The sequence below is a fragment of the Arthrobacter bambusae genome, from assembly GCF_030812595.1.
GTDB lineage: Bacteria > Actinomycetota > Actinomycetes > Actinomycetales > Micrococcaceae > Arthrobacter > Arthrobacter bambusae_B.
This window is the reverse complement of record NZ_JAUSSZ010000013.1, coordinates 1-57,671: the sequence shown is the minus strand read 5'-3', so window position 1 is coordinate 57,671 and position 57,671 is coordinate 1. Positions and strand designations below refer to the sequence as shown.

Annotated in this window: 49 protein-coding genes (1 of these 49 running past the window's edge); 14 read left to right on the top strand and 35 right to left on the bottom strand. The window is 64.8% G+C overall.

All coding sequences use genetic code 11. The annotated features are described in order from the left end of the window. Positions 1-401, bottom strand: partial view of a zinc metalloprotease HtpX gene (htpX, locus tag J2S96_RS16095; protein ID WP_306865644.1) — the 5' portion only. Its footprint begins 469 nt before the window's first position; 401 of the gene's 870 nt are visible here — the first part of the coding sequence; its start codon is at positions 399-401; its stop codon lies beyond the left edge, outside the window. 97 nt (positions 402-498) lie between these two features. Beyond that, the gene (locus tag J2S96_RS16090; RefSeq protein ID WP_306865642.1) at positions 499-1,770 is read right to left on the bottom strand and encodes an MFS transporter; all 1,272 of its coding nucleotides are present in this window, start codon (positions 1,768-1,770) and stop codon (positions 499-501) included. 201 nt (positions 1,771-1,971) lie between these two features. Between J2S96_RS16090 and J2S96_RS16085 the strand changes: the two genes are divergently transcribed. The 3 genes from J2S96_RS16085 to J2S96_RS16075 all read left to right on the top strand — a co-directional run bounded on the left by J2S96_RS16085 (position 1,972) and on the right by J2S96_RS16075 (position 4,783). After that, complete coding sequence (locus tag J2S96_RS16085; protein ID WP_306865640.1) at positions 1,972-2,463, top strand: Fur family transcriptional regulator; 492 nt, start codon at positions 1,972-1,974, stop codon at positions 2,461-2,463. Then, positions 2,460-3,944 (top strand): catalase, encoded by a 1,485-nt coding sequence (locus J2S96_RS16080; RefSeq protein WP_306865638.1) that lies wholly within the window; start codon positions 2,460-2,462, stop codon positions 3,942-3,944. The genes J2S96_RS16085 and J2S96_RS16080 overlap by 4 nt, the downstream gene beginning before the upstream one ends. Positions 3,945-4,147: 203 nt before the next feature. Beyond that, positions 4,148-4,783, top strand: a complete 636-nt coding sequence (locus J2S96_RS16075; protein ID WP_306865637.1) for a DUF2461 domain-containing protein — start codon at positions 4,148-4,150, stop codon at positions 4,781-4,783. A gap of 154 nt (positions 4,784-4,937) precedes the next feature. Here J2S96_RS16075 and J2S96_RS16070 read toward each other — a convergent pair whose 3' ends face one another. The 6 genes from J2S96_RS16070 to J2S96_RS16045 form a co-directional block, all read right to left on the bottom strand. Beyond that, the gene (locus J2S96_RS16070; protein WP_306865635.1) at positions 4,938-6,491 is read right to left on the bottom strand and encodes an amino acid permease; all 1,554 of its coding nucleotides are present in this window, start codon (positions 6,489-6,491) and stop codon (positions 4,938-4,940) included. Between the two features lie 112 nt (positions 6,492-6,603). Beyond that, on the bottom strand, positions 6,604-7,020 hold the full coding sequence (locus J2S96_RS16065) for a DUF779 domain-containing protein (protein WP_306865633.1): 417 nt from the start codon (positions 7,018-7,020) through the stop codon (positions 6,604-6,606). A gap of 3 nt (positions 7,021-7,023) precedes the next feature. Beyond that, positions 7,024-8,547: an acetaldehyde dehydrogenase ExaC gene (gene exaC / locus J2S96_RS16060; RefSeq protein WP_306865631.1), complete on the bottom strand. Its 1,524-nt coding sequence runs from the start codon at positions 8,545-8,547 to the stop codon at positions 7,024-7,026. 117 nt (positions 8,548-8,664) lie between these two features. Continuing rightward, positions 8,665-9,279, bottom strand: a complete 615-nt coding sequence (locus J2S96_RS16055; protein WP_306865629.1) for a hypothetical protein — start codon at positions 9,277-9,279, stop codon at positions 8,665-8,667. 83 nt (positions 9,280-9,362) lie between these two features. Continuing rightward, a complete protein-coding gene (locus J2S96_RS16050; RefSeq protein WP_306865627.1) occupies positions 9,363-10,727 on the bottom strand; it encodes a GAF domain-containing protein in 1,365 nt (454 codons plus the stop codon). A 72-nt stretch (positions 10,728-10,799) separates the two neighbouring features. Then, a complete protein-coding gene (locus tag J2S96_RS16045; protein WP_306865625.1) occupies positions 10,800-12,233 on the bottom strand; it encodes an FAD-dependent oxidoreductase in 1,434 nt (477 codons plus the stop codon). A 222-nt stretch (positions 12,234-12,455) separates the two neighbouring features. On the opposite strand from J2S96_RS16045, the gene rarD reads away from it, so the two are divergent. Further along, positions 12,456-13,433 (top strand): EamA family transporter RarD, encoded by a 978-nt coding sequence (gene rarD / locus J2S96_RS16040; protein ID WP_306865750.1) that lies wholly within the window; start codon positions 12,456-12,458, stop codon positions 13,431-13,433. A gap of 161 nt (positions 13,434-13,594) precedes the next feature. On the opposite strand, the gene gabT is transcribed toward rarD, so the two are convergent. Both gabT and J2S96_RS16030 read right to left on the bottom strand, forming a co-directional pair. Then, on the bottom strand, positions 13,595-14,950 hold the full coding sequence (gabT, locus tag J2S96_RS16035) for a 4-aminobutyrate--2-oxoglutarate transaminase (RefSeq protein ID WP_306865623.1): 1,356 nt from the start codon (positions 14,948-14,950) through the stop codon (positions 13,595-13,597). 54 nt (positions 14,951-15,004) lie between these two features. Next, complete coding sequence (locus tag J2S96_RS16030) at positions 15,005-16,435, bottom strand: gamma-aminobutyraldehyde dehydrogenase (RefSeq protein WP_306865621.1); 1,431 nt, start codon at positions 16,433-16,435, stop codon at positions 15,005-15,007. A 144-nt stretch (positions 16,436-16,579) separates the two neighbouring features. Between J2S96_RS16030 and J2S96_RS16025 the strand changes: the two genes are divergently transcribed. The 3 genes from J2S96_RS16025 (at position 16,580) to J2S96_RS16015 (ending at position 20,066) form a co-directional block, all read left to right on the top strand. After that, positions 16,580-18,022, top strand: a complete 1,443-nt coding sequence (locus tag J2S96_RS16025; protein WP_306865618.1) for a PucR family transcriptional regulator — start codon at positions 16,580-16,582, stop codon at positions 18,020-18,022. 101 nt (positions 18,023-18,123) lie between these two features. Next, positions 18,124-19,389 (top strand): MFS transporter, encoded by a 1,266-nt coding sequence (locus J2S96_RS16020; RefSeq protein WP_370873141.1) that lies wholly within the window; start codon positions 18,124-18,126, stop codon positions 19,387-19,389. Next, a complete protein-coding gene (locus J2S96_RS16015) occupies positions 19,386-20,066 on the top strand; it encodes a FadR/GntR family transcriptional regulator (RefSeq protein ID WP_306865616.1) in 681 nt (226 codons plus the stop codon). Before J2S96_RS16020 ends, J2S96_RS16015 begins: the two co-directional genes overlap by 4 nt. 134 nt (positions 20,067-20,200) lie before the next feature. Here J2S96_RS16015 and J2S96_RS16010 read toward each other — a convergent pair whose 3' ends face one another. The 13 genes from J2S96_RS16010 to J2S96_RS15950 all read right to left on the bottom strand — a co-directional run bounded on the left by J2S96_RS16010 (position 20,201) and on the right by J2S96_RS15950 (position 34,869). Next, a complete protein-coding gene (locus J2S96_RS16010) occupies positions 20,201-21,613 on the bottom strand; it encodes an MBL fold metallo-hydrolase (RefSeq protein ID WP_306865614.1) in 1,413 nt (470 codons plus the stop codon). A gap of 95 nt (positions 21,614-21,708) precedes the next feature. Continuing rightward, positions 21,709-23,175 (bottom strand): FAD-dependent oxidoreductase, encoded by a 1,467-nt coding sequence (locus J2S96_RS16005; RefSeq protein WP_306865613.1) that lies wholly within the window; start codon positions 23,173-23,175, stop codon positions 21,709-21,711. A 31-nt stretch (positions 23,176-23,206) separates the two neighbouring features. Next, positions 23,207-24,463, bottom strand: a complete 1,257-nt coding sequence (gene cobA / locus J2S96_RS16000) for a uroporphyrinogen-III C-methyltransferase (protein ID WP_306865611.1) — start codon at positions 24,461-24,463, stop codon at positions 23,207-23,209. A 101-nt stretch (positions 24,464-24,564) separates the two neighbouring features. Continuing rightward, on the bottom strand, positions 24,565-24,768 hold the full coding sequence (locus tag J2S96_RS15995; RefSeq protein WP_306865609.1) for a putative quinol monooxygenase: 204 nt from the start codon (positions 24,766-24,768) through the stop codon (positions 24,565-24,567). Between the two features lie 36 nt (positions 24,769-24,804). Beyond that, positions 24,805-25,812 carry an LLM class flavin-dependent oxidoreductase gene (locus tag J2S96_RS15990; RefSeq protein WP_306865606.1) on the bottom strand — a complete coding sequence of 336 codons (1,008 nt, stop codon included), beginning with the start codon at positions 25,810-25,812 and terminating at the stop codon, positions 24,805-24,807. A 165-nt stretch (positions 25,813-25,977) separates the two neighbouring features. Then, positions 25,978-26,928 (bottom strand): ABC transporter permease, encoded by a 951-nt coding sequence (locus tag J2S96_RS15985; RefSeq protein WP_306865604.1) that lies wholly within the window; start codon positions 26,926-26,928, stop codon positions 25,978-25,980. Further along, a complete protein-coding gene (locus J2S96_RS15980; protein WP_306865603.1) occupies positions 26,918-27,655 on the bottom strand; it encodes an ABC transporter ATP-binding protein in 738 nt (245 codons plus the stop codon). Before J2S96_RS15980 ends, J2S96_RS15985 begins: the two co-directional genes overlap by 11 nt. Before the next feature lie 56 nt (positions 27,656-27,711). Further along, positions 27,712-28,872 (bottom strand): ABC transporter substrate-binding protein, encoded by a 1,161-nt coding sequence (locus tag J2S96_RS15975; protein ID WP_306865601.1) that lies wholly within the window; start codon positions 28,870-28,872, stop codon positions 27,712-27,714. Between the two features lie 283 nt (positions 28,873-29,155). Beyond that, positions 29,156-30,583, bottom strand: coding sequence for a sulfate adenylyltransferase subunit 1 (locus tag J2S96_RS15970; protein WP_306865599.1), 1,428 nt, complete (start codon positions 30,581-30,583; stop codon positions 29,156-29,158). After that, positions 30,583-31,527: a sulfate adenylyltransferase subunit CysD gene (gene cysD, locus J2S96_RS15965; RefSeq protein WP_370873144.1), complete on the bottom strand. Its 945-nt coding sequence runs from the start codon at positions 31,525-31,527 to the stop codon at positions 30,583-30,585. Before cysD ends, J2S96_RS15970 begins: the two co-directional genes overlap by 1 nt. A gap of 38 nt (positions 31,528-31,565) precedes the next feature. Beyond that, positions 31,566-32,285, bottom strand: a complete 720-nt coding sequence (locus tag J2S96_RS15960) for a phosphoadenylyl-sulfate reductase (protein WP_306865595.1) — start codon at positions 32,283-32,285, stop codon at positions 31,566-31,568. Beyond that, positions 32,282-34,027: a nitrite/sulfite reductase gene (locus J2S96_RS15955; protein WP_306865594.1), complete on the bottom strand. Its 1,746-nt coding sequence runs from the start codon at positions 34,025-34,027 to the stop codon at positions 32,282-32,284. Before J2S96_RS15955 ends, J2S96_RS15960 begins: the two co-directional genes overlap by 4 nt. Positions 34,028-34,158: 131 nt before the next feature. Further along, positions 34,159-34,869: a sirohydrochlorin chelatase gene (locus J2S96_RS15950; protein ID WP_306865592.1), complete on the bottom strand. Its 711-nt coding sequence runs from the start codon at positions 34,867-34,869 to the stop codon at positions 34,159-34,161. A gap of 62 nt (positions 34,870-34,931) precedes the next feature. On the opposite strand from J2S96_RS15950, the gene J2S96_RS15945 reads away from it, so the two are divergent. After that, complete coding sequence (locus J2S96_RS15945; RefSeq protein ID WP_306865590.1) at positions 34,932-35,603, top strand: trimeric intracellular cation channel family protein; 672 nt, start codon at positions 34,932-34,934, stop codon at positions 35,601-35,603. A 13-nt stretch (positions 35,604-35,616) separates the two neighbouring features. Further along, complete coding sequence (locus J2S96_RS15940) at positions 35,617-36,039, top strand: hypothetical protein (protein ID WP_078107983.1); 423 nt, start codon at positions 35,617-35,619, stop codon at positions 36,037-36,039. 114 nt (positions 36,040-36,153) lie between these two features. On the opposite strand, the gene J2S96_RS15935 is transcribed toward J2S96_RS15940, so the two are convergent. From J2S96_RS15935 to J2S96_RS15920, 4 genes are all read right to left on the bottom strand, one after another. Then, positions 36,154-36,972, bottom strand: coding sequence for an endonuclease domain-containing protein (locus tag J2S96_RS15935; protein ID WP_306865586.1), 819 nt, complete (start codon positions 36,970-36,972; stop codon positions 36,154-36,156). A gap of 423 nt (positions 36,973-37,395) precedes the next feature. Then, positions 37,396-38,499, bottom strand: a complete 1,104-nt coding sequence (locus tag J2S96_RS15930; protein WP_306865584.1) for a polyprenyl synthetase family protein — start codon at positions 38,497-38,499, stop codon at positions 37,396-37,398. 9 nt (positions 38,500-38,508) lie between these two features. Beyond that, positions 38,509-39,864 (bottom strand): geranylgeranyl reductase family protein, encoded by a 1,356-nt coding sequence (locus J2S96_RS15925; RefSeq protein WP_306865582.1) that lies wholly within the window; start codon positions 39,862-39,864, stop codon positions 38,509-38,511. A gap of 22 nt (positions 39,865-39,886) precedes the next feature. Continuing rightward, positions 39,887-40,663 (bottom strand): demethylmenaquinone methyltransferase, encoded by a 777-nt coding sequence (locus J2S96_RS15920; RefSeq protein WP_306865580.1) that lies wholly within the window; start codon positions 40,661-40,663, stop codon positions 39,887-39,889. A gap of 92 nt (positions 40,664-40,755) precedes the next feature. On the opposite strand from J2S96_RS15920, the gene J2S96_RS15915 reads away from it, so the two are divergent. The 4 genes from J2S96_RS15915 (at position 40,756) to J2S96_RS15900 (ending at position 45,031) form a co-directional block, all read left to right on the top strand. Next, positions 40,756-42,096, top strand: coding sequence for an isochorismate synthase (locus J2S96_RS15915; RefSeq protein WP_306865578.1), 1,341 nt, complete (start codon positions 40,756-40,758; stop codon positions 42,094-42,096). A 201-nt stretch (positions 42,097-42,297) separates the two neighbouring features. Then, positions 42,298-43,251: an ABC transporter substrate-binding protein gene (locus J2S96_RS15910; protein ID WP_306865577.1), complete on the top strand. Its 954-nt coding sequence runs from the start codon at positions 42,298-42,300 to the stop codon at positions 43,249-43,251. Between the two features lie 35 nt (positions 43,252-43,286). After that, positions 43,287-44,258, top strand: coding sequence for an amino acid ABC transporter permease (locus J2S96_RS15905; RefSeq protein ID WP_306865575.1), 972 nt, complete (start codon positions 43,287-43,289; stop codon positions 44,256-44,258). Then, complete coding sequence (locus tag J2S96_RS15900; RefSeq protein ID WP_306865573.1) at positions 44,255-45,031, top strand: amino acid ABC transporter ATP-binding protein; 777 nt, start codon at positions 44,255-44,257, stop codon at positions 45,029-45,031. The genes J2S96_RS15905 and J2S96_RS15900 overlap by 4 nt, the downstream gene beginning before the upstream one ends. A gap of 54 nt (positions 45,032-45,085) precedes the next feature. Here the strand turns inward: J2S96_RS15900 and J2S96_RS15895 are convergent, their stop codons facing one another. The 4 genes from J2S96_RS15895 to J2S96_RS15880 all read right to left on the bottom strand — a co-directional run bounded on the left by J2S96_RS15895 (position 45,086) and on the right by J2S96_RS15880 (position 51,242). Beyond that, the gene (locus J2S96_RS15895; RefSeq protein WP_306865571.1) at positions 45,086-46,087 is read right to left on the bottom strand and encodes a type IV toxin-antitoxin system AbiEi family antitoxin domain-containing protein; all 1,002 of its coding nucleotides are present in this window, start codon (positions 46,085-46,087) and stop codon (positions 45,086-45,088) included. Positions 46,088-46,233: 146 nt separating this feature from the next. Then, entirely contained in the window at positions 46,234-47,949 is a 1,716-nt protein-coding gene (gene menD, locus J2S96_RS15890) for a 2-succinyl-5-enolpyruvyl-6-hydroxy-3-cyclohexene-1-carboxylic-acid synthase (RefSeq protein ID WP_306865568.1), read from the bottom strand. A gap of 112 nt (positions 47,950-48,061) precedes the next feature. After that, positions 48,062-50,143, bottom strand: coding sequence for a PhoX family protein (locus tag J2S96_RS15885; RefSeq protein ID WP_306865566.1), 2,082 nt, complete (start codon positions 50,141-50,143; stop codon positions 48,062-48,064). Positions 50,144-50,252: 109 nt separating this feature from the next. Then, on the bottom strand, positions 50,253-51,242 hold the full coding sequence (locus tag J2S96_RS15880) for an o-succinylbenzoate synthase (protein WP_306865564.1): 990 nt from the start codon (positions 51,240-51,242) through the stop codon (positions 50,253-50,255). Between the two features lie 162 nt (positions 51,243-51,404). On the opposite strand from J2S96_RS15880, the gene J2S96_RS15875 reads away from it, so the two are divergent. After that, complete coding sequence (locus J2S96_RS15875; RefSeq protein ID WP_306865563.1) at positions 51,405-52,469, top strand: LacI family DNA-binding transcriptional regulator; 1,065 nt, start codon at positions 51,405-51,407, stop codon at positions 52,467-52,469. A gap of 117 nt (positions 52,470-52,586) precedes the next feature. Here J2S96_RS15875 and J2S96_RS15870 read toward each other — a convergent pair whose 3' ends face one another. The 4 genes from J2S96_RS15870 to J2S96_RS15855 form a co-directional block, all read right to left on the bottom strand. After that, positions 52,587-53,993, bottom strand: coding sequence for a glycoside hydrolase family 32 protein (locus J2S96_RS15870; RefSeq protein ID WP_306865561.1), 1,407 nt, complete (start codon positions 53,991-53,993; stop codon positions 52,587-52,589). Positions 53,994-54,019: 26 nt separating this feature from the next. Then, positions 54,020-54,823 (bottom strand): carbohydrate ABC transporter permease, encoded by an 804-nt coding sequence (locus J2S96_RS15865; RefSeq protein ID WP_234749201.1) that lies wholly within the window; start codon positions 54,821-54,823, stop codon positions 54,020-54,022. Between the two features lie 92 nt (positions 54,824-54,915). Next, the gene (locus J2S96_RS15860; RefSeq protein WP_370873139.1) at positions 54,916-55,866 is read right to left on the bottom strand and encodes a carbohydrate ABC transporter permease; all 951 of its coding nucleotides are present in this window, start codon (positions 55,864-55,866) and stop codon (positions 54,916-54,918) included. Then, positions 55,863-57,281 (bottom strand): extracellular solute-binding protein, encoded by a 1,419-nt coding sequence (locus J2S96_RS15855; RefSeq protein ID WP_306865559.1) that lies wholly within the window; start codon positions 57,279-57,281, stop codon positions 55,863-55,865. The genes J2S96_RS15860 and J2S96_RS15855 overlap by 4 nt, the downstream gene beginning before the upstream one ends. Positions 57,282-57,671: the final 390 nt, after the last annotated feature.

Here is a 57,671-nt window from a genome sequence, read left to right as displayed (position 1 = left end):
CCGCGCAGTTCGCGCGCGTCGAGCAGGCGGAGGATGCCTTCCGTGCAGCATACGGCCGCGTTCTTCGGATTGCGTCCCGTGGCAAACGCATTGGGGTTCATGGTGGGAGAAATGTAGATCCGCGGCATGGGTTGGTTCGCCCGCGCCGAAAGTTCCCGGACGATCTGGTAAAGCTGGGGAGCCTCCGCTTCCGAGACCGGGTAGGCGGCCATGGAACGGATGGCGATCTTGTCGCTGTTCCAGTACCCGTAGGCGGTTGTCGCGACGCCGATCAACGCCATGATCCAGATAGGCCCCGCGCTGCGAGTGCTCGCGGCGATCAGGGCACCGAGTCCCAGCAGCACGGCCCAGAGCACACCGAAGAGCGCCGTGGTCTTCAGTCCATTGTGATGATTATGCACTTCGCTACCTTCTTGCAGTCCGGATTTTGGTTCTGTTCCGATTAACGCCGACGGCGGCAGGTACGTTCCGGCCTCGGGTTGCGAATGCGGAGGCGGCCTAGGGCACCGGGTGGAGTGAATCGTACCGGAGGAATCCGCGTTGAGCGCGCGCCACGAGCCACGCCAGTATTGCGCACAGCACGCCGCCGAGGAGAAGGACCCAGCCTTCGCTGAGGACTTTGGTGACGCCACCGGCGAGCATGTCCCCCACGCGCGGACCACCGGAAACCACCACGATGAACACGCCTTGCAACCGTCCCCGCATGTGGTCCGGTGTGGCAGCTTGCAGGATCGTCGTGCGGAAGACGGCGCTGACGGAGTCCGAGATCCCGGCGAGCGCACAACATGCGGCCGCGGGAATGATCCATGGCGTCACGCCCCCTCGTCCGGAGTCCCCGGCCAGGACCACCACCAGGCCAAATGCCGCGATCGAGAGGCCCCATCCGGCCACGGACCAGACAACCGCACTGCCTTGCCGGCGCACCCTCCCCAGGGGCCCGGAGAAAAGTCCCGCCAGGAAGGCGCCGACGGCCACGGAGGCGAGCAGGACACCCACGGTAGTGTCGCCGCCCCCGACCATCGTGGCTCCGATTGCGGGCATGAGGGCGCGGGGCTGGGCGCAGATCATCGCGATGAGGTCGATGATGAAAGTCATCCGGAGGTTGGGCCGGGTGCCCAGGAAACGGAAGCCCTCGACGACGGAGCGCAGGCCGGGTGCCGACGCATTCTCGGCCGCGGGAAGGGACGGCAGCTTGAAGAGGCTCCAGAGTGCGAAGGCGAAGCTCAGGGCGTCGATCGTGTAGGTCCAGCCAAAGCCGCTCGAAGCAACCAACACGCCGGCCAGCAGGGGGCCTGCGGTCATGGAAATCCCCATGTTGAGCATGCTTAGCGCGTTGGCCGCGGGCAGCAGTTCCTTTCGGACCAGCAAGGGGATGATGGCGCTGCGGGCCGGTGCGTTGATGCCTTGCGCCCCGCTTTGGATCGCGACGAGGAGGAAAAGGACCCAGACATTGTTCACTTGGAACCAGGCTTGGAGTGCCAAAGCCACGCTGCAGGCCCACAGGACGAGGGACGCAACGATGGCGACTTTCCGCCGGTCATAGGCATCCGAAAGGGCACCGCCAAACAAACCCGCAATCACCAACGGAACCAGGGCAAAGATGCTGAGGAGGCCCACGTAGAAGCTTTGTTGGGTGATGCTGTAGACCTCAAGGCTCACGGCGACCAGGGTCAGCTGGGATCCGACCATGGACACCGAAGACCCCAGCCACAGACGGCGGAATGCGGGGCTTTCGCGAAGCGGGGTCATGTCAGCCAGGAGTTTTGCCACCGTCCAACCCTACCCACGAAGCCGTCGGCGCTTCCGGAGCGCGGCGGCCCGGCGGGTCCGCTGCTGAGGTGCGGGCCGCCGTCGTGCGCCCGAGTCCGGGGGCGCCGTCGTGCGCCCGAGTCCGGGGGCGCCGTCGGAGGTTCATCCGAAGTTAGCCTCACCTTATTGTGAAGTACTCATAATAAGTGCTTCAATGGGCGTATGGCAGATCACATGGCAGACCAGGAAGCGTGGGCTTCCGCCCTGCATTCCCACGGACGCCGCGTGACCAAGCAGCGTCTTGCCGTTCTTGCTGCCGTCCAGCACAATCCACATTCCCCCGCCGAAGGCATCCTGGCTGCCGCGCGCAAGGATCTTCCCGAACTGACAGCGCAGTCTGTTTATGTGGTGCTGAGCGACCTCACTGACCTGCAGATGCTGCGACGGTTCGAGCCGCCGCACTCTCCTGCGCTGTACGAGACGCGGGTGGGCGACAACCACCACCACGCCGTCTGCATTAGTTGCGGCCGGGTGGAGGACGTCGACTGCGCCGTTGGCCATGCCCCCTGCCTCACCCCGCACTGGAACGAAAACTCCAAACCGATGACCATCCAGATCGCAGACGTCCTGTACCAAGGCATCTGCCAGGACTGCCAGGCCAAACAACAGCTTCCTACTCAAACGCAAGTAACCCACGAAATAGGAGAACGATGACCGCGAACATCTCGACCACCCAGTCGGGCGCACCTGTCACCTCGGACGCGCATTCCCAGTCCGTCGGTGCCGATGGCGCCATCATCCTGACCGACCACTACCTGGTGGAAAAGCTCGCCCAGTTCAACCGCGAGCGTGTCCCGGAGCGTGTTGTCCACGCCAAGGGCGGCGGCGCTTTCGGTACCTTCAAGACGTCCTCTGACGTTTCCAAGTACACCAAGGCAGCACTGTTCCAGCCCGGCGTCGAGACGGACATGCTCATCCGTTTCTCCTCCGTTGCAGGCGAGAATGGCTCCCCCGACACGTGGCGCGACCCGCGCGGCTTCGCCGTCAAGTTCTACACTTCCGAGGGCAACTACGACCTCGTGGGCAACAACACCCCGGTGTTCTTCATCCGCGACGGCATCAAGTTCCCGGACTTCATCCACTCCCAGAAGCGCCTCCCGGGCACCCACCTGCGCGACGCCGACATGCAGTGGGACTTCTGGACCCTCTCCCCCGAGTCCGCGCACCAGGTCACCTGGCTCATGGGCGACCGTGGCCTGCCGGCTTCCTGGCGTGAAATGCAGGGCTACGGCTCGCACACCTACCAGTGGATCAACGCCGAAGGCGAGCGCTTCTGGGTCAAGTACCACTTCAAGTCCAACCAGGGCGTCAAGTCGATCTCCGCTGACCGGGCTGCGGAACTGGCCGGTTCGGACGCGGACTTCTACATCCGCGACCTCCAGGAGAACATTGCCGCCGGCAACTTCCCGTCCTGGGAACTGCACGTCCAGGTCATGCCTTACGAGGACGCCAAGACGTACCGCTTCAACCCGTTCGACCTCACCAAGGTCTGGCCGCACTCGGACTACCCGCTGATCCACGTGGGCACCATGGAGCTCAACAAGAACCCGGATAACTACTTCGCGCAGATCGAGCAGGCCACCTTCGCGCCGTCGAACTTCGTTCCGGGCATCGCAGCCTCCCCGGACAAGATGCTGCAGGCCCGCATCTTCTCCTACGCTGACGCACACCGCTACCGCGTGGGCACCAACCACGCCCAGATCCCGGTGAACCAGCCGAAGAACCAGGTCAACAACTACAGCCAGGACGGCGCGGGACGCTACCTGTTCAACGCCCCTTCGGTTCCGGTCTACGCACCGAACTCCGTGGGCGGTCCGGCTGCCGTTGAGCCGCAGAACCCGGCCGGTGGCTGGGAGAACGACGGCGAGCTGACGCTCTCCGCACACTCCCTGCACGCCGAGGACAGCGACTTCGTCCAGGCCGGCGCGCTCTACCGTGAGGTTTACGACGACGCCGCCAAGGCCCGCTTCCTGGACACCATCACCGGTGCTGTGGGCGGCGTGAAGAGCCCCGGCATCAAGGAACGCGCCATCCAGTACTGGACCAACGTCGACGCCGAACTTGGCGCCAAGCTGCGCGCCAACCTCGGTGCAGGCGAAGGCGGCTCCGACGCGGAAGCGGCCAACAAGCTGTAGCATCGCCGGGCTTCGGCTCCGGCTTCGCTGAACGCGTTGCACGAAAGCAGCCCCGTTGTGGATTTCTCCACAGCGGGGCTGCTTTGGTTCCGGGGAATGAGTCAGCCAGATCCGCTGCTGCCCATCGCACCCATTTCCCAAGGTTTTCCACATAGCGGATTCCGGCTATGGCCACGGCTCCGGGGCGTCCATAGGATCCCTCTATGAGCACATTTACCGGGATCCCCGCAGCGGCTGTCGCGTTCTATGCCGAACTTGAAGAGAACAACAACCGCGAGTGGTGGCTGGCGCACAAAGACATCTACGACTCCGCCGTGAAGGAGCCCCTGACGCTGTTGCTGGAGGAGCTTGAGCCACGGTTCGGTCCGGGCAAGGTTTTCCGCCCGAACCGGGATATCCGCTTCTCGCAGGACAAGTCCCCTTACAAGACTGCACAGGGAGCGTTTGCAGCGGAGAAGGAAGGCGTGGGCTACTACATCCAACTCAGTGCAGACGGCCTGTTGGTCGGGGGCGGATGCCACTCGCGTACCCCGGAGCAGATTGCCCGGTTCCGCGCCGCCACGGATTCGCCGGCCAGCGGAGAGGAACTCCAGAAAATCGTCGACGCCATCGCCGCCGCGGGTTTCGCGGTGGAAGGCGAGAAGCTCAAGACCGTACCGCGTGGATTCGACAAAGAACATCCACGCGCCGAGCTCTTGAAGCACAAATCATTGTCCGCCGGAGTGACCTTGGGCGAACCGGAATGGATGTCCCAGCCCTCAGCCAAGGAGGAAATCGCCAAGCGTTGGGAAGTGCTGCGCCCGCTCGTGGAGTGGGTCAACGAGCACGCCGCGCCGTGAAGGGTCAGGGCGCCGTAAAGGATAAGGGGGACGGAAAAGCCCCCTCGGGCCGGGAAGCAGCGTTCCGGAGGAACGTCGTCCCAGCCCAAGGGGGCCGTGAACCAGCCCAAGCGGGCCCTGAACCAGCCGCAGCGTTAGCCCGCTGCTCCCGGGATCAAACCTTGCTGAGGCTTTCTGCGTCGTCGCCGCTCGTGTCGGAAACAGTGGCGTTCCCGGCTACAGCGGCCTTCGCGGACGCGAATTTCTCGTTCAGGCGGGAGTGGCGGCGGCCGTAGGCAAAGTAGATGGCCAGTCCGATTGCCAGCCAGATGGCGAAGAAGATCCAGGTTTCCACGGCCAGGTTTGTCATCAGGTAGACGCACAGCACAGCCGAGACCACGGGAAGCACTTTGCCAAACGGAACCCGGAAAGACGGCTTCAGATCCGGGCGCTTCTTACGCAGGACCAGGATGCCCAGGCTCACCATGACAAAGGCCGAGAGGGTACCGATGTTGATCATTTCTTCGAGGAGATCCACGTTCGTCAGACCAGCGACGATTGCCACGGCAGCGCCACAGATGATCTGGAGGCGGACCGGCGTCGAACGCTTGTCGCTGGTCTTGGACAGCGCGCGCGGAAGCAGACCGTCACGGCTCATGGCCAGGACCACCCGGGCCAGGCCCATGAGCAGCACCATGATGACAGTGGTCAAACCGATCAGGGAGCCAAAGGCAATGACCTTTGCCGCGTTGGTATCTCCAACCGCCTCGAAGGCCGTGGTCAGCGTCGGGTTCTTGGCTTGGGCCAGTTGCGTGTAGGGCACCATTCCGGTCAGAGCCAGCGAGACCAGGATGTACAGCAGCGTCACGAGGGCCAGTCCGCCGAAAATGCCACGGGGCAAAGTCTTCTGCGGGTTCTTGACCTCTTCAGCGGAAGTGGCAACCACGTCAAAGCCGATGAAGGCAAAAAACACCAATGCTGCGCCGGCAAAGATGCCCAGCGTTCCGTACTGAGCCGGAACCGCGCCCGTAAGGAAGCCGAAGAAGGACTGCTTCATGACGTCCGCACCGTCGGTGCCTCCGGTAGGCTGCGATGCCGGGACGAAGGGGGCGTAGTTGGAGAATTTCACGTACGTGAAGCCCACGACAATCACGAACAGCACTACGGCGATCTTGATCAGCGTGAAGACGTTGCCCACGCGGGCGGACAGCTTGGTACCCAGTACGAGGAGCACCGTGAAGATGGCAACAATGAGGAAAGCACCCCAATAGAGATCCACACCGCCGATATTCAACGCCGGAGGCATATCCACACCCATGAGCGCAAACACTTTGCTCAAGTAGATGCCCCAGTACTTCGCGATGACGGCGGCCGCCGTGAACAGTTCAAGGATAAGGTTCCAGCCAATGATCCAGGCGAGGACCTCACCCATGGTGGCGTAGGTGAAGACGTAGGCGGACCCGGCAACCGGAATCGCGGTGGCGAATTCTGCGTAGCACATGATGGCCAAGGCACACGTGACGGCTGCGACGGCGAAGGAGACCGTCACAGCGGGGCCGGCAAAGTTCGCAGCGGCCTTGGCACCCACGGAGAAGATCCCGGCGCCGACGGCAACGGCAACTCCCATGATCATCAGGTCCCAGGTGCTGAGGGAGCGCTTGAGCTTGCGTCCGGGCTCATCGGCATCCGCGATGGACTGCTCGATCGATTTGGTCCGGAAGAGGTTCATAGAAGAGTCCACAATCTTGATGAGGTGGTAGAAACAGACTCATCAAGAGTAGTGTCCAGCCCTTGGACCCCCACATTTGTCCCAAATCGTGAGACGCAGGCTCGGCCTGCCGTCAGATTTTGGGGACGTTCCAATCCATCAAGGTGGAACGGATGAGGAAGCGCTTCCCCTCGGGCGATTCCACGGAGAAGCCACTCCCCCGGCCGTCCACTACGTCCACCGTCAGATGAGTGTGGGACCAGTAATTGAACTGCTCCCGGGACATCCAGAACTCCAAAGGCTGCGGTTGATCGGGCCCGCCAGTGTCGAAAAGCCCGAGCAAAACGTCCGAATCGCCGGTAATGAATTCTCCCGCCGGATAGCACATGGGGGAAGAACCGTCACAGCAACCGCCTGACTGGTGGAACATGAGTGGACCGTGCTGCTCCCACAACTTCCGGAGCAACTCGATGGAAACGGCGGTGAGCGCCACCCGGGAGAAGTCCTCCCCGGGCAGCGTCACTGCGGCGTCGAGCTGGTCAGTTGACACGGCTTAGAAGAAACCGAGTTTGTTTTCGTTGTAGCTGACCAGGAGGTTTTTGGTCTGCTGGTAGTGGTCCAGCATCATGGCGTGGTTCTCGCGGCCGATGCCGGAGGACTTGTAACCGCCGAACGCAGCACCGGCCGGGTAGGCATGGTAGTTGTTGACCCAGACCCGGCCGGCCTGGATTTCCCGTCCCGCCCGGTAGGCGACGTTGCCGTTGCGGGACCAAACGCCGGCGCCAAGGCCGTAGAGAGTGTCGTTCGCGATTCCAATGGCATCGTTGTAGTCGCTGAACTTCGTCACGGACACCACCGGGCCGAAGATTTCCTCCTGGAAGATCCGCATGCGGTTGTGGCCTTCGAAGATGGTCGGCTGGACGTAGTAACCCCCGGCGAGATCGCCCTCGAGCTGGGCGCGGGCGCCGCCCGTGAGGACCTTCGCGCCTTCCTGCTTTCCGATGTCGATGTAGGAAAGGATCTTCTCGAGCTGGTCGTTGGAGGCCTGTGCCCCGAGCTGTGTGTCGGTATCCAGCGGGTTGCCCTGGATGATCTTGTTGGTCCTGGCCACAGCATCGGCCATGAAGGAGTCGTAGATCCCTTCCTGGACCAGTGCGCGCGAGGGGCAGGTGCACACTTCGCCTTGGTTGAAGGCGAAGAGGGTGAAGCCTTCCTGGGCCTTGTCGTAGAACGCGTCGTCCTGCGCGGCGACGTCGTCAAAGAAGATGTTCGGGCTCTTCCCGCCCAGCTCAAGCGTCACCGGGATGAGGTTCTGGGAAGCGTACTGGCTGATCAGCCGGCCCGTGGTGGTTTCGCCGGTGAAGGCGATCTTGCGGATCCGCGGGCTGGACGCCAAAGGCTTGCCGGCTTCGACACCGAAACCGTTGACCACGTTCACGACGCCGGCGGGCAGCAGATCGGCGATGAGTTCCATGAGGACCAGGATGGAGGCCGGGGTCTGTTCAGCTGGCTTGAGCACGACGGCGTTGCCCGCGGCCAGCGCCGGGGCGAGCTTCCACACGGCCATCAGGATGGGGAAGTTCCACGGGATGATCTGGCCCACGACGCCCAGCGGCTCGTGGAAGTGGTAGGCCGTGGTGTCCTCGTCCAGCTGCGACAGGTGGCCTTCCTGGGCGCGGATCGCGGAGGCGAAGTACCGGAAGTGGTCCGCAGCCAGGGGAATGTCAGCGTTCAGGGTTTCCCGGATCGGCTTGCCGTTGTCCCAAGTCTCCGCCACAGCCAGGAGCTCGACGTTCTCGTCGATGCGGTCGGCGATCTTGTTCAGGATCGCGGCCCGCTCGGCCGCAGACGTTTTGCCCCAAGAGGGGGCAACCTTGTGCGCGGCGTCCAGGGCCAGTTCGATGTCCTCGGCCGTGCCACGAGCCACCTCGCAGAAGGCCTTCCCGGTCACCGGAGTGATGTTCTCGAAGTACTGCCCCTTGACCGGGGCAACCCACTCACCGCCGATCCAGTTCTCGTAACGGTCCTTGAAGGCGACCTTCGAACCCTCGGCACCCGGCTGTGCATAAACAGTCATCTGTAGCTCCCTTGCTCCGCATGATGGTGGCTTTGCTGTGCCATCAGCGTAGGAGCGGGGAGGTTGCAAGCAGGTTGCAACCCTGTGCTTCAGATCACTTTTACGAGTGGGTGTCGCCTAGAGACCCGCAGGGAAATTGTAGGAGCCCGGAACCGGCGAAGGTGCCGCACCGTAGGAGAGCACTACTTCGTCGTGGGCCTTGAGCACCACTCCGGACACTGGCACATCCTGCTTCGCGCCGTTCACGTAGGCGGTCCAACCGCCGGTCCCGCCGTGCGGTGCTCCAGTGGATTCCTTACCGTCCAGGACTCCCCATTCGCTGAGGACCTGGCCCAGCGTGTACTTCTGGCCGGCCGTGGGCGCTTCGATGTGGATGACGCCGCTCGTGTCGTGCGTGTGCAGCGCGGAGATTCCGTTGGGCTGGCCATCTGCCCCGAAACTGAAGCCAATCTCAGCCGGGACAGTGACGGCTTTGCCATCGACAAGGACGTCCAGATGGGCGTGATAGTGCTCGGCCGTGCCTTCGGCAGTGAGGATATCCAGGCCTGCGGCCTTGATTCTCTGGGCGCCCGAGGCTGGGTCGAGTTCCCAACCGGTGACTTCAGCCGTAGTCGCGGTGGTCGCTGAAGGCGTCGCCGACGCGGGCGACGTTTGGGCCGGTGCCCCGCAGGCTGTAGCTCCGGCAAGGAGTCCGGACACGGTCAGGGCGACGGCAAGGCGTTTGTTCAACACGGAGGATGCTTCTTTCGTTTGGCTCCGTTCTACGATACGGGCCGAAACTCCGTATTACCCGAGTGCCACACGAGGGGCCGGCATCAGGCCGACAGTTCCTTTTCCAGGCGTTCGAGCTCGGCGACGACGGCGGCCCGCTTGGGCGAGCGCGGCGGCAGGAGCTTAAGGGCGGCACGCCGCACATCGACGTCGTTCTTTGCCTCAGGAAACCCGGCATACTTGAGCAGCGCCTCGGCATTGCCGTCGTTGAGGACCGCCTCGCGCAAGAGCGCCGAGACCTTCTCGCGGAGCTCCACAATGCCGGGAGCTTCCGAATGCGGAAGGACTGCGCCCTTGTAGATCTCCAAGGCGATGCGGTGGGCGCCCCGCTGCAGGCAGGACAGAACCTGGGCGGCATCCTGGCCGAGGTCGATCGGGAGCCGGTACGGGCGGGATTCCGGGACCGCAGCGGGGTCGAGTTCGTGAAGCACCTTTCGCAGGCGCACCATTTCGGCCCGGAGGGTGACACTCGAGCCATCCCCCGGATAGAGGGCCAGGGCGAGTTCCTCGGCGCTGAGTCCTTCGGGGCGGGTGCCCAGCAACGCCAGGATCTCGCTGTGCCTCGCGGAAAGCGCAATGCTGCGGCCTCCCATGCTCAACAGGGCCTGGTCCCGGCCCAACAGCTGGAGGCTGTTCCGGTACAGCCCGGCGCCCTGGCTCGAGCCGACGGCGGAAGGCGAGTTCCGGCGTCGGGCACGCTCAGGGTGCTTGGTGGCGATGAGCTGGAGCCTTTCCACGCGCAATTGCGCTTGCGCTGCCGCCACGGTTGCTTCAACGAGGGAAAGGGTGTGGGGTGCGACGGCGGCCTCCGTGCCGGTGATGTCGACGACGCCGAGGAGCGCTCCGGAGTCAGGGTCGTGGAACGGCACCGCGGTGCAGCTCCACGGGTGGACGGAGCGTTTGTAGTGCTCGGCGCCGGAAATCTGGATGCCGCGGCCCAGGGCGAGCGCCGTGCCGGGCGCACTGGTGCCAACGGCGGCTTCGGACCAGTCCGCGCCGGCCACGAACATCATGCCTTCCGCGCGGCGCCGCATTGCGGTATTCCCGTCCACCCAGAGCAGGCGGCCAAGCTCGTCCCCCACGGCGACCAGCAAACCGCTCTCATAGCTGGGCTGGATGAGGAGCTTCTGGATGACAGGCATGATCGTGGCCAGCGGGTGCTGGCGGCGGTATTCCTCGAGCTCGTCCAGGTCCATGGCCACGGGAGCCTCGGGGTGGTCCGGGTTCGCCTTGAGCCGGGCCGACCGCTGCCACGATTCCTGGATCAGTGGACGCAAACCGGGTAGCTGCCTGGTATCCGGGGGCCCTTGCCGCCAGGATTCCAGATTCTCGTGCCCGGCCAGGGCATCGCGCTGCAACAGCTCGGCGGTGGCATTGACCGAAGCTGCCGGGTGGATCGGATTCTTCATCGAACTCCCAAAACCGGGCGCGGCACAGTATGGGTGAGTCTAGTTGCGACTCGGGTGTTTGTGTATGGGGTGTCAGCCGCGTGAGATCTCGATCATGTCCTCGCGCGGAACCACCTTGATGCGTTCGCGTACGATGCCGGCGTCCGGGTTTTCGGCGGTCCATGCGGCGCCAAGGGCTAGTTCGTGCGCATCGAGCTTGTTCCAGCCTTCCCAGGTGGTGTACTCGACTCCCCGCTCTTCCAGGAGGTGGATGATGGCCTGCGGATCCGGGTTTTCCGCAGGGGGCAGCGTGAGCCGATCCTCCAGCAGGCAGCCGATGGTCTCCAGGGCGTCACCCTTGGTGTGCCCGATCAGGCCGACAGGTCCGCGCTTGATCCAACCCGTGGCGTAGATTCCCGGTACCGGTTTGCCCTCGGCGTCCAGCACCCGGCCGCCGTCGTTGGGAATGACACCGCGGCGGGCGTCGTACTCAAGCTCGTCAAGCGGCGAACCGTGGTAGCCAATGGCGCGGTAGACGGCCTGGACCGGATACTCCACGAATTCACCGGTGCCCTTGACGTTGCCGGTGCCGTCCAGTTTCATCCGCTCGAACTTGATGCCGGAGACTTTCCCCGAACCATCTTCTGAAACAATCTCCACCGGGCTGTGCAGGAAATGCAGGTGCAGGCGACGGGAGGAGGGTTCCTCGGCTTCGGCATGTTCCTCGACAAGCCAGTTGGTCAGCGTGTTGACCATGGTCTTGACCTGGTTGTTGCTGCGGATGGCCTCGTCCGAAGCTTCGTCAAACTCGAAGTCCTCCGGGTACAGCACAATGTCCACGTCGTTGGAGTGTGAGAGCTCGCGCAATTCCAGCGGAGTGAACTTGATCTGGGCCGGACCGCGGCGGCCGAAGACGTGCACATCCGTGACCGGGGAGGCCTTGAGGGCGGCATAGACGTTGTCGGGGATCTCGGTCACCAAGAGGTCATCCGCGTGCTTGGAGAGCATGCGGGCCACATCCAGCGCGACGTTGCCGTTGCCGATGACTGCTACTTCCTTGGCATCCAGCGGCCACTCGCGGGGCACGTCCGGGTGTCCGTCGTACCAGGAGACGAAGTCGGCCCCGCCGAAGGAGCCTTCCAGCTCGATTCCCGGAATGTTCAGGTCCGCGTCCTTGACGGCCCCCGTGGAGAAGATAACGGCGTCATAGAAGGAGCGGAAGTCATGGAGCGTGAGGTCGCGGCCGTACGTCACGTTGCCGAGGAAGCGGATGTCTCCGCGATCCAGGACCTTGTGGAGCGCGTTGACGATGCCCTTGATACGGGGATGGTCAGGGGCAACGCCGTAGCGGATCAGGCCGTACGGTGCGGGGTACGCCTCGAAAAGGTCGATGCTGACCTCGACGTCGCCGTCCTTGACCTCGTTCGATTTGGTCAGGATATCCGCGGCATAGACGCCGGCCGGTCCTGCGCCGACAATGGCGACGCGCAATGGACGTTTTGAGGTGGTTTCGGCCGAGTTGGACACCGTGAACCCTTCTGAGACAGGAATCCGCCCCGCGTGGTGGGGCGCGCAGTTTCCAATTCTAGTTCTCAGTTGCGGCCGGAACGTCAGTAGGTGGCGGCAGGTGACACAACTGGGCGAGGAAGCTCACACTACCTTTCCGGCCGTACGGTCAGGAATACCCACACAAAATGTGGTGTTGTTGACTTTGTGTCTACGCCCGAGCAAACCGCTGCCCAGTCCACCATCACCGCATCGCATGCTTCAGAAGCGGCCGCCGCCGCAGCAAAGAAGGAGACGACGGCGGGCGTGGTGTTCGGTATCGGGGCGTACGGCTTGTGGGGCCTGCTTCCGCTCTACTTTGTGGTCTTGCAACCCGCCGGAGCCGTGGAAATCGTCGCCAACCGAGTGGTCTGGTCGCTTATTTTCTGCGCCCTGCTCATCACCATCACCCGGACGTGGCGCCTCCTCGGCAATGCCTTCAAGGAACGGACCGTCATCGGACCGCTCGCGATAGCTGCCGGTCTGATTGCCATCAACTGGCTCACCTACACCTTCGGCGTCACTACCGGGCACGCGGTCGAAGCCTCGCTCGGCTACTTCATCAACCCGCTCGTGTCTGTGCTGCTTGGTGTGTTCGTCCTGAAGGAAACGCTTCGCCCGCTCCAGTGGGCCGCCGTCGTGATTGGTTTCATCGCCGTCGGCGTCCTGACGGTTTCCTATGGAAAGCTTCCGTGGATCGCCCTGGTCCTGGCGTTCAGCTTTGGACTCTACGGTTTCGTGAAGAAGCGCGTAGGACCGAAGGTCAGCGCCATCACAAGCCTTACGGTCGAGACCGTGGTCCTTGCGCCGATTGCGGGCGCCGTCATGGTTGTCCTCGGCGTCACGGGTGCCGCGACCCTGGGCAGCGACGGACCTGCCCACTTCTGGCTGCTGGCGGCTTCGGGCATCATCACCGCCGTACCGCTCCTGTTCTTCGGCGCCTCCGCACGCCGCCTGCCCATGACCACGATCGGACTGCTGCAGTACTTCGCACCGATCCTGCAGTTCATCGTGGCCTTGACGGTCCTCCACGAGGCCATGACACCTGACCGCTGGGTAGGCTTCGGCATCGTGTGGCTGGCGCTGCTGCTCCTGACCCTGGACATGCTGCGCACGGCACGCAAGAACTCGGTAATCAGGAGAAACGCAACCAGGAAAAACGCCCGGCTCGGCGCGGCCTAGGGGCCCTGCAATACGGAGCATGCCCCTCCGTACCCACCACGACCGAACATGTCCATTGGTACCCACGGGGCATGCCCCCCGTTAAACGCCAAGGATGGACATAGCAGCACTATGTCCATCCTTGGCGCGCAGAGGGGAGCATGTCCCCGCTGGGAGTGGGGCTACGCGTTGGCCTTGATGGCCGCTGCCAGGACCTCAAGACCGTCCAGGAGCAGTTCGTCGCTGATGACCAGCGGGGGCAGCAGGCGGATGACGTTGCCGTAGGTGCCGCAGGTCAGGATGATGACGCCTTCCTGGAGGCATGCGGCGGCAACGGCCTTGGTGAGTTCCGGGTTCGGTTCCTTGGAGCCGGCCTGGACCAGTTCAATGGCCAGCATGGCGCCGCGGCCGCGGACGTCCCCGATGACCGAAACTTCACCCGCGAGTTCGCGCAGGCGGCCAAGCGCAATTTCCTCAATGTGGCGGGCGCGGCCGTTGAGGTCGTGCTGCTCCATCGTGTCGATCGCAGCAAGCGCGGCTGCGCACGCAACCGGGTTGCCACCGTAGGTGCCGCCCAAGCCGCCGGGGTGAACGGCGTCGAGCAGGTCTGCACGGCCCGTGATGGCTGATAGCGGGAGGCCGCCGGCGATGCCCTTGGCCATGGTGATGATGTCAGGGACAACGCCTTCGTGGTTGACGGCGAACCATTCACCCGTGCGGCAGAAACCGGACTGGACCTCGTCGGCAATGAAGACGATGCCCTTTTCCTTGGCCCAAGCGGACAGTGCCGGCAGGAAGCCCTCAGCCGGGACAATGAAGCCGCCCTCGCCCTGGATCGGTTCGATGATGATCGCGGCAACCTGCTCGCCGCCGATCTGCTTCTCGATCATGGTGATGGCGCGCTTGGCGGCCTCGGCACCCGTGATCTCCGGGTTCTCCTCGCGGAACGGGTAGCTCATCGGCATGCGGTAGACCTCGGGCGCGAACGGGCCGAAGTTGGTCTTGTACGGCATGGCCTTGGCTGTCAGCGCCATGGTCAGGTTGGTGCGGCCGTGGTAGGCGTGGTCGAAGGCGACGACGGCGTCACGACCGGTGGCGAGGCGGGCAACCTTGACGGCGTTCTCCACTGCTTCGGCACCGGAGTTGAAGAGCACGGTGCGCTTCTCGTGGTCGCCCGGGGTGAGGCGGTTCAGCTGCTCGGCGACGGCGACGTAGCCCTCATACGGGGTGACCATGAAGCAGGTGTGCGTGAAGTGCCCGGCAGCTTCCTGGACAGCGGCGACGACGGCCGGGTCCGAGGCACCCACGCTGGTGACGGCGATGCCGGAACCGAGGTCGATGAAGGAGTTGCCGTCCACGTCGCGGATGATGCCGCCGTCGGCGTCCTCAACGTAGACCGGCACGCCCGAGGACACACCGGCAGCGACGACGGCTGCGCGGCGCTCGTTGAGGGCCTGGGACTTGGGGCCGGGGAAGGCGCCGTTGATGCTGCGCTTCTGGTCCAGGCGGTAGGTGATTTCATGTGCTGTTGCGGTCATGATGGTTCTTTCTTTCTTGCTTTTGCGTGTCGTGTGTAGGGTGCCGGTGGGGACTCAGGCATCAAGTGCAGACATAACGTGCTTGATGCGCGTGTAGTCCTCGACGCCGTACATGGACAGGTCTTTGCCGTAACCGGACTGCTTGAAACCGCCGTGCGGCATTTCAGCGGTCAGCAGGATGTGGGTGTTGATCCAGACAGCACCGAAGTCCAGGTCGCGGCTCATGCGCATGGCCGTGCCGTGGTCCGTGGTCCAGACGCTGGAGGCCAGGGCGTATTCGACGTCGTTGGCCATCTCGAGTGCCTCGGCCTCGGTGGTGAACTTCTGGACGGTGATGACGGGTCCGAAGGTTTCCTTCTGGACGACGTCGTCAGTCTGCTTGGCGCCCGTGATGATGGTGGGCTCGAAGAAGAAGCCTTTGTCGCCCGCACGGTGGCCGCCGGTTTCGATCTTGCAGTTGGCCGGCAGGTGCTCCACTACCGAATTCACGGCGTTGAAGTGGTTCACGTTGTTGAGCGGGCCGAAGTAGTTTTCCTCGTCGTTCTGCGAACCGGTGTGCAGCGTCTTGGTGTGCTCCACCATGGCGGCAACCACGTCGTCGTGGATCTCGTCTTCGATCAGCACGCGGGTGATGGCCGTGCAGTCCTGGCCGGCGTTGAAGAAGGCGAATTCGGCGATCGCCGCTGCGCTCTTCTTGATGTCGGCGTCCTTGAAGACGATGGCCGGGGCCTTGCCGCCGAGCTCCAGGTGGGCACGCTTAAGGCCCTTGGCCGCTCCGGAGGCAACGGCGATCCCGGCACGGACGGAACCGGTGATCGAGACGAGGCCCGGGACCTTGTGCTCCACCATAATGGAGCCGGTGGCAGCGTTGCCGAGGACCACGTTGAGGACACCGGCCGGGAGGATCTCCCCCGCGAGCCGTGCGAGCACGAGCGTGGATTCCGGAGTGGTGTCGGAGGGCTTGAGGACAACGGTGTTGCCTGCGGCGAGGGCGGGGCCGATCTTCCAGATAGCCATGAGGAACGGGTAGTTCCACGGCGCGACCTGGGCCACGACGCCGATCGGTTCGCGGCGGACGTACGAGGTGTGACCCTCGAAGTACTCGCCGGCGGATTTGCCTTCCATGATGCGGGCGGCGCCCGCGAAGAAGCGGAGCTGGTCGGCACCGGCGGCGACTTCCTCGGACGCGATGAGGGCGCGGACCTGGCCGGTGTTGCGGTGCTGCGCCTCAACGAGCTCGTCGCTGTTGGCCTCGATGGCATCCGCGAGCTTGAGCAACATGAGCTGGCGCTGGCCCGGCGTGACGTGCTTCCAGGACTTGAAAGCTTCCTTCGCCGCGTTCATGGCGGCGTCGACGTCGGCCTCCGTGGAGATAGGCGCGTGGGCGACAATCTCCCCGTTGGTGGGGTTCACAATGTCTAGCAGTTCGGTGCCTGCCGGCGTGACGAACTCGCCGTTGATGAAGTTCTGCAAGGTTTGGACCACGGTGTACAACCTCTTTCGGTGTCTAGGCATTGGTTTCAGCTGCTCCGAGCCTATGCCAGCACCCCGTAGTGCGGAATAGTCAGGTGCACACCCTGACCACTCCGACTTAGTGCGAATGACCAGTGCCGGGATATCCTTTTTGGCATGGCAATGTCACTCGCCGCGCTCGTCGCCGTTCCCTCCCTCCGGCTCCGTAAAGCCGGCCTCGCGGAAACCACGTGGAACGAAGATATCCGCTGGGTGGCCGTGACCGAACAGGAGGATCCCCAACGCTTCCTCAATGGCGGGGAGCTGATCCTCACCACGGGCCTCAGGCTCAACGGGGCGGCGGAACAGCGTCGCTTCGTGCGCCAGGTCCAGCGCGCGGGAGCCGTCGGCATCGGCTTCGGCACCGGGTTGACCCACGAGGCCATGCCGCCTGCCCTTATCGCGGAGGCGAACCGATGGGGCCTCCCCCTCGTGGAAGTACCGTATGAGACCCCCTTCATCGCCATTGGCAAACTCGTCGCCGATTCCCAATCCGCTGACCACTACTCCAAACTGGAACGCCTCATCGCCGGCCACCAGATCCTGGCCCGCGCCCTGCTGACCGGCGGCGGCCTCGGCGAACTACTCAAGCAATTGGGCAGCATGCTCCGCACCGACATCGCACTCACCCAGTTCAGCGCCCAGCTTTACAACAGCGTGGACGGGAAGCCCGCGCCCACGGCGGAGGATTGGGCGTCCTTCCCCATCCCGACAGGCCGCCGCGATGCCTGCACCCTCTGGATCAAGCAGCCCTTCGGCGACACCGGGATTGTCGGCTATGCCCAGAACCTGATCAGCGTGGAACTCAACAACATGGTCAAGCAGCGCCAGAGCCAGCGGGCCTTGGCGGGCCAGGTGCTGGACGATGTCATCCACGGAACGCTGGACGCGATGGAGGGCGCCCGCCGCCTGGCCGGCGTCGGGATCAACAGCACCCGCAAAAACGTGGTGCTGCTGGTGGTCTCCGCCGCCCACCACAAACAGCTCGGCACCACCTCGCTTCCGCAATCGCTCGACGGCGGGGTGACCGCCGTCGTCGGGAAGGATCTGGTGACGGTAGTGCCCGACGACGGCAGTTCCGCGAGCGCGCTGGCCAAGGATCTCAGTGATCACCTCTTGGAGGCGGGGATCCACGCGGTGATCGGGATTGGCGGCGCCTACACCAAGCCCAACGGCGTGCGCTGGAGTTACTTCGAAGCGCGCGACGCCGTGGCGCACGGCCTGCCGGTCAACGAACCCGAGCGGCTCAGCCTGACCTCGCTGTTGCTGGCGAGCGAGGATGTGCCGTTGGCCGATATGGCCAGCGAGGCGCTCACTCCCCTGCGCAAGTTCGACGCCGAGCATGGCTCGGAGCTCGTTTCCACCCTGGAAAGCTACCTCAACCACAATGGTTCGGTGGCCGCCGTCGCCGAAGCCCTGACCCTGCACCGAAACACGGTGCGTTACCGTTTGGCACAAATCACGGACCTCACCGGCTACGACCCCGCCCAGACGCCGGACCGGGTGCAGCTGTGGCTCGCCCTGGCCGTGCAACGGCTGGGAGCGCGCAACCCGCGCTAAACGTTCCCCCCGACGCCAGCCCCGCGCCGCGCGCATGCCGTGCCCGGAGACGTTGGCCACAAAACTTCCCCCACCAAACATCAAACGTCTAACCTTTAAGTATGGCCTCGACTCCCCCGACTCCCCGACCGATGCAAGCAACGACGGTGCCAGCCGCTGGCGGACCCGCCGCGCCGAAATCCCGGGTGGTCGCCGTCGTCGGGATCGTCGCCGTCATCCTGATCGGCTTGAACCTGCGTGCCGGCATCACCAGCGCGGCGGCACTGTTCCACGATTTGCAGGCTTTCCTCGGCTACGGAGCGCTTGTCGCGTCGATTCTTCCGTCCATCCCCTTGCTGTGCTTCGCCGTCGCAGGATTGGGCACCTCGTGGCTGTCGCGCCGGATCGGCGTTGAGAAGTCGATCTTCGTAGCGCTGGCAATGTTGGCCGCAGGGCTCCTGGTCCGCAGCGTCCCCGCGACCAGCGCCCTCCTCGCCGGCACAGTGTTGGCGATGTCCGGCCTGGCGGTATGCAACGTGGCTATGCCCTCGTACATCCGCGAGCACTATGCGAGCAAGACCTCCATGATGACCGGCCTCTACACCTTCACGATGTCAGGCGGTGCCACCTTCGCCGCGGCAGTCAGCGTGCCCTTGGCCCAGCAGCTGGGCTCGCCGTCGATGGGCCTGGCCGCGTGGGGCCTCCTTGGCGTCGCCGCGCTTCTTGGCTTTCTCCCGATGGTCCTCCACGCTCATCGCACCTCACGCAGGGCCAGCCAGGAGCATGTCTCGATGTGGCCGCTCCTGCGTACGCGGCTGGGTTTCCTCATCACTTCCATCTTCACGCTGCAGGCCCTCCTTGCGTATGCCGTGATGAGTTGGTTTGCCTACATTCTGACAAGCCAAGGGCTCAGCGCCTCAGCGAGCGGCCTCCAGTTCGGGCTCATGCAGCTGGTTTCGGTGGCCGCCGGCATGATCCTCCTGGCCATCGGCTCGCGGCCCGGCATGATGCGTCCCGCCTTGTACCTGGGTAGCGGGACCACCCTCCTGGCGGTCCCGGCAATGCTGTTGCTCCCGACGTCTTTCGCGGCAGTTCCGGCCGTGATGTTCGGCTTCGGCCTGGGCATCTTCCCGCTGGTCCTGGTGATCATCAGCCGGAGCGGGCGTACGACGGCGGAGACCACCGCCATGTCCACGGTCGCCCAGTCCGTGGGGTATTTGATTGCGGCGTTGGGACCGTTCGGCATGGGCCTGCTCCATAGTGCCACCGGCGCCTGGACCCTTCCTTTGGCGCTCCTTGCCGTGGCGGCCTTGGCTCTCATGGTGACCTGCCACTTGCTGACCAGCAAACGTACGCCGATCAAGGCCGGACCAAGGCCCGTGGCATGAGCCTGATACCTTCGCACCGGCCAGCCTTGGCCGAGGAAGTCACCAAACAACTGCTCGGGATGATCCAGTCCGGAGAGTGGCGACTGCAGGAAAAGATTCCCGCTGAGCCGGAACTCATGGCCTCGCTCGGGGTCTCGCGCGGGACACTTCGCGAAGCCATCAAAGGGTTGGCCCACAGTGGCATGTTGGAGGTCCGCCGCGGTGATGGGACCTACGTCCGGGCCACCAGCGAGATCTCCGGCGCAGCCCAAAGGATTTACAAGGAACACACGCAGGAGCACATAGTCGAGGTCCGGATGGGGCTCGACACCCAAGCCGCCCGACTAGCCACGAAGCATGCCACGGCCGAAGACATCGCCGCCATGCGGGCGCTTCTCCAGCTGCGCCACGAAGCGTGGCTCGCGGCCGACTACCCCGCCTGGGCGCGCGCCGATTGGGATTTCCACGAACGGGTGGCCTTGGCTTCGGGCAACCCGTTGCTCCACCAGTTGTATGTCTCCTTCGGCGGGGTCTTCCACGACGATCTCCTGCGCCAACAACGCAAGTCCGGCTTCAACGGTATCCCGCACGAAGGCCACGACGAGCTCGCCGACGCCATCGAGGCACGCGACGAGGCGGCCGCCGTCGCGAGCGTGTACCGCAACCTGGACTTCGCAGCGGAATGGATCAATTGCTGACGCCCGGTCACCTAAAGCCCTCTTTACACCGATCCCTCGCGCAGATGACGTGACCGGGCGTCGGGAAAAAGCCGGCCGGACGTGGCCGGGCGTCGGGAAAAAGCCGGCCAGACGTGGCCGGGCGTCCGGGGTGGCTACTTCGGGGCGGCGGCGCCTCTTAGCTCGACACCGGCGTCGGCTGCCTCCCGGAACGGGGCGTCTATGAGCACGACATCGCGGCCCACACGGTGCAGCAGGCTTGCGGCGACGCTGGCCCGATAGCCGGAAGCGCAATGAACCCAGATCCTCGCATTCGGCAACTCGTCCATCCGGCGCAAAAGCTCGTGCAACGGAACATTCATTGCCCTGGATACATGGGACGCGGCAAATTCCTCCGTACGGCGCACGTCCAGCACGGTTTCGCCCGGGGCCCGGTCCCGCACCAGCCCCGCCCAGTCGGTGACCGGATACTGCACCAAAGACGTGCTTGGTGCCAGAGCCCCGGGATCCTGGCCCACGGCAGCATCCGGGGAGTCGAATCCGATCCTTGCCAGGTCGCGGATGGCCTTTTCGACGTCGTCGTGGGCGCCCAGCAATGTCAGCGGCTGGTTCCATGGCAGGACCCAACCGAGGTAGCTCGTGAAGCTCGATCCTGTCCCGTATTCAAAGGCCACACTGCCGCGGAGATGGCTCGCGGCGAATGCGACCCTGTTACGCAGGTCCACCACCCATTCCCCGGCAGCGAGCCTGCGCTCCAGCTCCGCGGATTCCACCGATTCCGGCACGTCGAGCAGTGCGGGTTCCGGGCCCCGGGCGTTGAGCGGGCTCATGTGCGCGTAGTAGCTCGGGTAGGCCGTGATGCTCGCCAACAGGTGCCGCACAAAGTGGTCTTCGTCAGGGTCAGTGAGCGCATGGTTGGTGGCGCCCTGCTGACCGAGCGTCGAAACGGAGACCTTGCTCGCGGGACCGATGGAACAAAACGAACCGAAGCCATGGGTGGGATACAGGATCGCGTCCGGCGCGGCCTCAGCAACGAGCCGCCGAACCGAGGCGTACTGGTCGTGCGCCAGTCCGGCGGTGTCCCCTGGTCCAATCAGATCCGTCCGGCCCACCGAGCCGTAAAGGAGGCTGCCGCCGGAGAACACGGCTTGCCGCACTCCGGTCCCGGCGTCGGTCCCGGCGTCGGCGGCGCTCCCGGCGTCGGGGTCCGAAACTACATAGGCCAGGTGCGTGTGCGTATGGCCAGGAGTGGCCACCGGCTTGACGGACAGTCTGCCTACCTTGAACGTCTGACCCGGAACAACGGGCTCACGCTCAAACGCAACCTTGTCCGCGGCGTTCACCAGGTAGCGGGCATTGTGCTCCCGGGCAAGGATGAGTCCACCGGTGAGGTAGTCGTTGTGGAGGTGCGTCTCGGCGACATGCGTGATGGTCACACCGGCGTTTCGAGCTGCTGTTTCGACGCGGTCGGTATCGCGCTGGGGGTCGATCACGAGCGCTACCTTGCCGTCATGAACGAGGTAGCTGCGGTCCCCCAATTGGGTCGTTTCGATGACCACGACGTCCATATCGCGAGTCTAACCCCGACAACACGCATCGCGGGGTCACTTACGGCCCATTCCGATGCTTCGGATGGGCCGTAAGTGACCTCGCGTTGGAAATCCTAGACCTGGGCGGCTACACCGTCGCGGGAAATGTCCACCATGTCCTCACGCGGCACAACCTTGATGCGTTCGCGCTGGACCTCGACGCCGTGCGAGGTGCCGGCGTCGGACGCGGCGGCACCCAGGGCACGCTCGTGGGCGTCAAGCGCCAGCCAGCCTTCCCAGCTGGTGAACTTCACGCCGCGGGCGTCGAGGAGCTCGACGACGGCGTCCGTCTCGGGAACTGCGGCGAACGGGAGGTTTTCGCGGTCTTCCAAGAGGTACGTGATCGTCTCCAGGGCGTCGCCCTTGGTGTGGCCGATGAGTCCGATGGGACCACGCTTGATCCAGCCCGTGGCGTACAGCCCAGGAACGTGCTGGCCTGAAGCGTCCAGCACACGGCCGCCGTCGTTCGGAACGACCCCGCGCCGGTGGTCGAACTCGATGTCCGGGAGGGCAGAACCGAAGTAGCCGATGGCCCGGTACACGGCCTGGACCGGGTAATCGACGATCTCGCCGGTACCGCGCACGTTGCCGGTTCCGTCCAGCTCTGTGCGCTCGAACTTGATCGCGGCAACCTTGCCCGGGGTCTCCGCGGAATCCACGATCTCCACCGGGCTGTGCAGGAAGTGCAGGTGCAGCCGGCGTGAGGCCTTGAGCTCAGACAGGTCCTCGGGCTGCTCTGCGATCCAGTTGGTGAGGGTGCCCACCATGGTCTTGGTCTGGTTGTTGGTCTGGATCTGGCGGTCCGACTCTTCGTCAAACTCGAAGTCCTCCGCGTAGAGGATGATGTCCACGTCCTTGGAATGGGACAACTCGCGGAGTTCCAGCGGGGTGAACTTCACCTGTGCCGGACCGCGGCGGCCGAAGACGTGAACGTCCGTGACCGGAGAGGCCTTGAGGCCGGCGTAGACGTTGTCCGGAATTTCGGTGACGAGGAGGTCGTCCGCGTGCTTGGACAGGACACGGGCTACATCCAACGCCACGTTGCCGTTGCCGAGCACGGCCACGGAGGTCGCTTCGAGCGGCCACTCGCGGGGCACGTCCGGGTGTCCGTCGTACCAGGAGACGAAGTCGGCTCCGCCGAAGGAGCCCTCCAGCTCGATGCCCGGGATGTTCAGATCGGCGTCCTTGACGGCTCCGGTGGCGAAGATGACGGCATCGTAGTGGGTGCGCAGGTCCTCGATGGAGATGTCCGTGCCGTAGTCGACGTTGCCGAAGAAACGGATGTCACCGCGGTCCAGGACCTTGTGCAGGGCGTTCACGATGCCCTTGATGCGGGGGTGGTCAGGGGCAACGCCGTAGCGGATCAGGCCGTAGGGGGCCGGGTAGCGGTCGAAGAGGTCGATGCTGACCGTCAGTTCGCCGCTCTTGACGGCCTCGCTCTTGGTCAGGATATCCGCGGCGTAGACGCCGGCCGGGCCGGACCCGACGACGGCGACGCGCAGCGGGCGCTCGACAGATCCAACGGTGGTGCTAGATGACACGGCTGTGTTCCTTTTCAGTGTGCTTCTGGGGCTACGGGGCGGTGACGCGGGGCTTGTTGGGGGTCAGCGTGCTGTAATCAGCGGTCTTGAAATGTTCAGGGGCAAACGGGCTGACACGCACGACGTCGCCGATCACAATCACTGCGGGATTTGCGACGCCGGTGGCCTCGGCTTGGTCTGCAATGCTTGCCAAGGTGCCGATCGTGACGCGCTGTTCGGGCATGTAGCCGTTCTCTACGATACCTACTGGCGTGTCCAAGGGCATTCCGGATGCCGCGAGGGCAGCGGCGGATTCCCGGAGTTTGGCGACACCCATGAGCAGGATCACGGTGTGGTCGGGTCGTGCCGGGACCTCGGATAGTTCCTCGTGGCCGGTCACCACGCTGAAGCCTTTCGCAAGTCCGCGGTGCGTCACGGGAATTCCAGCTGCCGCCGGCACGGAGATCGCCGAAGTGACACCGGGAACCACTTCAACCTCGACGCCGTTCTGCCGGCAGAACTCAGCTTCCTCGCCGCCTCGGCCCAAGACGTAGGGGTCGCCGCCCTTGAGCCGGACTACGCGGTGTCCGGCAAGCGCTTCCTCCACGAGGATGCGGTTGATCTGCACTTGCGGGACGGGGTGGTGGCCGGGGGTCTTGCCGACTTCGATCACGCGGACGTCCGGAGCGAGTTCGTGGAGCAGCTCGCGCGGTCCAAGACGGTCCGCGACGACGACGTCGGCCTGGCCCAGGAGGCGCCGGCCCCGGACCGTGATGAGTCCGGAATCGCCGGGACCGCCACCCACAAGCGCGACGCTTCCGGTGGAGGCACGACGACGGCGGAGCGGGAGGTCTCCCGTCTCGAGTGCGGTGGCAACTGCGTCGCGCAAGGCCATGGCACGGCGGGGGTCTCCCCCGGCGTTGATGGCGATCTTCACGTCGTCTACCACTGCGACGGCAGGCGTCCAGGCTGCAGAGGATTCATGGTCGGAGGCGTTGACGCACCAGATGCGCTGCGCCTCGGCGTCGGCCGCCACCTGGGCGTCCACAGCGGCAACGCCGGTGGCAGTCTGGACGAACCAGACGCCGTCGACGTCGGAAGAACGGTATGTGCGCGGCTCCCAGGCGAGCAGGCCGGAGGCGACGAGTTCGCGGAGCGCGTCAGAGGCAACGGGAGCCACCACGGTCACGCGGGCACCGGCGTCGAGCAGTCCCTTGGCGCGTCGCGCAGCCACGGGTCCGCCGCCCACCACCAGCACCGGGCGGCCGAGCAGCCGCAGGGCTGTGGGGTAGATGTCCTGTATTGCCATGAAAAAACTGTAGGGCCGGGCCGTAACATGCTTCAAAGGTCCGGAAACACCAGTTCACGCTAGGTAACCCGGCGTCACATAGTGGCTGAGACGGGTGCCGTCTACTTCACGGCGATGAGTTCGATCAGCCTAAGGCCCGGGTCCTTCCCGAGCAGTGCCGGACCGTGCTCGCCAAGTGCGGCGGGGATGTCGCCGTCGAGGTGGGCCTGCCGGTCCTCCTCGGTGTCGAAGGTGTCGAAGATGCCGAAGGTGTTTTCGTTGACCTGAAAGGCGTACCACGTCCGGGTCCCGGGTTCGTCGAGCACAATCTCCCGGCCCCCGTTGAGGAAATTCCAGACCTCTCAGGGAAAGACGTATTTGGCGATGTTGCCCAGCAGCTTGGCGTTGTAGTCCACCCCGAGCTGGTTGGGGACGGTAACGAGCACCGTGTCGGCGGCCTGCACCGCGGCGTCCCTTGCGAGTTCCTCCGCCAAAGCATCGGGCGCACCGACGTAGCTCTTGCCGAATCGTGACAAGGCACCGTCGAGCATGCCCACCTGGTCCCGATTCTCCGCCTGCGCGCGGAGCCCGAAATAGTGTTCGTCCTCGGCGTCCACCACGGGAATGATGCTGCGGCTGACCGAAACACGTGGCTCGAAACCGTGTCCAGCGGCCGTCCACGCTTCCCGGAACATGGCGATCTGCTCGGCCTGGAGTTGGTCGAACGGAACCCCGGTGTCCTCGGTGAGGAGGGTGGAGCTCATGAGGTTCATTCCTTGTTCCGCGGCCCAGACGGCGGTCTTGCGGGTGCCGGCGCCCCACCAGATCCGCTTCGGCAGTCCCGGCGATGTCGGTTGGATCGGCAGGAGACCGCGGCCGCCGCCCATGAAGGCAGGGTCCGCCTCGGCCACCCCATGTCCCGCGATGGCATGGCGGAACACGGCGGTGTGCCGGCGGGCCATGGCCGCGTCGTCCTCACCCTCGCCAGGCTGGTAGCCGAAGTACCGCGCGCCGTGCAGCGCCGGCTCGGGTGAACCTCGGCTGACGCCCAGCTGGAGCCTTCCCCTGCTGATGAGGTCCGTGGCCGCGGCTTCCTCCGCCATGTAGAGGGGGTTCTCGTAGCGCATGTCGATCACGCCGGTGCCCATCTCAATCCGGCTGGTCCGGGCAGCGATGGCCGCCAACAAGGGGAACGGCGAGGCCTGCTGGCGCGCGAAGTGGTGGACGCGGAAGAAGGCGCCGTCGATGCCAAGCTCTTCCGCCGCGACGGCCAAATCAATTCCCTGCAGCAAGGCATCGCCGGCCGAAGGAGTGCGCGAGCCTTGGACGGGTCCCCAGTGGCCGAAGGAAAGAAAACCGATTCGTTTCATGCCCGCATCAACCACGCAACCGGCCGGGGAATTCCTTAGCGCGTGCTCCCCGCCGGCTGCGAGGTAGGGGTTGAGGCAGCCCGTTTCGATGGTTCCCTGCGCGGACGACGTTGCCGAACAGCGTGTGTGCAGGGAACCGTCGAAACGGCAGGAACCGGGCCGGAGCTAGCGCGTGCTGCCCGCCAGCAGGCCGCGGCGCAGCAGGAGGCGGCGCTCAATCGGAGCGAAGACCAGGAGCTCGATCAGGATGCCCACAAACAGGATCGCCAGGATCGCGGACATGACCGTGGCCATGTCGGACAAAGTACGGCCCTGGTCCAGGAGCGAACCGAGTCCGAAGCCGATGGTGCCACCAACAGCGATGATTTCGGCGGCCATGAGGGATCGCCAGGAGAAGGCCCAACCCTGCTTGAGCCCACCGAGGTAGCCGGGAAGGGCCGCTGGCAAGACAATCTGCAAGGCCATCTGTAGTCGCGAGGCACCGAGGACCTTGCCGACGCTCCGGAATTGCGGCGGGATCTGGTCCACGCCGGAAATCAATCCGTTGATGATGGACGGGATAGCACCCATCAGGACGACGAAGTAAACAGTGCCGTCGGAGAGCCCGAACCAAATGATGGCAGCCGGAACCCAAGCCACGGACGGCAGGACCTGCAGGCCCGAGATGAGGGGCCCGAAGGCGCGGCGCAGAGGCTGCACCTGGGCAAGGATCAGCCCAATCGGCGTTGCCACGACCACGCTGATGAGGAAGCCGATCACCCCGCGTTGCAACGAGGTGAGGATTGCTTCCTGGGCTTTGCCTTCGGACCAGAGTTCACCGAACTGCCCGAGCACATCAAGCGGTCCGGGAACCTGGTCCTGGCGCTTGAGGCCCAGGGAGACATAGAACTGCCAGGCAAGGACGAGTACCAGGAGTGCCGCAATCGGGAGGATGATCCGGGTCCAATCGATATGCGCCTTGCGGTGGGCGTCCGACTGGAGTTTGTCGAGCCCCGCTTCAAGGTCGCGGAGCTCGTCCGGGTTTCCCTTCAGGGACGGCGAGGTGATGTGGCGGGATTCTGAGGTTTGCTCGGCTGCGTGCTCCCCTGCCGGCAGCGTGTCTTGTTCAATTGGCATGGCGGCGGATCTCCTCGCGCAGGCGGCGGGTAATGGTTCCGGTCAATTCCCCGGCACGGCCGGCGTCGGTCCGGTGTTCCTCGGTGACGTTCCACTCGGCCACGACCCGTCCCGGACGGGAGGACAGCAGCAGGACCCTTTGGCCGAGCCTGACGGCTTCGCGCACGTTGTGCGTCACGAACACGATGGTCCGGCCGGTTTCCTTCCAGATCCGCTCGAGCTCATCATGCAGGAGGTCACGGGTGATGGCGTCGAGGGCGGCGAACGGTTCGTCCATGAGCAGCAGCTGCCGGTCCTGGGCCAAAGCGCGGGCCAGGGCAACGCGTTGCCGCATGCCGCCGGAAAGCTCGTGGGGGCGCTTGTCTCCCGCGCCGCCCAGATGTACGAGGTCCAACAACTCGCCTGCCCGGGCCGCACGCGACGCTTTGCTCTGGCTGCCGGACTTATCGGCGAGCTTGAGCGCGAGTTCGATGTTGCCCCGGGCAGTGAGCCATGGGAACAGCGCAGAGTCCTGGAACATGAAGGCCGCGCCGTCGCTGGGCACCTCGAGGGCGCCCGACGTCGGCTGGTCGAGTCCCGCGAGGATGTTCAGCAGGGTGGATTTGCCGCAGCCGGACGCACCAAGCAGGGCGACGAACTCGCCTTGCTGGATGGTGGCGTTGACGTCGTCCAGCACCGGGGCGCCGGCGCCGAAGCGTTTACCCAGGTGTTCCAGTACGACTGGCATGGTCCCGTCCTTCGTTCGTTGCTTGGTTGGTGAATGTCCAGCAGCTGCTAGTCAGTTCAGTCTTGGCCCAGTCCCGCGGCCGAGGTCTTCTGTCCCGTGACGCTGTTGAGGGCGCGGAGGTCGAAGATTCCGTTGATGTCGGCTTGCTTGGTGATCCCCGCGTCCACACCGTCCTGCAGGAGCTTTTTGTAGGTTCCGGCCAGGGGGTCAACGGTGAAGGTGATGTTCTTCAGGGAACGGTCGATGACGTCGGCCGGGAGGGTGCTGCCCGCTGTTGCCTTGAGCGCGGCGTTGATGGCGTTCGCCTTGTCGGCGGCCGAAGCACTGTTGAGCCAGTCCACGGCGGCCTTGTTGCCCTTGAGCAAGGCGGTCACCGTTTCGGGGTGCTCGGCGGCGAACTTCTTGCTCACGATCAGGATCGTGGTCGGGAATTGACCCTTATCCCAGAGGTCCTTCTCGTCCACCAGCACCTTCGCACCGGCTTGGAGCACCAGGCGGGAGGCCCAAGGCTCAGGCAACCACGCGCCGTCGAGCTTTCCGTCTTGGAACAACTTGAGGATCTGGGCGTTTTCCGTCGGGTTGATCGCGACGTCGCCGCCGCCGTTCGGGTTGGTCTTCAAGCCCTGTTTGCCCAACCAGGCACGCAAAGCCACGTCCTGGGTGCCGCCAAGCTGGGGCGTGGCCAGGGTCTTGCCCTTCAGGTCCGCCGCGGAGTTGATGCCGGGCTTGACCACCAGCTGAGCGCCGCCGGAGGCTGCGCCGGCGATGATGTTGATCGAAGCGCCCTTGCTCTGGACGAACGAGTTGATGGCCGGGTTCGGGCCGAGGTACGCGGCGTCGATCGCGCCGGCGTTCAATGCCTCGATCGCGGCGGGTCCGGCGTTGAAGATCTGGGTGCTCAGCTTGGTGCTGCCGAGTTCCTTGGCGATCAGGCCCTTGCTCACGCCGACGAGGGCGGGTGCGTGGGTGACGTTGCCGAAATAGCCCAGCTTGAGCTCCGCGGCAGGCGTCGTCGTTGCCGCTGCCGCCGAGGCGTTCGCTTCGTTGTTTTTTGCCACGACCGATGCAACGGCAGCACCGGCGCCGATAAGGAGGACCAGCCCGAGCGCAATGGCGATCTCGAGCAGGCGGCGGCGCTTGGGCTTGTTGCTTTCACCGGCGACGATGCGCACGGTTCCCGGGTTCGGGGCGGGCTGCTGTTCTGGGGACTTTGACATGGTGATCCTTGGAGTGCGTGAAGGGAGGGGGCGTGTTGTCAGGCCCCGCGACATCGCCCTTGGTGGGCAGGCAAGGACCAATCCGAAGAGGTCATGAATTCACCATAGGGACTGTCATATTTGCCTTCAATGACGCGGAAACCCGGGGTCACGCAGGTTCATCCGGCGTCACAATCGGCGCGGCCGGGCACGAAAAAACCGCAGCTTGTTTCCCGTCCCGGGCCTTGAAGGCACGGTTTGGGAAACAAGCTGCGGTTCCAGCGAACACCATCGAACAACAAGGTCAGATGACGTAACGTTCGTCCTCGTGGTCGCCCGGGTGGTCCTTCACCAAGCCGGCGGCCAGGGTGTTGCCGTCCACGGGGTCGATCACCAGGAACGCACCCGTCCGGCGGTGGTGCAGGTAGTTCTCCAACGGCAGCGGTGCGGCCAGGCGAAGCTGGGCGTTGCCGATGTCGTTCAGCTCAAGGCTGGAGGCAGCCTCCACCTTGAACGTGGCCAAATCCAGCTTGCCCGTCACATTGCGCACCAGTGCCTGGACAGTGCGGGTCCCGTGCTTCACGAGCACCTTGGCACCTTCACGCAAAGGCTTGGGCGAGAGCCAGGCCAGCGCTGCGTACAGATCGGCCGAACTCTCGCGCACGGTCCCTGCCGCGGCAATGGTGTCACCGCGGGCGATGTCGATTTCGTCGGCCAGGCGGATCGCCACGGACTGGGGAGCAGTCGCCTCGGCCAACTCGCTGCCGGCGAAGTCGATCCCGATCACCGTGGTGGTGCGCGGTTCGGCTCCCGGGCTCAGGACCGTGACCTTGTCTCCAAGCTTCACGGTTCCTTCCGTGATCTGGCCGGCGTAGGCGCGGTAATCGCGATACGCGCCGACGTCGAGCCCTGCGGCGACGGCGTCGGGGGCCAGCGCGCCCTGCGGGCGGATGACCAACTGGACCGGGAAGCGGAAGCTCTCCAGGTGGCTTTCGAGCTCATCGGCGGCCGGAAGGGTTTCCAGTACCTCGAGCAAGGCCGGGCCGCTGTACCAAGGGGTGCGGTCCGAACGGTCCACCACGTTGTCGCCATTGAGCGCTGACACCGGGATGACGAAAAGATCGGCAATCCCGCCTGTGTTTGAATCTTCACGGCCCAAGCCAAGCTCGCGGGCAACCTTCTGCACGTCCGCCTCGATCTCGCGGAAGACGGACTCGCTGAAGTCCACGAGGTCGATCTTGTTCACGGCGACGATCACGTGCGCCACGCGGAGCAACTGCAGCACCGACAGGTGGCGGCGGGTCTGCTCCAGGACTCCCTTGCGTGCGTCGATGAGTACGACGACGGCATCCGCAGTGGACGCGCCGGTCACCGTGTTCTTGGTGTACTGCACGTGGCCGGGGCAGTCGGCGAGGATGAAGCTGCGACGATCAGTGGCGAAGTAGCGGTACGCGACATCGATGGTGATGCCTTGTTCCCGCTCGGCACGGAGGCCGTCGGTCAGGAGGGCGAGGTCGATGGCCTGGCTGCCGGTGGCTCCCGCTCCGCCGAAGCCACGGTCCGCCGAGGTGCGGGCCACGGCGTCGAGCTGGTCCGCGAGGATCGCTTTGGAATCGTGCAGCAGGCGGCCCACGAGGGTGGACTTGCCGTCGTCGACGGAGCCGGCCGTGGCGAATCGGAACAGGGTTGATTCGCGCAGGCCGGTTTCCAGGAGTGAAGTCTCAGTGCTCATTAGAAGTAGCCGTCCTTCTTGCGGTCTTCCATGGCAGCCTCGGAGATGCGGTCATCTGCTCGGGTGGCGCCACGTTCGGTGAGGGTGGATGCGGCAACTTCAACAACGACGTCGGCAACCGTGCGGGCGTCGGAAACGACGGCGCCCGTGCAGGACATGTCCCCTACGGTGCGGTACCGCACGAGCTTCGTCACGACTTCCTCATGGGGCTTCGGCATGGAAACCTCGCCGACTGCGCGCCACATGCCGTCGCGCTCGAACACCTCGCGCTCATGGGCGTAGTACAGCCCGGGAAGCTCGATGCCTTCCCGCTCGATGTAGCGCCAGACGTCCAGCTCGGTCCAGTTACTGATGGGGAACGCGCGGACGTGCTGGCCCACGGTGTGGCGGCCGTTGTACAGGTTCCACAGTTCGGGGCGCTGGTTGCGGGGGTCCCACTGGCCGAACTCATCGCGCAGGCTGAGGATCCGTTCCTTGGCACGGGCCTTGTCCTCGTCGCGCCGGCCGCCGCCGAAGACGGCGTCGAACTTGTTGCGCTGGATGGCATCCAGCAGCGGTACGGTCTGCAGCGGGTTGCGGGTACCGTCGGCACGCTCGGCGAGCTCGCCGCGGTCGATGAACTCCTGCACGGAACCCACCACAAGCTTCAACCCCAGGCGTTCGACCGTCCGGTCACGGAAGTCGATGACCTCGGGAAAGTTGTGGCCCGTGTCGACATGCAGCACGGGGAACGGAACCTTTCCGGGCCAGAACGCCTTCGTGGCCAGGTGCAGCATCACCACGGAGTCCTTGCCGCCGGAGAACAGCAGCGCCGGACGCTCGAACTCGGCGACCACCTCACGAATGATATGGATAGCCTCGGACTCGAGGGTGTCAAGGGACGAAAGCCGGTCGGGCCGCAGAGCCGGAATAGCAGTCGGCGTCTCAGTTGCGTCTGTTTCCAGCACTGACAACTCCAGGTCCTCGTTGGTGATTTGGGTGCTCATACGTGTAGTCCGCATTCTGTCTTGTCGGTCCCTGCCCAGCGGCCGGAGCGGGGGTCCGCTCCCGGGGCCACTTTCCTGGTGCAGGGCTGGCATCCGATGGACGGGTAGCCCTGGCTCAGGAGCGGGTTGACGGGAAGGATGTTGTCTTCGGAGTACTGGACCAACTGGTCAAAGCTCCAGTCGGCCATCGGGTTGACCTTGACCAGTCCGTTGGCCTCGTCCCACGTGATCAGCGGGGTGTTGGTCCGGGTGGGTGCCTCGTCGCGGCGCACACCGGTGAACCAGACTTCGTAGCCGGCGAGGGTCCTACGCAGCGGCGCGACCTTGCGAAGCGCGCAGCATTGCGCGGCATCGCGGGCGAACAGGTCCTTGCCAAGAAGGCGGTCCTGCTGCTCCACGGTGTTTTCCGGAAGGACGTCCACGATGTTCACCCGCAGGTTCGCGGCGACTTCGTCCCGCGTGGCGTAGGTTTCCGGGAAGTGGTAGCCGGTTTCCAGGAACAGGACGTCGACGCCGGGAAGCTGGTCCGCGACGAGTGCCGGCAGCACAGCGTCGGCCATGGAGCAGGCGACGGCCACGGTGGGCAATTCGAAGTTGCGGGCCACCCAAGCGATGACGTCGCGGGCCGGCGCGCTCCAGCCGAGCTCTGCGGCACCGGCTTCGGCCAAGGCCTTGAGTTCGTCGCGGGAACGGAGTTTGGTGGCAGACGTGGTCACTGGAGATCTCCTTCATCTGCGGAGTGTGCCCATTCGGCGAAGGTTTGGCCTTCGGCGCGCTCGGCCACGAACTTCCGGACCACCCGCTCCACATAATCGGGGAGGTCTTCGACGTAAACCTTGAGGCCGCGCACGGTGCGTCCGAGGCCTGCTTCTTCGCGGTTGGACGAAGCCAGCCCGCCGCCCAGGTGAACCTGGAATCCCGGGGTGGGATCGCCGTCGGGCGTTGGCAGCATCATGCCCTTGAGTCCGATGTCGGCGGTCTGGATGCGCGCGCAGGAGTTGGGGCAGCCGTTGATGTGCAGCGACAGTGCCTGGGGCAACTGGCCGCTGTCAGCGAGGTCTGCCAGGCGGCGTTCCAGTTCGGCGACGGCGGTGGCTGCCGTGACCTTGGTTTCCACGATGGCGAGCTTGCAGAACTCGATGCCGGTGCAGGCGATGGTGCCGCGACGGAACACGGACGGGCGGGCGGAGAGGCCCAGGGTGTCCAGTTCGGCCACCAGCGGTTCCACGTGTTCCTTGGCGACGTCCAGCACGACGATCTTCTGGTGCGGCGTAGTGCGCAGGCGCTGCGAACCGTGGGCTTCCAGCGTGTCCGCGAGCTTCACGAGCTGACTGCCGGAGAGCCGACCGGCCAAGGGCGTGGCGCCAATGAAGAACTTGCCGTCCTTCTGCTCGTGGATGCCCACGTGGTCGCCCGGCGTCGCGGGCTTGGGGGCGGCGGGGCCGTCAGCCAGCTTGTAGCCGAGGTATTCGTCCTCAAGGATCCGGCGGAACTTCTCGGGACCCCAGTCGGCCAGGAGGAACTTCAAGCGGGCCTTGGTGCGCATGCGGCGGTAACCGTAGTCGCGGAAGATACTGGTGACGCCGAGCCACACCTCGGCCGCTTCCCCGGGCTTCACGAACGCGCCGAGCCGCTTGCCCAGCATGGGGTTGGTGGACAGCGCGCCACCAACCCAGAGGTCATAGCCGATCCCGAGTTCGGGGTGGACCACGCCCACAAAGGCGCAGTCGTTGATCTCGTGGACCACGTCCTGTGAGGGGTGGCCGGTGATGGCGGTCTTGTACTTGCGCGGCAGGTTGGCGAGCTCGGCGTCGCCGATGAAACGCTCCGCGATTTCATTGATCAGCGGCGTGGGATCGATGATCTCGTCCTTGGCAATACCCGCAACCGGGGAGCCCAGGATGACACGCGGGACGTCGCCGCAAGCCTCGGTGGTGGACAGGCCGACCGCTTCGAGGCGGCGCCAGATTTCCGGCACGTCCTCCACGCGGATCCAATGCAGCTGGATGTTCTGGCGGTCGGTCAGGTCGGCGCTGCCGCGGGCGAAGTCCACGGAGATCTGGCCGATGACGCGCAGCTGTTCGGTGGTGAGCGCACCGCCGTCGATCCTCACGCGGAGCATGAAGTACTTGTCCTCGAGCTCGTGCGGCTCAAGCGTGGCGGTCTTGCCGCCGTCGATACCGGGCTTGCGCTGGGTGTACAGGCCCCACCAGCGGAAGCGGCCGTGCAGGTCCGTGCCATCGATCGAGTCGAAGCCGTGCTTGGAGTAGACAGACTCGATACGCTCACGGACGTTCAGCCCGTTGTCTTCCTGCTTCCAGGTCTCGTTGGCGTTCAGCGGCGCAGTGCCGTCGACTTTCCACTGGCCGTGGGGTTTCGCGGCAGGACGGGCGGTGCGGGCCGGGCGCTTGGAGGCAACCTCGTCCGTAGACGCTCCGGCTAGAGCTGTATCAGTCATGCATCGACTGTAGGGCTGGCCAGATTTCTCCAACAACGATGCAGAAACGAAGAGTCACCTAGGGAAATATTTCGTCACGAACCGCCGTCGGGCCTTGTTCGCCCGGCCGGGCTGTGCATCGTAAATCCCGCTCAGGAGGCGGCGGCAACCACCGCGTCGTAGCGTTCCAAGGCGATCTCCGCGAGCACCGGCGAGGGCAAAAGCGGTGCCGTAACAATGTCGGCCCCGGCCTTCGCCAGCTGATCGTGGAAGTAGCCCGTGGCCAACAGGTAGGAAGCCACGACGACCCTGCCCGCTGCCCCGTTTTCCACTTCCGCGAGTTCCGCGCGCAAGGCCGCGACGCCGTCGGGCACCTTCGGCTCGGCGCTGGCGCCATAGGCGACGCGCACGGGATTGGGCAGCAGTTCGGCGAGCTGGCGCGCCTGCTCTTCCGAATCGACGGAACCGTCCGGCAGCGATGAGCCCGCGGCGGCAAGCAGGACGCCGTCGTCGTCGCCCAGGCCCGAGTCGCGCAACCGCGCGGCAAGCAGCTCCGCAAGCCTCGGGTCCGGGCCCAGCGGAGGCGCCGCGGACACCTCCGGGCGGGACTTGATCGCCTTGGGAATGTCCACCTTGACGTGGTAGCCGGTGCTGAGCAGCAAGGGAACGACGACGGCGGCCGTGCCTTCGGGGAGGCCTGCCACCACGCCGCCCAACTCGGGTTCCTGGACGTCCACGTAGGCCTCGACGACCGTCAGTCCGGGCCGCAAGGCCTCAATCTCGGCCATGACCTGGCGGATAGCGGCCTGCCCTTGGACGTTCCGGGTTCCGTGGGCGCACGCGATCAAGACGGGGCTGTTCATGCGTGCAAGCGTAACGTTGGGCAGGATGATCGCTCGTCTGTGAACGAAGAATGGAGTTGCATTTGTTCACTTTTGACCTTGCGCTGGTATGGCTGGATCTGGCCGGCGTCTTCTTTTTCGCCGTGTCCGGGTCCTTGCTCGCGGCCAAGAAGCAGTTCGACATCATCGGCTCGCTCCTCTTGGCTTCGCTCGTCGGACTGGGCGGCGGCGTCATCCGCGACATCGTCATCAATGCCGGACCCCCTGCGGCGTTCACCAACCCGGTATACCTGGTGCCGCCCGTGTTGGCCGCAGTACTGGTGTACTTCTTGTTTTCGAGCATCCAGCGCTTCACGTCCCTCTTGACCCTGTTCGACGCCGGCGGGCTGGCTTTGTTCTGCATTACGGGCACGCTCAAGGCACTGGCCGCCGGCCTGAACCCGGTGGCCGCGATCCTCCTGGGCGTCACCACGGCCGTGGGCGGCGGCTTGCTCCGCGACATCACGGCCAACGAAATTCCCACCCTGTTCAATGCACGGGACCTGTACGCCCTGCCGGCCTTCACGGGAGCCGCCCTGACGGCCTTGCTCTGGACCATCGGCGCCTTCAACGGTGTGACAGCAGGCGTCATTGCCGCTTGGGTTTTCGCCTTCCGGGTGGTGGCTTGGCGCTGGGGTTGGCGGGTGCCTCTCGCGGTCCGGGGATGGCACCGCGCCGGGGTCTCCGCGGGCGCAGAATCACGTGGCCGCGATTAGCTAGGATGGGAGCATGACTGACATGTTCCTCGAGAAGTTCCGCGCGCTTGTACCGAAGTATCTCGAGGACGAATGGCAGGAAGAAGACGGGCTGTCCGCCTCCGAGCTGGACGAGGCCTTGAGTGCCCACTCGTTCACCATCCCCATGGTGCTGCGCGAGTTCTACCTCGCACTCGGTGGCTGCGAGGACCTCATGGAGGCCTACCACTACTTTTGGGACCCCGAAGAGCTCGAAGTGGACGACGAGGGATTCCTCATGTTCCTGGAGGACGAGGAAGAGCAGTTCACCTGGGGCTTCCGCGTAGGGGACCTCGGTGTCCCCGATCCCATCGTGTGGCGCCGCAACAACGCCCGCGGCCAGTGGAAATCCGAGGAAGGCACGTTCTCCGAGTTCGTCTTCGACATGTTCGACTGGGCCTTCAGCGACGAGGACTAGGTTGGCCTGCGGGCGCGGGCCGGAGCTTCCTCCCCACCTTTGGGCCGAAGTTGGCTCGTCTCTCCCTAGATCCCGGGGCTAGCCATGTTCCGGCCAAGCCAAACCCGGGGAGTTTCAGCGACCCCGGCGACGCAGAACCTGGAGAACCTCGGCAAGCACGGCTTCCCGCTTATACACAATCTGCGAATAGTCGTACCTCAGGACCAGAAAGCCCTTCACTGTTCCAGCGTTGTTGCGTCGTCTGTCCTTCTTGACCTGCCGCGGCTGTAGGTGGCTCTCCCCGTCCACCTCCACAATTAGTCTTCCCTCCAGCAGGAAGTCCACAATGCCGATTCCGGGCAATTCGACCTGCGTCTCTGTACGGATTCCGGCCTGCCGGAAAAGTATTCGTGCCACGACCTCGATCGGGGAATCCGCAGAACCGTCCACCAGAGTGAGCACTTTTCGGGCGGCCCCGTTCCGGTTGCCGGGCAACCTGTCACTGAGGTAATCAAGGTTCGTCCGGCCTTGGAGGAGTGCACTCTCCACCATGATGGCCGACTCGATCTCAGGCAGGCACCGGAGCGAATGCAGCAGCGTGTCCGTCAGGCTGGCCACGGGAAGGATGTGCCGGGACTCCACGAGCGACTCGCGGTGGACCACAAAATCCTGGGCGTTGCCGTGCTTGCAGAGCAAATGGAGGGTCCGCGGTTCATGCAGTACCCAAATGCCATGATGCCGGGCCCCGGATGCGCACGTGAGCAGCCCGTTAGCGCTGAGCGCCGCGACGATGTCCTCATGGGCGACGGGCAACGCCAGCACACCCCAGCGGCGCCGCACGATCTTGCCACCAGCAACGGCTGTTCGGATGGCACGGTCGGAGAAACCGGCCTGCTTCACGGTGGCCGTTCTCGCAGCAGAGCCCGCGTATTCCAGGAAGCCAACGAGGTCCATGAGGCCAGTCCAACAGCAGGGCGTTGGCGCTGGAAGGCCAAGGTTTCGCTATGTGGACAACCGCCCCGCGCTCAAACTCCCCGGCTTTGAGCTAGCTCCAGTGATTCCGATCACGAGAATCCAGGCCCCTCGGTTCCCGTGAACCATCAAAGGTGGGGAATTTACGTCGCGAATTTCCCCGAAAAACCTTTTGACCGGGAAAGTTGCACCCGTGACAAAGTTGTCATATGCTGTAACCGGATTCACTAAATGCCTCCGGTGAGTCTGATGCGAACGGAGATTATGGTCCCGGTTCGTTGCAGCGCGTGACTCGTAGCGTTGCAAGGAACCGGGGCCATTGCATTTAAGCCCACCCGCCCACCTGACAGACAGTTGCGGCTTCGAAACGGGCACCCCGGAAAACAGCGCCCCTTGGCCACCCCGCTAGCTGGCGCGCTCCACGACGGCGTGGGCGAAGTTTGTCAGCGATTCCTTGACCACGCCTTCGGGCAACGGCTTGAGGGCTTCGATGGCTTCAGCGGACCACTGGCGCGCAATCACCCAGGATTCGGCGGTGACGGGGTGCTCGCGCAGCCCGGCGACGGCAGCGGCCAAGGCTTCATCGGAGGACAGATCGCCGTCCACCAGCTTCAAGAGTTCGACGGCGGATCGGTCGCCATTGTTGGCGGCCTTGCGGAGCAGGAGCACGGGCAGCGTGGGAACGCCTTCGCGGAGGTCCGTTCCCGGGGACTTGCCGGACTTGACCTTCACGCCAGTGACATCGATGACGTCGTCGGCCAGTTGGAAGGCCACGCCAACCTTCTCGCCGTATTCAACAAGCACGTCTTCGAAGGCTTCGTCGGCGCCGGCAAAGATCGCACCGAGTTGGCCCGAGGCAGCAACCAGGGAGCCGGTCTTGTCGGCGATGACAGAGAGGTAATGCTCCACGGCATCCTCGCCTTCACCCGGGCCCACAGTTTCGTGCAGCTGGCCAAGACACAAGCGCTCGAAGGTGCGGGCCTGGATTCCCAAGGCCCGCGAACCAAGCTCGGACACCAGGATCGAGGCGCGCGCGAAGATCAAGTCACCCGTGAGGATGGCCACCGAGTTGCCCCAGACTTCATGGGCCGTGGGGGCGCCGCGGCGGAAGGGCGCCGAGTCCATCACGTCGTCATGATACAGGGTTGCAAGGTGGGTCAGTTCAACCACGACGGCGGCCTGCACCACTTCGGGACGGGACGCGTCGCCGAGGTGGGCGCAGAGGAGGGTCAAGAGAGGGCGGATGCGCTTGCCGCCGGCTTCCACCAAGTGACGCGACGTTGCGTCAGCCAGGGGGTCCGAGTTGGCAATTGCTTCGCGGAGCTTCTTTTCCACGCGGGCAAGGTTGGTGGTGATGGCAGGGCCAAGCTCCACGTCCTTGGCGATGGCGGCAAAACCGGCAGGAAGCTGCAGGCCGGTGGCGATCGCGGTAGTGGTGGGGGCGGGTTCGACAGTGTCCGGCAGGCCGTGCCCGGCGTGCGTCCAACTGTGGTCGGCAGAGTGAGTCACGGGTTAACCCTAACTTTTCGCAGAGGAAAGCGTTGATTCGGCGCCCACGCGGGTGGAAACGCTAGGCGTGGTGTTGGACGTGGCCGGGACCAGCATCTCAAGGACGCGGATCACACGGTCCTCGAAACCCTTGGCGGACGGATCGGTGAGGTTGGCGAGCATCCGAACCACAAAGCGCATGAGCACAGGGATGGGCATGCCCGTTCGCAGCGCGAGCTTCATGACGGCGGGCTTGCCGATGAGGGCTGCGAACATGCGCCCCAACGTGAAGTGCGAACCCCACTGGTCCCGCACATAGTCCGCGTAGCGCGACAGGTGCGCGTCGGCGGCTCTGGAAGCCTCCGTCCCGGATCCCCACCCCGCCGAACGCGCGCGGACGGACGCATCAACAAGGAACTCGGCCGCAAAGCGGGCGGACTCCATGGCATAGGAAATGCCCTCGCCGTTGAACGGTGAAACCATGCCTCCGGCGTCGCCCAGGAGCATGAGCCCCGGCGAGTAGTGCGGGGTGCGGTTGAAGCCCATCGGCAGGGCGGCGCCGCGGATCTCCCCCACCTGGTTTTCAGGTGTGAAGCCCCATTCGGAAGGCATGCCGGCAGTCCATTCGCGCAGGACCTGTTTGTAGTCGAGCTTGCCGAATTCCTTGGACGAATTCAGGATCCCGAGGCCGACGTTGGACGTACCGTCACCGACGCCGAAAACCCACCCGTAACCGGGCAGCGGCTTGCCGGACTTGCCCGGGAGCTCAAGCCAGCCTTCCATCCAGTCGTCCTCGTGCCGGGGCGAGGTGAAGTAGGTGCGGACGGCGACGCCGAGCGGGCGGTCGTCGCGCTTGTGCATACCGAGCGATACGGCTGTGCGGGTTGAGTTGCCGTCTGCGGCTAGTACGACGTCGGCGTGGAAGTCGCGCGTTTCGCCCGTCTTGCGTCCGGACTCGTCGAGCAAAGCGGCGCGCGCGCCGATCACTCGTCCGGCGTCGTCGCGCAGGGCTTCGGTGACGCTGTGGCGTTCAAGCACGACGGCGCCCGCCGACTGGGCGTGGCGGGCCAACTCCTCGTCGAATCCGAGGCGTGTGCGGATGAGGCCGTAGCTGGGGAAATCGGCGACCTCGGGCCACGGCAATTCAATGGTCCGGCCGCCGGCGATGAGCCTGAGTCCCTTGTTGCGGCGCCACCCCTCGTCCTCGGGGTGCGGGAGGCCGAGCTTCTGGATTTCGCGGACCGCGCGGGGGGTGAGGCCGTCGCCGCAGACCTTCTCGCGCGGGAAGCTGGTCTTTTCCAGCACCGTCACGGAAATACCCGCCTGGGCAAGGTAGTACGCGGCGGTGGACCCGGCTGGCCCCGCGCCGACTATGAGTACGTTCACAGCATCCTTGTATATGGGCCGATTAGCTGGACTTATCGCCGGTTTGGCGGCGCGGCTTGATCTGGCGGCGGAGCTTGGCCACGGGAACGCTTTCGCGGTGCTCGGCGCCCGGCTTCTGGGCCCGGTGTACCGCCACGATGCCGCCGCTCAGGTTGCGGTAGTTGACATCGGTCCAGCCGGCTTCCTGGAGCCACGCGGCCAAGTGGTCCTGGTCCGGCCAAGCGCGGATGGACTCGGCGAGGTAGACGTAGGCGTCAGGGTTCGAGGAAACCTTGGTTGCGATGGCGGGCAGTGCGCGCATGAGGTATTCGGTATACATGGTCCGCCAGAGGGGCACTACCGGGGCCGAAAATTCGGCAATGACCAGTCGTCCGCCCGGCTTGGTGACGCGGAACATCTCCTCGAGGGCCTTATGCGGTTCGTTGACGTTGCGCAGGCCGAAGGAAATCGTGCAGGCGTCAAAGGAAGCGTCGGCGAAGGGCAGCTTGGTGGCGTCTCCGGCAACGAAGTTGATATCCGGGCGGCGGCGCTTGCCAACCTTCAGCATCCCCAACGAGAAGTCGCAGGCCACGACGTCCACTCCGGCGTCGGCGTACGGTTCACTGGAGGTGCCCGTGCCGGCAGCGAGATCCAGGACCCTTTGTCCTACCCGAACATCCATCGCATCCACAACGACGCGGCGCCAACGCCGGGTCTGCCCCATGGACAGGACATCGTTGACGACATCGTATTTGGGGGCGACATCGTCAAACATCGTCGCAACTTCGTCCGGACGCTTTTCCAAGGATGCTCGGTTCACCCTGCAATTGTCTCAGACAAATATGGGAAGAACTTTCGTGGCACTCCGGCCCGCGCGGCTCCGCGTGTCCGCGGGAGTAATGTTGTTCCATCATGACGAGTACGCTCCGCACCTTGACAGTCCCCCTCGATGTTGATTCATCCTCCGGGGGGCTGCCGTCATTTCTGGTCCGGGACGATGTCCTCTGCTGGTCCCGCCGCGAGGACGGCCTGGTGGGTTTCGGCGAACTCGCGCGATTCACTGCGTCCGGGCCGGATCGCTTTCTCGAGGCCGACATCTGGTGGCGCCATCTTGTCATCGAGGCCGACGTCACGGACCCCCTGGAGATCCCGGGCAGCGGACCTGTGGCCTTTGGCTCCTTCGCCTTCTCTAAGGCATCCGCCTTTGACTCGCGCCTGATCCTTCCGGAGATCGTTGTCGGGATCCGCGATGGGCAGTCATGGCTCACCCAGTTGACTCTCGACGACGTCGAACTCACTGAGGCGGGCGCACTCGCTGCCCTCGCGGGCTGGCTCAGCCCAGCGGCCGGTGCGGGTCCCGCAGCGGGAGGTTCCGACGTCGGGCGCGCTTCCTTTGTCGGCGACGGGAAGGTCACGCTGCAGAGCGGTTCGCTGAGCGAGACCGCTTGGAAGCAGGCCGTGGCCGACGGCGTGGCGGAAATCCGGACCGGAAAGCTCGAAAAGCTGGTCCTCGCGCGCGACGTCGTGGCGACGCTGCCCGACGGCGTCAACGCCGCCAAGGTGCTCCGGCAGTTGGCCCGCCGTTACCGGGAATGCTGGACCTACGGCGTCGACGGTTTGGTGGGTGCGACGCCGGAGATGCTCATCCAGGTGGAGGGCCGTACAGCGCAGGCGCGGGTGCTGGCCGGGACGCTGGACCGTCGCGATGCCGAGGGCATGGACGGCTCGCCGATGGACTACGCCGAGCGGGTGCTTGCCGGTTCCGAGAAGCAGCGGCATGAGCACGAGATCGCCATCCAATCGCTGACCACGCAGCTTGCGCCCTTCTCCGAGGCAATGAACGCGCACAGCGAACCCTTTATCTTGGAGCTGCCCAATGTGTGGCACCTGGCCTCTGATGTTAAGGCCGAACTCGCCGACATTGAGGGACATGTCCCTACGTGCCTGGCTTTGATCAACGCCCTCCACCCCACGGCCGCCGTGTGCGGAACGCCTACGTTGATTGCAGGGGAACTGATCCGGGAACTTGAGCGGATGGACCGGGGACCGTACGCCGGGCCGGTTGGGTGGCTCGACGCCGCGGGCAATGGCGAATGGGGAATCGCGCTGCGTGGTGCGGTCATCGAGGGCCCCACTTCCGTGCGCCTGTATGCGGGCTGCGGGATCGTTGAGGGTTCGGTTCCCGAGGCCGAATTGGCCGAGACCTGGGCCAAATTCCGGCCGATGCTCGAGTCTCTGGGGATCAGCAACTAACCATCCAAATCCGCGGATTCCGTCAGGAACCTGCCCGCGCGGATGTCTGGGCTTCCAGACAATAGCCCCATTGGGGGGCTTGATTTTTTGCTTGGTAGGTTATCCAATAGTAAAACTTAGTTTTCTGTGACGCACATCTCATATTGAGCGTTACACTATGAACCGATTAGTTTCGCATCCACTGCAACAAAAGGTATGAAAATGCAGAAATTCCGTTCGCTTCCGGTCAATTCGACGCTCAAGGCCGCAACCATCATCGCAATCGGCGCCTTGGCACTGACCGCCTGCACCAACGCCTCGGAGGCAGGACCGTCGAGTGCCGCTTCGCCTTCCGGCAGTGCCAATGCAAGCTTTGACCCCACCACCATCCAAAAGGACGACACCCTCGCTGGAATGGTGCCAGCGGCCATCAAGTCCAAGGGAACGCTGACCATAGGCTCGGACACGACCTACGCGCCGGCCGAGTTCCTCGGACCGGACGGACAGACTCCGGTTGGATACGACGTCGACCTTGCCAAGGCAATCGGCGCCACGTTGGGCCTCAAGGTCCAGGTGCAGACGGCCGAATTCACGGGCATCCTTCCGGCCCTCGGACCCAAGTACGATCTCGGCATTTCATCCTTCACGATCAACCCTGAGCGTCTCGGCGCCGTCAACATGGTCAGCTACTTCAACGCCGGCACCGCTTGGGCCGTCCAGAAGGGCAACCCGAAGAAGTTCTCCCTGGACGACGTCTGTGGCAAGTCCATCGGCGTGCAGACCGGAACCGTCCAGGAAGACCCGGACCTCTCCGGCCGCAACAAGAAGTGCGTCGCTGACGGCAAGCAGCCGATCAACATCGTCACCCTGAAGAACCAGACCGACGTCACCACCAGGCTCGTCAACGGCAGCATCGACGCGATGGCAGCCGACTCCCCCATCATCGGTTACGCACTGACCCAGACCAATGGCCAGCTTGAGAAGTTCGGCGACGTGTACGACGCCGCTCCCCAGGGCATCGCCGTTGCCAAGTCGGACACCGCCCTCGCCGATGTCATCCAGAAGACGCTGACCAAGCTCATGTCTGACGGTTCCTACAAGAAGATCCTCACGGCCTGGGGCAACGCCGAAGGCGCCATCACCAAGGCTGAGGTCAACCCGGCGGTCAAGTCTTGAGTATTCCCGCCACCGATAACAAATCAGGTGCACAGATGGATCATCATCAAGCAGGCCACGCAGCGCCGGTGCTGAACGATGCGGTACCGGTCAGGCATCCTGGCCGTTGGATCAGCGCAATCATCATCGCTGGCGTACTAGCACTGATGGTGCAGAGCGTGATCACGAACCCCAACTTCCGTTGGGACGTTGTGGGCACCTACATCCTGGACGTGAAAGTCGTCCAGGGCGTCGGCTGGACGTTGCTCCTGACTGTGGCTTCGATGGTGATTGCGATCGTCCTAGCCATCCTGCTGGCCGTCATGCGCCAGTCCGACAACCCGGTTCTCCGCTACACCTCCTGGGTATGGGTCTGGTTCTTCCGCGGAACCCCGGTCTACACCCAGTTGGTCTTCTGGGGCCTGATCGCCGTCCTCTACCCCAAAATCAGCGCAGGGGTACCATTCGGCCCGGAACTGTTCAGCGTCGACACGAGCACAGTCATAACGGCTCTTGTTGCGGCAATCCTGGGGCTTGGCCTCAACGAATCGGCCTACTTGGCGGAAATCTTCCGGGCCGGCCTGAAGTCAGTGGACAAGGGACAGACCGAAGCCGCCGAGGCCCTGGGCATGGGCAAAGGCAAGATCATGTGGCGGATCATCCTGCCCCAGGCCATGCGCATCATTGTCCCGCCTACCGGCAACGAAACGATCGGCATGCTCAAGACCACGTCGCTGGTCCTGGCAGTCCCGTTCACCCTCGACCTGACGTTCGCGACCAACGCCTTGGCAAACCGGATCTACCTTCCGGTTCCGCTCCTGATCGTGGCAGCCATCTGGTACCTGGTCATCACAAGCCTGCTCATGGTGGGCCAGCACTATATCGAGGCTTACTACGGCAAGGGCGTGGACACCAACCAGGCTCCCGTCATCAACCCGGCGGCCGCCAAGGCAGCTGCGGCGGTTGCTCCGAGCGCCGAAGCTGAGCCTGCGCTGAAGATGGACTTCCCCGAGGAGGAGGCAAAATGACCGTCACCACACAGAAACCGCTGGTGCGGATCGAAGGCCTTCACAAGTACTACGGCCAACACCATGTGCTCCGCGGCATCGACCTCACTGTCAATCAAGGCGAGGTATCCGTTGTCATCGGGCCGTCCGGTTCCGGCAAGTCCACGATGCTCCGCTGCGTCAACCTGTTGGAAACCATCAGTGCCGGCCGGATCTCGGTGGGTGGCCAGCTGATCGGCTACCGCGAGGTCAACGGCCGCCTGCACGACCTGAAGACGAAGGAAATCGCCGCGCAACGCCGGGAAATCGGCATGGTCTTCCAGCGCTTCAACCTGTTCCCGCACAAGACCGCGCTGTACAACGTCATGGAAGCTCCCGTGCAGGTCAAGGGAAAATCCAAGAGCGCAGCCAAGAAGTCCGCCCTCGAATTGTTGGACCGGGTGGGCTTGGCCGACCGTGCCAACCATTACCCGGCACAGCTTTCCGGTGGCCAGCAGCAACGCGTTGCGATCGCCCGGGCCTTGGCCATGGAACCGGAGCTGATGCTCTTCGACGAGCCCACTTCCGCCCTTGACCCCGAACTCGTGGGCGATGTGCTCAACGTGATGAAGGACCTGGCCAAGTCGGGTATGACCATGATCGTGGTGACCCACGAGATCGGCTTTGCGCGCGAAGTCGGCGACACCCTGACCTTCATGGACGGCGGTGTGGTGGTGGAATCCGGTGACCCCCGGGAAATCATCGCCAACCCGCAGCACGCCCGCACCAAGGAGTTCCTCAGCCGCGTGCTGTAATTCAGGCTGGCGACGCGCAAACGGCCGAGCGACAAGCAAACGGACGGGCGATACCTAAATCCAGGTGTCGCCCGTCCGTTTGCGTGTCACGGGGTGCTTTGCGCGTCCTGCCGAAGCTCGACGACGGCGAGGGACCCCGGCCTCGGCCAGAATACGCTCCAGCCGACCAGGACTGTTGAGTTCGTCCCAGACCCAGCGAGCAACACCCCTGCCGGTGGCCCGAATCCTGTCCTCCCTCTGTTTTTCCGCGACAACGACCTCTGAGGGTGTCCGGCCTTTGAGGTATTCCGGCTTCATATACTTCTCGTAGCCATCGAATTCGCCCACAACCCGGGTCTCTTCCCAGTAGAAATCGGTGAAGGCTACCCTGCCGCTGGCGTTCCTGACCTCGTATTGCAGCACGGGAGCGGCGAAGCCCGCCACATGCAGCAGACCGCGGCTATAGGACTCCCCCGGAGACCCGGACAATTGATCGGCGAAATCCACCACGGCCCTGATACGACGCGCCGCTGCCTGTGAGTATCTCCCATCCACACCGGCCAACAATTCAGCCTTCGATGCCGACGCAGTGCCCCGCGCCGCGTCCGGCTTGAGGACATGGTCCAGCGGCACCACGGCCTCCGCGAACGGGACGGTCGCGGCGATATCCAGGGCCGTGCGAATCCGGCTCGTCACGAGAAGGCCCTCGCACTCTTCCGCTTCTTGGAGCTCGTTTGGCACGAAATGTCGCCGCACGCCCGCCCTGGATCGTCCGCCGCCGGAGAAGGATGTCAGTGCATGGACGGGCTGCCGCCTCAGGATGACTGGGATCCCGAGCATTGTGGCAGCTGAGTGATGAGAGAAGGTGGTTGGCACGGCAAACGACTCCGCGGCAGCTTCGATCCGGAGCCGGTACTGTTGCCACGGTTTCGCACTGTTCCATTGCGCGGCTTGAACGTACACGCCATGCCGGATGCGGATAAGGTTCCCCGAGCGCGCCTGTGCGGACAATGCCCGGGTAGTCAGACCGATCCTGGACAGGTCTTTCGCTAGAATCAGCCGCGGGAATGTGCTCATTCCTCCACGATCCCAGCGCAATCTGGAATTGGGCGAGCCCATTTCTACCGTATGTGGACAACACTGGGGACGCGCTTGCGGACCGGGGCTACACCTCCGGACAGGCGACGCCCAAATACAGGTGTCCTCGTGCCATTTGCGCGTCGTCAGGCCTCTTGGGTGTCGAGCACCTGCGACACCGCCGACGCCACTGCCGCCTTGATGCGCGCGTGCAAGGGACGCAATCCTGTCCGGTCGGTGCGGACTTCCACGATGGTGCGGCCCTTCAGGGGCGCGGCAAGCGCGGTGGCGAGCTCCGCCGTCGTACGCACGAGGGTGTGCCCGACGCCGTACGCCGCGGCCAGCGAGGCAATGTCCACGTTGTGCGGTGTGCCGAAGAGGCGTTCGACGGCGGTGCCGTAGCCGCCGTCGTCCTCTACCTTGCCGTGCTCGAGGAGGCCGAAGATGCCTCCGCCGGCGTCGTTGAGGACCACGATGCGCAGGTCCGGGCCGGGTTCGCCTGCTCCGAGGAGGAGGCCGCCGGCGTCGTGCAGGAAGGTGACATCGCCTACGAGGAGGGTGGTCTCGCGGCCTGCTCCGAGGGCAATGCCCGTAGCCGTGGAGATCGTGCCGTCGATGCCGGCGAGGCCGCGGTTCGCGAAAACCGTGGCCAACGGTTCGGGGCTGGGCTGCCCGGCGAGGTCGACGTCGCGGATACCGTTGGAGGAGCCCAGCACCAGTTGCCCGCGGGCATGCTTCCACACGATGGCTCCCACCGCGGGACCACTGGCTGGCTGTTCCGCGTCGAGCACGCCGTCGAGTGCGTGTTGGGCCGCTGCCCCGGCCAGTAGCCAGGCGTCGAGCCACTCAGCCGAGCCACGGCCAGCGAACCCGGCCAACTCCGCCAGGGAGTCGAAGCGTTCCTCACGACGCCGGCCGTGTTCGTACCAGGCCACCGGAACCGGCTCGTACATGGCGGCGGGCAGGTCGTTGCGGGCCAGCAAAGCGGCGACCGGACGGGAGAGGGTAGGCCGTCCGAAGACCACGACCCGCTCGATCGGCTGCGCAGACCCGTGCCCGAAGTTTTCCAGCATGAGGCGGTACGGCCCCACGGCGTTGGGCCCGAAGCGGGCATTGGATGAGGGCTCGGCCAGCAACGGAAGTCCGTGGGCGCGGGCGAAAGCCTCAGCGACCGGACCGGCGTCGTGCCCGGCCAAAACCACTGTCCGCCGTTCAGTGAGTCCGGCGGGAGCAAGGGGCATGCTCAGCGGCTGGGGACCGGAGTCGTAGTGGAAAACTCCGTGGCCCTTGGTGTTGGGCAGCGCTTCGCCCGGTTCCGGAACCAGTGGCTCGCGGAACGCCAGATTGAGCTGCACCGGCCCGGGAGGCATGTCTTCGAGGGCGCCCGTTGCAGCGTAGAGGGCAGTCTCGACGGCCCTCTGCGGATCGCTGCCAGCGGCGATGTCGACGGCGAAACGAACGTGTTCGCCGAAGAGATCCAGCTGGATGGTGGTCTGGTTGGCGCCGGTACCGTGGAGTTCCGCGGGTCGGTCGGCCGAAAGGACCACGAGGGGCACTGCGGCGTGGTTGGCTTCCATGACAGCCGGCAAGAGATTCCCGACGGCGGTGCCCGAGGTGGTGAGGACGGCCGCGGGTGCGCCGGTGGAGAGGGCGAGGCCAAGGGCCGTGAACCCGGCGGAACGTTCGTCAATCCGGACGAGGAGGCGGACGCTCCCCGCCGCTTCGGCCTCAGCCAGGGCGTACGCCATCGGCGCCGAGCGCGAACCCGGAGAGACCACCACATGCCGCACACCGCCGTCGAGCAGCGCCTTCACGGCGATCCGGGCAGCGGCGAGAGAGCTCAGGGAGCCTTGCGAAGTCACCGCACCAGTCTATTAGCGGCGCTTCCCTCCCGACGCCCGCTCACTTATGCGCCCCAAATCCCGAACGCCCGCTCACTCTCTTGAAGAGAGTGAGCGGGCGTCGGTGGAAGCGTTAGCCGTCCTTGCGGAACACCTGCACTATCGACGGTCGCGGGGCGCGGACCTGGCCTGCGGCCGGGGCGGCTCCGGCGCCCACATAGTCCGGGAAGAAGGAATGGGGCGTGTCGAACGTCCCTTCCTCGCCCGGGTGCTGCACGGCGACGAACACGGTCCGCTCGTCGTCGTTGATTATCGGTCCACACGTCTCGGCGTCTCGCGGCACGGCGAGGAATTGCTCAACCTTGCCGCGTTCGCTGCCGCTCAGGGTGACCTTGAAGAGGCCGTCCGCGTACCCGATGGACGACGGCGCGCCGTCGGTCGCGATCCACATGTAGCCGGCCGAGTCGAACGCCACGTTGTCCGGGCAGGAAATGGGCGAGACCTTGTCGGCCGGGAAGCCTGCGAAGTATGTGGAGGAGTTCTTGGCGGGATCTCCACAAACCATCAGGAGGGTCCAGTTGAAACGCTTGGACGCCTGGTCGCCGGTTTCCGTGATTTCCACGATGTGGCCGTCCCGGTTGAGCGTGCGTGGGTTGACCTCGGTGGCGCCTTCCTTGCCGGGCTTGCCGCGGTCCGAGTTGTTGGTGCAGACCACGTAGACCTTGCCGGTCGCCAAGTTCGGCTGGACGTCTTCGCAACGATCCATCTTGGTGGGGCCCACCTTGTCGGCCGCGAGGCGCGTGTACACAAGGACCTCAGGAACGGACATGCCCGGAACAGCGGAAGCACCGTCCACCACCAACGGCAGCCATTCACCGGAGCCGTCGAACGCGCCGTCGGACGGGAGTTTCCCGCTCCCGTCGATTTCGGCCGCGGGAGAGTCGCCCGTGAACTTGGCGACATAAAGGTCTCCCTCGGAGAGGAGGGTCAGGTTGTTCCGACGGGCCGCGGCAGAGTCCCCGGCCATGTATTTGCCCTTTGAGACGAACTTGTAGAGGTAGTCGAAGCGCTCGTCGTCGCCCATGTAAGCCACCACGTGGCCCGAGGCTGCAACAATCACGTTGGCGCCCTCGTGCTTGAAGCGGCCCATGGCGGAGTGCTTCTTGGGTGTGGAGGAAGGGTCGAACGGGTCGACCTCCACGATCCAGCCGAAACGGTTGGCCTCGTTGGCGTACCCGGCGTTGTTGGTGTTGAAACGCGCTTCATCCAGTTCCCACTGACGGGCCGTTGGCTTTTTCGACAGGCCGTAGCGCTTATCGGCCGCCGAGGTGCCGGGAGCCACGAAGTAGCCATTGAAGTTTTCCTCGCCGGAGAGGATGGTCCCCCACGGGGTGGTGCCGCCGGAGCAGTTGCCCAGGGTGCCCTTGATGGCCCGGCCGGAAGGATCGTCGATGGTCTTGACGAGGTTCGTGCCCGCTGCGGGACCGGTGAGCTCGTACGTGGTGCCGGTCAGGAAGCGGCGGTTGAGCGGCGCTCCCTTGACGTAATTCCACGGTTTGTTCTTGTTCTTGCGCTCGAGTTCAACAACCGTGAGTCCGTGTGCGGCACGCCCGATCGCGCGCGCCTCGGCAGCCGCCAAAGTGGCCGGGAACATGATGTTCTCGTTGGTGTACTCATGGTTGGTGAAGAGCACGGCACGGCGGTCCTTGGAATCCGGGATGGGGAGGATATCCGTGTAGTCGTTGTTATAGCCGAACTGTCGGGCCTGCGCCGCTGCGGTCTGGCTGTTGAGCTCGAAGGCCGGTGAGTCGGAAAAGAGCGGATCGCCCCAACGGATGATCGGCTGCCACGCGAACCCATCCGGCACGGTGAAGGCGTCAACCGTGTAGTCCACCGGCTTGATCGGCGTGAACTTGAGCTTGGCCTTATCGAAGCCCGCCTTTGCCGCCTCGGAAAGGCCGGCGCCCCCGGCTTCGGGGGAGCCTAGCCCGGCCATGACGACGGCGAGCGCACCGACGGCGCCAAAGCCCAGGGCGGCGCGGCGGGACACAGCTGCGGAAGCGATGTCGCGGAAATAGGCGTTGGAGCTCGTGTTGCAAACGTCGCCCGAACAGGCGTTGTCGCACTTCAGGGCGCACGTGACGGGGCTGCGCTTGCCCCTCGTATGGCCGAGCATGGGGAGCAAGCCAAACTTGCGCGCGGTTGATTCAGACATGGGAAATACCTCCGGGGATTGAGTGATTTCCCTACCCTCGCAGCGCTAACGGAATCCGAGAGGACACCCCGGCAAAATTCCGGTGAATTCCCAGCCTTTTCTCAGCAATTTATGTATCCAGGATGGCGTGCACGCGGCGGAGCCTGTCCAGCCACCAGTCGCGACGTTCAGCGGGAGCCGCGTACCTCTCCAGCAGCCCCTCGTCGGCCACGGCTTCGCGGAGGCGGATGGCGCCGTCGTCGGGGACTAACGGGTCCCCCGTGATGTCCGAGGCGAACAGCCGCACGGTCCCCAGCCCGCACGCGAACGGCAGCTCCGGCAGCGCGGCGGCGAGCGCTAGGCCCGCGCGGATCCCCACCGAGGTGTCCAGCGCCGAGCTCACGACGGCGGGAAGTCCGGCTTGCGCCACAATGTCCAATGCGCGCCGCACTCCCCCAAGCGGCGCGACCTTGACCACGATCAGGTCAGCCGCGCCGGCTCGGGCCACCTTGAGTGGATCGTCTTCCTTCCGCACGGATTCATCGGCGGCGATGAGCACGGGCGTTCCTTGCCTCGCGAGTTGTCGGCGGACTTCGGCGAGTCCCTCGATGTGCTGCACGGGCTGCTCGGCGTATTCGAGTCCGACGGCGGAGAGCCGCCCGAGTGCCTCGACCGCCTGGGTCACGTCCCAGCCTGCGTTCGCGTCCACGCGGATCGCGGCTTCCGGCAGGGCGTCCCGGACGGCGGTGACCCGCGCGACGTCGTCTGCCAGTTCCTGCCCGCGCTCGGCGACCTTGACCTTGACGGCGCCCACCCGGCCGAAGCGTTCCAGGACCTCGGGCACCCGGGCAGCGGGCACGGCGGGGACGGTGGCATTGACCGGGATGTTTTCCCTTAGCTGCGGCGGAAAACCCTGCCAGGCGGCCTCGACCGCGGCAGCGAGCCAGCGGGAAGCCTCGGCGTCTCCGTACTCGGGGAACGGACAAAACTCGCCCCACCCGACCGGGCCGCGAAACAGGAGGGTCTCGCGCTCAGTGATGCCCCGAAACTTGACCCGCATCGGCAGGCTGACCACTTTCGCGGTGGCAAGGAGCTCGTTGAGGGTGGGGAATGGCAGCATGGATTCACTGTAACGCGGGGCGTCGCGCCACAAGTGACCGGGCGTCCGGCAAGAACCCGCCGGAAGTGACCGGGCGTCCGGCTGGAACCCGGCGGAGCGAGCCACCCTCACACGAGTTAGGTACAATTCAGCAAGAAACCGAACCACAGCCGGAGGAGCCACATGCAGCGCAAGGCCACAGCACTCGACGTCGCCAAACGGGCGGGCGTCTCACGGAGTGCGGTGTCGCTGGTGCTCAATGGCCGCGGCGACGGCAACGTGGCCAAGGAAAGCCAGGACCGCATCCGGCAGGCCGCCGCGGATCTGAAGTACTCCCCCAACCCCATCGCCTTAAGCCTGCGGAACCAACGCACTCGCGTGATCGGCATCGTGTCGGATGAGGTAGTGGTGAGCCCGTTCGACGGCAACATTATCGGGGGCGCCGACGACGTCGCCCGCGCGCACGGCTTTGTCACCGTCGTCATGGACACAGAGCGCGACGCCTCCCGTGACGAAAGCGCCATTGAGACCCTGTTGGACCGGCAAGTGGACGGGCTGATGTACGTCACGGTGGGCCTGAAGCCGCTCGATGTGCCCCAAGGCATGCTTCGGGTTCCGTCCGTGTTGGCCAACTGTTTCGACAACAGCTCCGCCCCGCGACTGCGCCACGTGATCCCGGACGAGGTTACCGGTGGTCGGGAAGCCACCGAGCACTTGTTGCAACTGGGCCATCGCGACATCGCGTTCCTCGCCGGCGCCGCAACCTCCCCGGCTGTGCCCTTGCGTATCGTCGGGCATCGGGAAGCCATGGCAAAGGCAGCCATCCCGGTTCGCGAAGACCGCGTGTTCATGGCCGGTTGGGACATCAACGACGGTTTCCACGGCGCCATGGGACTCCTAACCGCCGCCGAACGGCCCACCGCCATTGTGTGCGCCAACGACCGTCTCGCCGTCGGCGTCGCCTTGGCTGCGGCACGGTTGGGCCTCGCCGTACCACGCGACCTTTCGATCATTGGATACGACGACGAGTCCCGCATCGCTGCCACCATGGTCCCTGCGCTCACCACCATGGCGCTACCGCTGCGGGAAATGGGCGCCGCAGCGATGGGCATGTTGCTGGAGCAGATTGAGGACCCGGCCCAGCGGCCGGCGTCGAGTGGCGCCGCCGGCGGCACGGCCGGACTGGAAACCATGGTTCCCTGCCGATTGGTGGTCCGGGAATCCACTGGCCCTGTACCCGCCCGCTAGACCCGACCACTTTTGGCCGGGCCGCCGTCGGGCAATCCGCGGAAACCCGGGGATCCTGGACGGTGGCGCCGGCCAAAAGAGGTCAAAAGTGGAAGGATTACGACGACGGCCTGCCGCCTAAGCGGGCAGCTTCAGTTCCCATACGTCCGCCTGGGCGCCTTCGGGAAGCTCGAGGCGCCATTCCTCACCCGGGGCGGGGTAGGCACGAAGTGTCGTGGCCACGGAACCCTTCCGGTAGACCTCCACCAAGGAGGCGTCTATGAAAATCCTCAGCTCCTCGCCCGCCTGCCCCGCAAAGACAACTTGCCGCTCCGCGCCTGAAGCCAGCACCAGCCGAACCTCGCCCGGGCCATCAACAGTCACGACGGCCTCGGCAAACCGCGGCAAACCAACAACGCCGGACGCCCCGGCCACAGCCAAGGAGCCCCGGTAGGCATCAATCTCCGGCGCCGGGGCAACCACCAATGCACCGTCCGTGACCGAGAGGAAGCGGGGGTGGGTTAGGACGCCCGCCCAGCCTGCGGCGTCGATCTCGTCCTGGGAACGGCCACGCCGGCCATCACGGCCCGGGCCTTCGTTGGACCATCCCCACAACAAGGCGCGCGGCCCCGACTCGTCCGCCTGCGAGGACGCAGAATCCAGCTGGACGATCTGTGGAGCATAGAAATCGCGGCCAAGATCGGACTTGCCGCCCGAACGCGGGACGAAGACCGGCAGTCCCGTGGATGGGTCCTCTTCCAGCGAGCCGATCAGATGGCCCACTCCGTTGGCGTGCTCGTGTTCGTCAGCTGAGAGCCACAGGGAGAACATCATGACCCAGGTTTCGCCGCCGTCGGAGGGCACGCCGTCGGAGGGCACACGCACCAACTGCGGGCACTCCCAGATTTCGGCGGGAGCGTGCGCGGCAGCCACCGGGTTTTCGCTGGTCAGCCAAATGCCTTGGTATTTCCAATCGGACATGTCCTCCACCGTGTACAGCAGCAAAGCAGCATGTCCATTGGCCAGCCCGGCGCCCTGCATGGCATAGCGCTTGCCGTTCAAGCGGAAGATGAAGGGGTCGCGCACAGCCGTGACCAGGCCATCGCCGGGCATGGAAGCGGCAATATGGCCGTCCTGTTCCCAAGTCACCAGGTCCGCGGAGCCCCGGGAAATCACCACTTGCGAGTGCCCGCCGCCGCTCCGCACGCCCGAGTACGCGGCGGTGGGCACACCGCCGTCGTCGGTCACCACGCCGGTCCAGCAGCCGAACTCATCCGGCCCGCCGTCCTGCGGGCGCAGCGCCACGGGGTGCTCATCCCAGTGGACCAGGTCCGGGGAGCTCACGTGGCCCCATTGGATCCGGTCGTGCCGTGCCGATTCCGGGTTGTACTGGAAGAACACGTGGTAGCGGCCGTTGACGTAGCTGACGCCGTTAGGGTCGTTGATCCAGCCTTGTGCCGGACGGGGGTGAAAACGCGGGAAAGCCGGGTCCGGGTGGGTGGCCGCCGCAACCAATGCGGGGGCGGTGGATATGACGTCCGTCATCGAAGTCCTTTCAAGGAAGTAGCGGATTATTTGCCAGTCCCGGCGGTGAGGCCGTCACGCAGGGCGCGCTGGCCGAACATAAACACCACCAGGGCGGGAATCATGGAAAGGATCACGCCCGCCAGCACCACGGAGATGCTGCCCGTGCCAAGGTTGCCTTGCAGCGACACCAGGCCCAGCGGGAGTGTGAAGTTCTGCTCGGAGATGGTCAGGATGAGGGGGCGGAAGAACTCGTTCCAGTGGTAGTTGAAGGCCAGGATGCCTACGATCGCCATGCCCGGCATCGCCAAGGGCGCGTACACGGAACGGAACGTGCGCCATGGTGAGGCCCCGTCGATCGCGGCGGCCTCCCCCAAATCACTTGGCAGGCCCAAGAAGTACTGCCGCATCAGGAAGGTACCGAACGCCGTCGGGATCGCCGGAAGGATCAGCGCGAGGAGCGTGTCGGACAAACCGATCCCACGGATCAGCATGAAGACCGGAACGATCGTCACCTGCGCCGGAACCATCATGGTGGCCAGCACAATCGAGAACAGTGCCCCGCGGCCCCGGAACTTGAGGTTCGCGAACGCGTAGCCGGCCAGCGCCGCCGTGAACATCTGCCCGACGGCGATCAGTCCCGTCACGAGTGCGCTGTTGAGGACCAGCAGCATGATGTTGAGCTGCTTGAAGACCTGGTCATACGACGAGAAGTCGGGGTTGAGCGGAAGGAACGACGGCGGCAGCTGGAACGATTCCGCCGGTGGCCGCAACGAAGTGGATAGGGTCCATAGCACCGGACCGAGGATGAGGACGGAGGCGATCAGGAGCAGCACGATTCGTCCCGCCATGCTCCAGTTCCGCTTCTTGCGGGGCGCGGGCCGCTGGGGAGCCACGCGGTCGACGACGGCGCGCTGGGTTGAGGTTGTAGTCATGGCGGGCCTTACTGGTAGAAGACGAATCGTTTGCTGAGCCGGAACTGGGCCGCGGTGATGGCCATGATGATCAGCGTGAGGATGACGCCGATCGCCGAGGCTTGGCCGAACTGAAGGCGCTGGAAAGCGGACTCGAAAATCACCATCACGGCGGTGCGCGTGGCGTCGCCGGGACCGCCCCGGGTGAGGACGTAGGGCTGGTCGAACACTTGCAGGGCGTTGATGATCGCCATCACCGACGCCACTAGCGTGGTGGGGCTCAGGAGCGGCAGGGTCACGTGGCGGTGTTTGCGCCAGCCTGTGGCGCCGTCGATCGATGCGGCCTCGTACGTTTCGGTCGGGATGGACGCCAGCCCACCGATGAACAGCAGGAACGAGAACCCGAAGTTCTGCCAAACATAGACGAGGATGACGACGGCGGCGGAACCGGCCGGCGTCGTCAGCCACGGGACGGCGGGGATGCCGACGAAAGACAAGAGCCAGTTGACCACGCCGAATTGTTCGTTGAACAGGTACCGCATGAAGATCGACACCGACGCGGCCGACAGGATCAGCGGGAAGAAAAAGGCGCTCCGGAAGAAGACGCGGAGCCACGCCGGGAGCTTCTCCTGCACCATGATCGCCAATGCCAATGCCAGGCCGAGCTGCAATGCCACGGCGACCACGACGAACAGGATGGTGTTCAGGAACGAGACACGGACCGTGGGATCCTGCACCACTTCGGCGAAGTTGTCGAACCCGACGAAACTCGGCGCCGAAATGATATCCCAGCGGAAGAACGCGAGGACCACCGACGCCACGATCGGCACGAGCGTGAACAGCCCCATGCCGAGGATGGTGGGGGCCAGGAACGCCCAAGGCAGCCAGCGCTGACGCTGTTTCCCGGTGGTTATCCGTTGGCCTCTTGTGCCGGTCTTGTTCCGGCGCGCGGTGGACATGCCCGTTGTTGCCGTGCTCATGCCTGCCTCCTCAAGGCGATCTCAAGGTCGCGTTGCATGGAGTCGAGGGCCTGCTTGAGCTGGTTCTCGTCGCCGCTGACGGCCAGGGATACGTTTTTCATCAATGCGGTCTCGACGGCGGCCTGCTGCGGCGGAGCCGGAATGGGACCTGTGGTGGGGTATTTGTCCAGGGTGTCGTAGAAGACTTTCCAGTGTTTGGGGCCCCGGCCGGCGTACAACTGCTCGTTGACCATCGAGCGGCGCGCCGGAGTGGTGTTCGGCGTCGGGAAGACCAAGCGCATGGCTTCGAGGCTGGAAGCAAACTTGAGCCACTCCCAGGCGGCGTCCTTGTCCTTTGCAGTTTTCATGATGGCGTAACCGGCAGTGCCGAACTGGTGCCGCTGGGTGCGCCAGCGCGGGAAGAACTGGACGTCGAAGCCGTCTTCCTTCATTCCGGCTTCGTGCAGGCCTTCCACCCAGTAGCCGCCGGCCGGGGTCATGCCGATCCTGTTGGAAGCGAACAGACCGACGAGTGAATTTCCGCCGCCTTCTTCGGGACGGACGCCCAGGCCATCCTTGACGAGGCCACGAAGATAGTCGAATGATTCGTACACCCGCGGGTCATCGGCATTGGGTTCAAGCCACTGGTAGCCCCCGGAACGCATTCCGCGTGAGGGATCCTGGGCATAGAAGCTGTCCCAGAGCCATTCGCCGCCACCGGACTTGGTCTCCTTGAGGAAGCTGGTGTCATTGGCGTAAAGCCACGGCACCACGCCGCCGAAGAGCCTGTTGGTCCAGTAGTACGGGGTAAAGTCCTGCGGCCTCGCTTTCCGCATGGCAGCCAAGGTGTTGCGGAAATCGACCTGGGTCCAGTTATCCGCGGGACGTTCGAGCCCGGCTTGCTGCAAGGCCGAGGTGTTGTAGTACATGTTGGCTGCGTTCCAGTCGATCGGAAGCTGGAACAGACTGCCTTTGTACATGAACGCTTCCACGAGGCTCGGGTGGACGTCCGCGAAATACTCCTTCATGTCCGCGGCATCGCGGCGAAGATACTCGTCCAAGGGGTGCGCCAGTTTCTCGGCAAAGAGCTGCGCGCCCTCGGTTGCTACGTAGACCACATCCGGGGGCGTTCCCGCCGCCACCATCGTGAGGATCTTGGTAAAGAAGTCCTTCCAGTCCGCGGCCTGGATGGCCTGGACCTTGACCTTGATTTCCGGGTGCACCTTCGCAAACGCATCAATGACTCTCTGGCGGGCGGCCGCGTCCGCTGCGGTTCCCAAGATGGCGATGCTGAGGCTGTTGTCCCCGCGGCCCGGGATGTCCATGCCTGTCAACCGTGGCCACGACGCCACCGTTGCACCGACAATTCCCGCACCCAAGGCACCCAGGGCTGTCCTGCGTGAGATCTCACGCAGCTTCCCGTTGTTTCCTGGCATGTCCTAATCCTTCCTAACACGTGTTAGGTAGCGTAAATCCATCACCTAACACGTGTCAAGCGTCACATTCGTGTTACGGCTCCCTCACCCCTCCCCGACGCCCGGTCACTTACCGCACCCAAACCCCGACCCCCGGCCACCTACCGCACCCACCCGCCAAACCCCCGGCCACCTACCGCACCCAAACCCCAAACCCCCGGCCACCTACCGCACCCAAACCCCAAACCCCCGGCCACCTACCGCACCCAAACCCCAAACCCCCGGCCACCTACCGCACCCAAACCCCAAACCCCCGGGGAGTGTCGGAATAACGGTGGATCCGGGGTTGGCCTGACACGCCGGGGCTTTGCCTGGCGGGAAGGACTGATCATGAGCGACACCATGGATTCC

Bases quoted from the DNA above. Each gene is read 5' to 3' on its own strand.
- J2S96_RS16085 (WP_306865640.1), top strand. From the start codon at position 1,972: ATGGCAGATCACATGGCAGACCAGGAAGCGTGGGCTTCCGCCCTGCAT.
- J2S96_RS16080 (WP_306865638.1), top strand. From the start codon at position 2,460: ATGACCGCGAACATCTCGACCACCCAGTCGGGCGCACCTGTCACCTCG.
- J2S96_RS16075 (WP_306865637.1), top strand. From the start codon at position 4,148: ATGAGCACATTTACCGGGATCCCCGCAGCGGCTGTCGCGTTCTATGCC.
- J2S96_RS16070 (WP_306865635.1), bottom strand. From the start codon at position 6,491: ATGAACCTCTTCCGGACCAAATCGATCGAGCAGTCCATCGCGGATGCC.
- exaC (WP_306865631.1), bottom strand. From the start codon at position 8,547: ATGACTGTTTATGCACAGCCGGGTGCCGAGGGTTCGAAGGTCGCCTTC.
- J2S96_RS16050 (WP_306865627.1), bottom strand. From the start codon at position 10,727: ATGAAGAATCCGATCCACCCGGCAGCTTCGGTCAATGCCACCGCCGAG.
- gabT (WP_306865623.1), bottom strand. From the start codon at position 14,950: ATGACCGCAACAGCACATGAAATCACCTACCGCCTGGACCAGAAGCGC.
- J2S96_RS16025 (WP_306865618.1), top strand. From the start codon at position 16,580: ATGGCAATGTCACTCGCCGCGCTCGTCGCCGTTCCCTCCCTCCGGCTC.
- J2S96_RS16020 (WP_370873141.1), top strand. From the start codon at position 18,124: ATGGCCTCGACTCCCCCGACTCCCCGACCGATGCAAGCAACGACGGTG.
- J2S96_RS16015 (WP_306865616.1), top strand. From the start codon at position 19,386: ATGAGCCTGATACCTTCGCACCGGCCAGCCTTGGCCGAGGAAGTCACC.
- J2S96_RS16010 (WP_306865614.1), bottom strand. From the start codon at position 21,613: ATGGACGTCGTGGTCATCGAAACGACCCAATTGGGGGACCGCAGCTAC.
- cobA (WP_306865611.1), bottom strand. From the start codon at position 24,463: ATGGCAATACAGGACATCTACCCCACAGCCCTGCGGCTGCTCGGCCGC.
- J2S96_RS15990 (WP_306865606.1), bottom strand. From the start codon at position 25,812: ATGAAACGAATCGGTTTTCTTTCCTTCGGCCACTGGGGACCCGTCCAA.
- J2S96_RS15985 (WP_306865604.1), bottom strand. From the start codon at position 26,928: ATGCCAATTGAACAAGACACGCTGCCGGCAGGGGAGCACGCAGCCGAG.
- J2S96_RS15980 (WP_306865603.1), bottom strand. From the start codon at position 27,655: ATGCCAGTCGTACTGGAACACCTGGGTAAACGCTTCGGCGCCGGCGCC.
- J2S96_RS15975 (WP_306865601.1), bottom strand. From the start codon at position 28,872: ATGTCAAAGTCCCCAGAACAGCAGCCCGCCCCGAACCCGGGAACCGTG.
- J2S96_RS15970 (WP_306865599.1), bottom strand. From the start codon at position 30,583: ATGAGCACTGAGACTTCACTCCTGGAAACCGGCCTGCGCGAATCAACC.
- J2S96_RS15955 (WP_306865594.1), bottom strand. From the start codon at position 34,027: ATGACTGATACAGCTCTAGCCGGAGCGTCTACGGACGAGGTTGCCTCC.
- J2S96_RS15950 (WP_306865592.1), bottom strand. From the start codon at position 34,869: ATGAACAGCCCCGTCTTGATCGCGTGCGCCCACGGAACCCGGAACGTC.
- J2S96_RS15940 (WP_078107983.1), top strand. From the start codon at position 35,617: ATGACTGACATGTTCCTCGAGAAGTTCCGCGCGCTTGTACCGAAGTAT.
- J2S96_RS15935 (WP_306865586.1), bottom strand. From the start codon at position 36,972: ATGGACCTCGTTGGCTTCCTGGAATACGCGGGCTCTGCTGCGAGAACG.
- J2S96_RS15915 (WP_306865578.1), top strand. From the start codon at position 40,756: ATGACGAGTACGCTCCGCACCTTGACAGTCCCCCTCGATGTTGATTCA.
- J2S96_RS15910 (WP_306865577.1), top strand. From the start codon at position 42,298: ATGCAGAAATTCCGTTCGCTTCCGGTCAATTCGACGCTCAAGGCCGCA.
- J2S96_RS15905 (WP_306865575.1), top strand. From the start codon at position 43,287: ATGGATCATCATCAAGCAGGCCACGCAGCGCCGGTGCTGAACGATGCG.
- J2S96_RS15900 (WP_306865573.1), top strand. From the start codon at position 44,255: ATGACCGTCACCACACAGAAACCGCTGGTGCGGATCGAAGGCCTTCAC.
- J2S96_RS15895 (WP_306865571.1), bottom strand. From the start codon at position 46,087: ATGAGCACATTCCCGCGGCTGATTCTAGCGAAAGACCTGTCCAGGATC.
- J2S96_RS15885 (WP_306865566.1), bottom strand. From the start codon at position 50,143: ATGTCTGAATCAACCGCGCGCAAGTTTGGCTTGCTCCCCATGCTCGGC.
- J2S96_RS15880 (WP_306865564.1), bottom strand. From the start codon at position 51,242: ATGCTGCCATTCCCCACCCTCAACGAGCTCCTTGCCACCGCGAAAGTG.
- J2S96_RS15875 (WP_306865563.1), top strand. From the start codon at position 51,405: ATGCAGCGCAAGGCCACAGCACTCGACGTCGCCAAACGGGCGGGCGTC.
- J2S96_RS15870 (WP_306865561.1), bottom strand. From the start codon at position 53,993: ATGACGGACGTCATATCCACCGCCCCCGCATTGGTTGCGGCGGCCACC.
- J2S96_RS15865 (WP_234749201.1), bottom strand. From the start codon at position 54,823: ATGGCGGGACGAATCGTGCTGCTCCTGATCGCCTCCGTCCTCATCCTC.
- J2S96_RS15860 (WP_370873139.1), bottom strand. From the start codon at position 55,866: ATGAGCACGGCAACAACGGGCATGTCCACCGCGCGCCGGAACAAGACC.
- J2S96_RS15855 (WP_306865559.1), bottom strand. From the start codon at position 57,281: ATGCCAGGAAACAACGGGAAGCTGCGTGAGATCTCACGCAGGACAGCC.